The sequence below is a fragment of the Paraliobacillus sp. X-1268 genome (genome assembly GCF_003426095.1).
GTDB classification, from domain to species: domain Bacteria; phylum Bacillota; class Bacilli; order Bacillales; family Amphibacillaceae; genus Paraliobacillus_A; species Paraliobacillus_A zengyii.
In genome coordinates this window covers 1-57246 of record NZ_QJSK01000018.1, presented here as the reverse complement: position 1 = coordinate 57246, position 57246 = coordinate 1, and the positions used below count along the sequence as shown (strand labels likewise).

Genomic DNA, 57246 nt, shown 5'->3' with positions numbered 1-57246 from the left:
GTTATAATGTCCAAATTGCGACAGAAGGACAATATGCACTCGCTTATGATGTATTTCCTAATCCAACCGATGTACGCACATTCATTCCTTTTCTAGATAAAATCGAGGAAAGCTTCTTTGAGCTTCCCAAATATATCGTCGCTGATGCAGGTTATGGAAGTGAACAAAATTACGATGATGTCCTAATTAATCGGGAGCGCATTCCACTAATTACATACAATATGTACCGAAAAGAGAAGACAAAGAAATATAAGCAAGATCCTTTTAACACAAAGAACTGGGAGTATGATGAAGCGACTGATTCCTTCCTCTGTCCAAATGACAAAAAAGTAATGTTCCAGTATCTGTCCAACCGGACAGGTAAAGACAACTTCACTCGAGAGTTTAGAGTCTATGAATGTGAAGATTGTTCGGATTGTCCATTACGCTCACAATGTACAAAAGCAAAGGAAGGAAATAATCGAAAGATATATTACAACGAAAAATGGGAACAACAAAAAGCATACACAAAACAACAACTTTCAGAAAAAGAAACCGGTAAAATCTATGGTAAACGAAAAATAGATGTGGAACCAGTCTTCGGATTTTTGAAGGCTAATTTGCGTTTTACTCGCATGTCGGTAAGAGGCAAAAAGAAAGTAGAAAATGAATTAGGATTCGCGTTCATGGCGGTGAACTTGAGAAAGTACACCGCTAAACATGCGAATGGTACAACAACGCCTGAATATAATCTAACAAAAAAAGGTTCCGACCATCTTTCTATGATGATTGGAACCTTTTTCGTTATTTTTGGCTAGTTATGTCCCAGCCTCTTTTCGTCTAACATTTAATTATTCACGCCCATGTAATTCAAAGTACGTATTAGATTATTTGATTTGATCTGCATACATTCCTAGTTTTTTTAGCAATTGAATTGCTTGAGCCTTTTCTTCCTCTGTTAATCCACTTGTGATCGATTCAATTTGTTTCCAATGAGCAGGAAAAATTTCATTTAATAAGTCTTCCCCTTTCTTAGTAATTGCCGCATACGTAATTCGGCGATCACTTGCTGATGGGACGCGTTGAATGAATTCTTTTTTCTCTAATTTATCTACTACATAAGTGATGCTTCCACTTGCAAGTAAAATTTTATCACCTATTTTTTGTAGAGGTTGCTCTCCTTGATGATATAAAAGTTCTAGTACACCAAAATCCGTTGTGTTCAAACCATTTTTTCTTATATCATTTGCTACTTGATCTGAAACCGAACGATAAGCCTTTGATAATACAACAAATAACTTTAAGGAGGGATCTTCTTTTTTCTTGTTATATAATTCTTTCTTTTCATCCATCTGTGGGTCCCCCTCTTTCATAATTACATTAATTAAACTTTTTACTTATGAACTTAATTCTTTCTTCATTCTGAACTTGAAAAGAGTTTTCGACCTTAAAATAATTAATACCATTACCATTAAACTAATTGTAGGATTTGAAACGCTTTGTACTGTACAGAAAAATAATAGCACAATCCAAAGTAAAATAGTAATAGATATTCGATCAAAGCCTTTAGAAACTTGATTAATTTTCTCTTGTAACAAAAAATAAATCAATTCACGAGCTGCCAGCGCGTAAAATCCTAACTGAATTGGTATCCAAAAGCCTGTGTCCGCAAACAAAACCAATAAGGTTCCTGCAACTATTAGTAACAATAAACCTGGACAGTAGACCCATTTTAAAAACACACTTTCCCATTTATCCATTTGCCAAGGTAAACTATACAACAACTTATCTTGAAAAATGGATGTAAAGAAATTAACCGCTACTTGAGCATATAAAAAGCTACTAACTGCTATTCCAACCCCAAATACCCAATCATTATGAAAGCTTAACGCAATAAGCGTAATCAACGTTGATCCTAATCCTTTTATTACTTGTTCCTTGTGCTCTGTGAAATACAAAAAGCATATGCGATGATACACCTTATTTGAATTATAAATTGGAAATGGGTCTTTTAAACGTTTATTTCGAACTAAATGATGAAACATACCACGGCGTTTAGGTGGCTCTATCTTAATCATTGACATTTTCGAAATAAAAAACATATTCCATATAATCAAATCATTTGTTTGAATAATATCTTGCCAATTAACATGTTTAAAAGCTCGCTTCCATAACAAACGATTAACAAGCACAAGTATTAGACCTATACAACTGATTATATGGATTTGTGTAGAAATGAAAAATGCTAGTAAAACTACCGTACTTCCAATGAATCCACTTACCGGAATAGCCAACCATTTTATATACCAAGGTAATTGATATACAACCCATTGCGGTATGGTCATCAACCATTGGATAATTATAATGATACCCACCAGAACAGACAAAAACTGCACTGAAAAGGGAGTTAGAAATGCTAACAATCCACCAGTTCCTATCATTGCCAAACTAAAATTAATATTTTTATTAAGAGCACAGAATAACCAGAGTCGTTCTTTACGATAAGGTAGCATACTTAACATGAATTCGGAACTAGAAAACAAGATACCAGATCTAGTAGAACTCATAGAAATTGGCCTTAATATAGAAAGAATAACAACCATTGTATAGTTAGATGAAACAACTTCTTCTATGGTAATAAAATAGCTTTCAAATTGCTGAAGTGTGTCATAAATAATCATTACCACAAACAATGCAAAAATGATTCCGTAAACTAATATTGTTTTGTCAAAAGCAACTCCAAAAGCCAACTTATATAGCTTTCTCTTTTTATTCGAACGGTTTTTTTGAACATGTCGATAGGCCTGATAAGCAGATGGAGGTATTATCATTATTCAAATCTCCTCTTTAGAATTTCGAAATTCTGCATATAACCACTGCCAACTACCTTACCTTGTTGTAGCATAATATACTGATCAGCTAGATCCTTCATTCGCTCTAGTTGATGTGACGTCAACAAAATTGCAGTCCCATTTTGAACTTTCTCTTTCATGACCTGTTGCAAAAAGTCTGAAGCATATATATCCAATCCCATAAATGGTTCATCAATCAACAGAAGGGGGACATCCGGTAACATAGCACATATTGTTTGAACTTTCTGTCGCATCCCTTTTGACAACGACTCTGGGTATTCATTTTGTTTATCAGCAATTTCCAACTCATTTAGATAATGCGCTATTTTTTGATAAAGCTTACCTTTATCCATTTGATAACTTTCACCATACAATTGAAAATGCTGCATCACGGTTAGCTCAGATAACAAGAAAGGTTCTTCCGGTATGTAAGCTAATTGCTGTTTAAACCGAACAAAGTCCTCTTTTTGAAACGTATCTTTTAATTTAATAACGCCTTCTTTTTTCTCTTGTAAACCTAAAATTGTTTTCATTATTGTTGATTTACCAGCGCCATTATGACCTACTAATGCCGTAATCGATCCTGGTTCTAATTGAAATGAAATACTTTCAAGAATTTTTTGTTGTTGAATAGACACAGAAACACCTTGAACTGTTAATGTCGACAATATCAGCGCCTCCTTCTCTATTCTTAACGTTTTATGTTGTAAAAACGTTCCCAACTACTTTAACGCTTTTTCAAAATAATAGAGTTCAGCTGCTTCCTTTTCTTCTCTTCTTGCTTGTACAAAACGGAAACCATTTCGTTTAAAAAGTTTTTGTGCGTATTGATTTTCCGCATAAGTATCGGTTGTTAAATGGTTTGCATTATGCTTCTTTGCTACTTTCTCAGCAAATTGAAAAAAATTATCCGCTAAGCCTTTCCCTCTTGCATTCGGATCAACAGCTAATCGCTTTACTGTTAATGCATGATCATGTTGACTCCAAGCAATTTCATCATATTCCTCATGCCCTCTTTTACTTATTGTGCAAACACCTAAAATTAACTCAGATTCCTTGTAGATGTATAACTCTTCTCGTCTTAAATCTTTTTGATAATCTGTAACAAGTGGATAGGTGTCGTTCCATTGAAAGCTTCCTTGTTCATTCATCATTTTAACAACACTTTTCACTACTAGCATAATTCCCTCCAGATCCTTTTCTGTAGCCAGTTGAATCATCTATATCCCCCCATTTTTTATCTATTCAAATATTGTACTATATTTTTGTTTGTTTTTTATATTTAATCTTTATCTATGTTATTTTCATTCTTTTAGAAGGCACAAAAAAAAGAACGAACCAATTTATTAGGTTCGTTCTTCTTAATTAAGCTAATTCTTTTTCTAGAAAGTCTGTTACCTGTTCAGGCGACTTCGTATGAGCACTATGTTGATGTGCAAGTTTTTTGCCATTTTGGAAAATTAGTAAGCTTGGAATTCCCATTACTTCATACTCTTCTGCAAGTCCTGCAATTTCATCACTATTCACTTCATACCAGTCATATTGCTTGTACTCTTCCAGGATATCTCCAATAAACATGTTCATTCGTTTACAGTCTGGACACCAATCTGCAAAGAATTTAATAATAACAGGTTTATCTGATTGAATTACTTGATAAAATTCTTCTTTTGTTTCTATAGCTTTCATGTTATTAGCCCCCTTCTTATCTCATTAATTTATCATGTATAAGATGGTAATCACAACGAATTAGGCTTGGACATCATTATATTCGACTCGACCTAATAAAAATGCAACAAACAATCCTAATGCAAAAGTCATAATACTTATAATTGTTCCCTGGAAAGTTGTTGGCCATCCTGGAAAAATGACAAATATTGAACCAATCACCAGACCAATAATGACAGCAAAGGTAGCTGTTGTATAATTTTCCAAAAAGTAATGAATCACTTTACTCATCACAAGAATACCCATGATAATACCTAATCCAACAACTGCTACGATATCCAGTTTAATCTCGCTTACTGCGTTAATTATCGTACTATATGCGCCAATAACTAGTAATAAAAAAGAACCACTAATACCAGGCAAGATCATGGCTGCACTTGCAATAAAACCTGCCATAAATAAAAAAACATATGTTGACAAGGTAATATCTGTTATTGGTGCTACTTCATCTGAACGAAAGAACAACATAGATGCAACAACCCCTACACCGATTATCAATAAGAAAAAATGATGTGCTTTAAATGTATATCTTGCTTCTGATTTACGTAATAGATAGGGAATAACACCAATTATAAGCCCTAAAAATGCAAATTGGGTTGGACCTGGATGGTGTTCAAATAAAAATTCTATCGTACCTGCCAATAAAAATATAGCTGTTACTATTCCTATCCCAAGTGGAATCAAAAAACCAAGATGTTTTCTCCAGTCCTTGCTAAAAAAACCGTTTATTGCTTCAATTAATTGATCGTATATACCAAGCACGACTGCAATGGTCCCGCCACTAACACCAGGAACGACATCACTTGCGCCCATCAACATACCACGATAAATATTTCTCCACTCCATGTTTAGTTTCTCCTTTTTTTAAAAAAGATCATGATACTTTTTGTATTATAGCAAAAGATGGGGAGGATGGATATATATCTTTTATTAATAAAAATAGAACCCCTTTTCTATTAGAAGGAGTTAATTGGATTCAATAAACTCAAGTTCTGGCATCCATTGTGACATATGCGCTTTAATTTCTTGATACTGTGTAGCAACATCTACTAATTGTGAATTTGTTACTTTATACATTGGCAAGACTTGATAATTTTTCGGACCATGGTCATTATAATCAACTAACGTTGGCAAGAATTTTGGCGCACTTATTTCTATCTTTTCTTCCCCTTTTTCTACAGTTTTTTCAACTGTAAGTTCTACCATACCGCCTATTCTTCGGTAAAATTCATCTTGACCTGACAAAAAATTTCCCAGGGAATATGCGACGAATGTTTTGTTTCCACTCTTTCCTTCAACCCACTCCATTGGTTGTAAAACATGGGGATGGTGACCAATAATGATATCGACCCCTAAATCAGCAACATATTGCACTAATTCTTTTTGTTCATCATTTGGCATTCGCTCGTACTCTGTACCAAAATGTAAATTCATAACAATGACATCTGATACTTCTTCCGCATCTTTCACATCAGAAGACATCGCTTCTTGATCAATTAAATTAACTAGATAATCTTTCCCTTCAGGTACTGGCAAGCCATTTGTACCATATGTATAACTTAAAAAGGAAATAGCTATATCCTCTTCTTCCAAAATTCGAATCTCTTGGCTATCTGCTTCGTTTTTATAAGCACCCGTATAATTCATATCAATTTCATCCCAATAATTTAAAGCATTTTGAATTGCTTCTTCTCCACGATCAAGTGTATGATTGTTGGCTAAAGAAACTATATCAACTCCAGCTTCTTTTAAACCATCTCCTACCTGATATGGACTATTAAATTGAGGATAAGTAGATAAACCAATACCTTCTCCACCAATCATCGTTTCTTGATTTGCCATTGTAATGGTTGGCTCAGATAGATATGGAACTACTTTTTGAAGCATTGGCATAAAATTATAACCCAATTCTGTTTGGGCATCGTTATAAACTCGCTCATGGATCAACATATCACCAATCGCAGCCAACTGAATCGATGTTGTTTTTGGCACTAAATTTAGTTGTTCTTTCTCAGTACTTGTTTCGAGTTGATGCTTATTATGATTCTTTACAGAAAATTCATCTTCATTATTCAAACAACCTACAAGTAATAATAATAGTATAGCGAATAACATAATTAACATTTTATTTAATTTCACAACATCTCATCCCTTTTTCAATACTAACTTATACTTTATCGACATAATTCTTCGTTTCTTTACTCTACTACTTCCCTGTTTTTTATCTTTTTACTCGTTTTGTTTTCTAAGGAAATTACAAGTATAATGAAATCATGAGGTGATCGTATGTTAAACGATAGATTAATGCAGGCAATTACATACGCAACAGTAAAGCATGATGGACAAAAAAGAAAAGTTGACCGAACACCATATATTGCACATCCATATCGTGTTGCGATGTCATTAAAAGCAGCTGGGTATGAAAATGATGTAGTAATTGCTGGTCTATTACATGACGTTGTTGAGGACACAGATAGCACTTTAATTGAGATCAAGGATCTTTTTGGCGAACAGATAGAAAAGCTGGTTGCATATGCTACAGAGCCTGAAAAAACAATCCCTTGGGAACAACGCAAGCAACATACTATAGATGGGATTAAACATGCACCATTAGCTGCCAAGTTAGTTGTATGTGCTGACAAGATTGATAACTTACATTCCATTCTAGAAAGTGAGCGTTTGTTAGGAACTGTGATGTGGGATTCATTTCAACGAGGAAGAGAAGACCAAAAGTGGTATTATCAGGCCGTGTATGAAAGTCTTATTAATGGCATAGTTGAGAAAGATACACCAACATTATTCAAACAATTTAAGCGGCTACTAGATCAATTTTAAAAACATATTGGAGGACATTATGGAAGACATCTTACAACTTAAAGGAAAAAACATTGTAATTATGGGCGTTGCAAATGAACGGAGCTTGGCATGGGGGGTAGCAAAAACGCTACATCATGCAGGCGCTAAATTAATTTATACGTATCGAAAAGAACGTTCTCTTAAAAAATTAACGAGTCTATTAGAAAAGTATAATATGGATGCAGAATTAGTTGTGGCATGTGATGTGAGCAATGATGACAGTATTGAAGAAGCCTTTAACCAGATTGGCGAGAAAGCTGGACAGATTGACGGAATTGTTCACGCTATTGCCTTCGCTCACGGCGAGGACTTGCACGGGGACTTTATCAATACTTCTAGAAGTGGATATGCCTTTGCGCAAGACACAAGCGCCTACTCCCTCATCGCAGTTGCAAGAGAAGCAAGACGCTTCCTAACTGATGGTTCCTCAATTGTTACAATGAGTGCTTTAGGAGCAGAAAGAGTACTTGATGGTTATAAGGTTATGGGCGTTGCTAAAGCTGCTTTAGAGTCTACCTGTAAACACCTTGCTTTAGATTTAGGTGAGTCTAATATCCGAATTAATACAGTTTCAGCTGGTCCAATTCGTACGCTTGCCGCGAAAGGAATACCTACATTTCAAAAGATGCTTAGGGATTCTAAAGAGAAGGCACCACTTAAGCGCAACGTTACGCAAGAAGAAGTTGGAAATATGACAATGATGTTACTAAGCCCTATTTCTAGTGGTGTAACCGGGGAAGTGCTTCATGTCGATGCAGGTTATAATATTATTGGATAAAATATATTTTCTATGTTTAATCATGTTATTAACCGGGTAAAATATAATTGTAGACATCAAACAACCAATCTATTTTGAAAGGATGTATACAATATGGCACGTAAGCAACAATATCAACCGACTAAAAAGGTCGGAGTAGAATTATCTTCAGCACAAGAGGTTCATTACAATAGTGACTTTAAGCAAGCTGATATTGCTGGCGGATTCCGCAAAGAAAAATTAAATCAGATTCACAGTAATACTTAAAAGAAAGTAAGTCAAAGGCTAGGTAGAAATCCCCCTCTACCTAGCCTTTTTTTATCTATTTATAAGGAATAAAGCGATCTAAGTGTGAAGACAGCTACTTATATTTGTTCAAGTATCAACGTTCACCTTATACATTCCCCTATCCGAGCGCGACATCTAAAATCATCATCACTGCAAATCCGATCATCAAACTCATCGTCGCAAGCTGAATATGACCTCTTTCCTGCGAACCTGGGATTACTTCCTTCGCAACTACAAAAATCATTGCACCAGCAGCAAAACTAAGCGCATAAGGTAGTAGTGGTTGTATAAAAATAACTGCGACAGCACCAATTACAGCTGCAATCGGTTCAACCATCCCTGAAAATTGACCATAGAAAAAACTTTTTCTTGCTGACATACCTTCTCGACGTAATGGAATCGAAACCGCTGTTCCTTCTGGGATATTTTGAATACCTATCCCTATCGCAAGCGCTATTGCACCTGATAATGAAGTAGTTGAAAAATTTGATGCAAGTGCACCAAATGCTACACCTACCGCTAAACCTTCCGGAATATTATGCAATGTTATTGAAAAAACTAACATTGCAGTTCTGTGTTTTGCCTTTCTATCTTTTATTTCTTTAAAGTATAAATCCTCATTTATCATTGGTAAAACTTTATCAACCATCATTAAGAAAATACCGCCTAATAAGAAGCCAATAACAGCTGGAATATATGGTGGTACTCCTTGTTCTTCAGCCATTTCAATTGCTGGTGCTAAAAGTGACCAAAAACTAGCTGCAATCATTACGCCGCCCGCAAATGCCAACATACTATCAAATACTTTTGGATTTGCTTTCTTTGTTGAGAATACAAAAGCTGCGCCAAATGCTGTACATCCCCACGTGAAAAGCGTAGCAAGCAGTGCTAATACAATGGGATTCAGTTCTAATAACCATGCTGTCACACTCATTCTCTCCTTTTTTATGTTGTAATATTTTCTAATCTTGCGCTAGGGCAAAAAAATATCCCTACGCCAATAGTCTATGCGCTAAGTGCATTACCTGTCAATGTTTTTATCAAGATTGGCGCTAATCTTATCACATTACCATCACAATAAATGATATTCTTCCTTTATACTTGTCGGAGCCCTTTTAACAATTTGCTGTAGTATCAGACTTGCAATCATAATATCATCAAACAAACCAATTATAAGAAAAAAATCAGGTAATAGATCAAAAGGAAAAACAACATACACTAAGATAAGTCCTATCGCTATCATTTTTGATCTTAGCTTTACTTGTCTTGATAAGAAATATTCCTTTAAAAACGGAATCGATTGTCGAAATTGAAATATAAATTTAAATCGTCTCCAGAAACGCATAGGTTCACATCTCCTTTACTCTATTATTTATTCCCTAATAGTCGTTCCAAAAAACACAGTGCGTAAAACAAAAAATACCGATGAAGAATAAATCTTCATCGGTACAATTAATTGATACTATTCACTTTTTCGTTTTGATGATTTTTCACGTTCGTTTTTATTTAGAATCTTCTTACGTAAACGAATCGATTCTGGTGTAACTTCGCAATACTCATCATCATTTAAATATTCTATCGCTTCTTCCAACGTTAATGTTCTTGTTTTTCTAATAGTAGACGTTTGGTCCTTATTAGCGGAACGAACGTTAGTAAGATGTTTTTCTTTAGTAATGTTAACTGTTAAGTCATTTTCACGGTTGTGTTCTCCAACAATCATACCACCGTATACTTCAGTACCCGGTTCTACAAATATCGTACCACGATCCTCAAGACCCATAATACCATATGTGGAAGATTTTCCGTTTTCTAATGAAACTAGAACACCACGTGTTCGTCCACCAACTTGGCCTGGAACAACTGGCTCATACGTATCAAACGTGTGATTAATAATACCAAACCCTCTAGTTTGCGTCATAAATTCAGTAGAATAACCAATTAGACCGCGAGAAGGAACTTTGAATTCCATTCTAACTTGTCCGTTACCATGGTTAACCATGTCGATCATTTCACCTTTACGAGAACCTAAAGATTCCATAATTGCTCCTGTATGATCTTCTGGTACATCAACTTGTACACGCTCTACTGGTTCACAACGTACGCCATCAATTTCTTTAATGATAACTTGTGGTTTTGATAACTGAAGTTCAAAACCTTCACGACGCATATTCTCAATTAGAATAGACAAGTGAAGTTCTCCACGACCAGAAACAATCCAAGCATCCGGTGAGTTTGTTGGATCAACACGTAAACTTACATCTGTTTCTAATTGCTTCATCAATCGTTCTTCAATTCTTCTAGACGTAATATACTTTCCTTCTTTACCAGCAAACGGACTGTTGTTTACAACAAACGTCATCTGTAAAGTTGGCTCATCAATACGCAATATTGGTAATGCCTCTTGATGATCGGTTGGACAAACTGTTTCACCTACGTTAATGTCTTCCAAACCGGATAGTGCAATGATATCGCCAGCTTTAGCTTCTTCAATCTCAATTCTCTTCAGCCCGATAAAGCCAAATAGTTTGCTGATACGGAAGTTTTTGACTGTACCATCTTTTTTCATCAAGGAAACTTGTTGGCCTACTTTGATTGAACCTCGGAAAATACGTCCAATTCCAACACGACCCAAATAATCATTATAATCAAGTAATGTTATTTGGAATTGTAATGGCTCTTCTGAGTTATCAGGCGGTGCAGGAATGTTTTCAAGAATAGTAGTAAATACAGCTTCCATCGATTCTTCCTGTTCTTCTGGTTCATTACCAGAAGTACCATTTAATGCAGAAGCATAAACAACTGGGAAATCTAATTGCTCATCATCAGCACCTAATTCAATAAATAGATCTAATACTTCATCAATTACTTCAGTTGGTCTTGCACTAGGACGGTCTATTTTATTCAATACAACAACTGGTGTTAGTTTTTGTTCTAAAGCCTTTTTCAACACAAAACGTGTTTGTGGCATACAGCCTTCATACGCATCAACTACAAGTAATACACCATCTACCATACGCATAATACGCTCTACTTCTCCACCGAAATCGGCGTGTCCAGGTGTATCAAGGATATTTATGTGTGTATCTTTGTAGTTAATCGCAGTATTTTTTGCCAAGATTGTTATACCACGTTCTTTTTCTATATCATTTGAATCCATTGCACGCTCATCAACGTGCTCATTTGCACGGAATGTGCCTGAGTAACGCAACAACTGGTCAACTAATGTTGTTTTACCATGGTCAACATGGGCAATAATTGCAATGTTCCGAATATCTTCTCTTAATTGCATCCCTTACATCTCCTCTTTAAAAAACGTTCATTTTCGACTACAACCAATTAATTGTAGCATAAAACCTCTACAAAAGTACAATTATTTTATAATTTGAATCTAATTGTGAAAAGTGCGCCACCTAAATGTGATTTAGAGACAGCTATTGTTCCATTAGATCGTTCAACGATTGCGCGAGAAATAGCTAGACCTAGGCCTGTTTCACCGCCTTCTCCTTTAATAAACCGTTGAAATAATTTAGGCATTAAATCCTCTGAGATACCTTCTCCATCATCTTCTACTGTAAGCTCCACATGTTCAGTTGTCTTGTTCACGTTAATGACTACCTGTTTGTTTGCATGCCTAATACCATTGGTCACAATATTCATCATTGCACGTAGTAACTTCTCATGATCAGCATAAAGAGTAACATTTGCATCCACTTCATGTTTTAACTTCACATTCTTTTCGCTTGCCATTGGCAGAGCACGCTCTACTGTTAATGTAATCAATTCATCAATTTTTATGAATTCATCTTTGTATATATTTTCTTCACTATCTAATTTAGCTAATAGAATCATCTCATTAATAATCTTTTTCAATCGAGCTACCTCATCTACCATTACACCTAACCCTCTATCTGATTCCTCATCTACGAAGATACCATCTCTAATTCCTTCTGCATACCCCTGAATTGTCATTAATGGTGTTTTTAATTCATGACTAGCGTTTTGAAAGAACTGTCGTTGAGAATTAATATAACGTTGTAGTTCAACTGCCATATCATTGACACTTTGTTCTACTTCCTTTATTTCACCTGTTGCTATAACTCGTTCTACATCATCAAATTGTCTGTTCTCAATTTTTTTCAGTTGATGTTTTAATTTCGTTAAAGGTGTAACTAAGCGCTTTGTTAAAAAGTGACTAAATAATACAATTATCATAATTCCAATTAAAAATACAATAATCAGACGGCTAAAGAAGTTATTTTGCACTTCTTGTAAATCATTTAACGGTGTAATTAATACAAGCTTTCTGTCTAGTAAATCAGGAAAAATTGACAAAATAGAAACAACATAGCGGTCATCTCCATCTATCCATAATGATTGTTCTTTATCATTTAGGTCATATGTCTCAAGCCAATCATCAATCAAATCTTGTGGTAATGTTCGGAGTAGCGTCTGTTCTTGATCACGATCATAGATGAATAATTGCAATTTTTCTTCTCCAAGCCACTGTGATAGGCTTTCCGGATTAGCATCACTCAATAAAAATTCAATGAGGATTTCTCCCTTTTCTTCTAGTTGATCTTGTTCATTTTGAATTAACACATCTAATATAAGAGAATAGATCATAATTGCTACGACAGACATAATAATGACTAATAATGTTGTAAAAGCAATAGTTATCTGTGTTTGTAACCTCATTCTAATTCCCCATGTTCATGACTGAGTCGATAACCAAATCCCCAAACTGTTTCCACTGGTAATCCATCTATTTTTTTTCGTAGCCTCTTAATTAGATCATCTACAGCACGATCGCTACCAAAGTAATCTTCACCCCAGATAAGTGATAACAACTCTTCTCTTGCAAACGCACGATTTTTATTTCGAATTAGAATATGTAACATATCAAATTCTTTAGCCGTAACTTCTGCTTCTTTTCCTTTCCAATACACGCGACGATCTTCTACATTCAATCTTAAACTTCCTACTTCATAGAAATCACTTGATAGTGTCTCGTTTTCAACATACGAAAAATCAACACGTTTAAATAGCCTTTTTACCCGAGCGACTAGTTCTCTTGGACTGAATGGCTTTGTGAGATAGTCATCACTTCCTAATTCCAATCCAAGTATTTTATCTACTTCCTCATCCTTGGCAGATATAATAATGATAGGAACTTCACTTTTCTGTCTTATCTTTTTACATAACTCATAGCCATCCATTCCTGGTAACATAATATCTAATATCCACATATCAGGCTCATTACCTCTCGTGAGCTCCCACGCTTGTTCTGCATTATCAACCATAGATATTTCATAACCATCCTTCTTTAAATAAGCAGACACAATATCACGGATGTTTGGATCATCTTCTACAATAAAAATATGGTGCTTCATATTCTTATGCCTCCTTTTTCTTTCTATTATTTTCGCACAATCTTTATCAACATGCATAGTACTTTTAATTACACACTTTTTCTACAATTATACCGAAAACTTGCCAAACCTGCTCGGTAGAATTAAAAATGTAATCAACAACACATAAAAAAATAAACGGAAGGCGTGATAGTAATGACAAACCAAGATGATCGCAATACTAATGATACAGATTATATGCACGAAACAGATACTGATAAATACTATGTAGAACCAATTGAAAATAGTGCAGAGGAAGAACAAGCAGCAACAAGCGAAGAAAATGAGAATGATTTGCTAGTTAGTTCTACGAGCAACCCTAATCCTGAACCAACAAAACAAAATAGATTCGCAATGTTTTTAAGTAGCTTAGCTGGTGGTGTTACAGTAGCAATACTCGGATTTATCCTATTGTTTACTGGCATTATTCCAATCGACTCCGATCAAACAATGGATACCGCATCAACAACGGATTCAGTTGAAACGACTACAGTAATTCAAACTTCAACTGATGGTGACACTGTATCCGCAGACGGTTTAAGTAACGTATCAGAAGCAGTTGTTGGCGTATCGAATATTCAAACAACTGAAGCTGAACTGTGGGCAGAGTCATCAGAATCAGATACAACTGGAACTGGTTCAGGTGTTATTTATAAGAACGAAGATGGATTAGCATATATTGTTACAAATCATCATGTCGTAGATGGCGCTACAGAATTAGAAGTAACATTAGCAAATGGTGATGTATTGACCGCAACTTTATTAGGTTCTGATGAATTAACAGACTTAGCTGTTTTAACGATAGATGGTAGCGAGATAGATACAATTGCAACCTTGGGTTCTTCTTCAAATCTAATTGTAGGCGAAACTGCAATTGCAATTGGTAATCCTTTAGGAACAGACTTTGCAGGATCCGTTACAAAAGGTATTATTAGTGGTTTAGAAAGATCCGTAGAAGTAGATCTTAACTCAGATGGTGTCGCTGACTGGACAACCGAAGTAATTCAAACAGATGCCGCTATTAACCCTGGTAACAGTGGTGGAGCTCTAGTAAATAGTGCAGGAGAAGTTGTTGGAATTAATTCAATGAAAATAGCATTGGAAGAAGTAGAAGGTATTGGTTTTGCAATTCCAATTGATGATGCTAAACCAATTATTGAACAATTAGAAACAGAAGGTAGCGTTTCTCGTCCATTCATTGGTATTAATGCCATTGCGTTATCAACTGTTCCAGAAAGACAAATACAACAAACTCTACAACTTGGAACTGACGTTACAGAAGGTGTTGTAATAGCTGAAGTGCAAACTGATTCAGCTGCAGATATAGCAGGCCTTGAACGTTACGATGTCATTACCGAGATTAATGGCACAGCGATCACATCAATGATGGATTTAAAAGAGTATCTTTATTCCGAAACAGCTATTGGTGATGAAATTCCAATTACGTTTTACCGAAATGGAGAAAAACAAGAAACAAATCTTACATTAACTGAGCAACAAGAAAATCTTACAGAGTAATTTGAAAGAAACTGGATGAACACATTCTAAAAGGACCTTCCCCCTTTCCTTTAGAATTTCAAATAGATGAATACATGTTTTGAAAAAGGCAGTACCAATCGGTACTGCCTTTTTACTTATCCAAAAAAGAAATCAAATATATTACTACCAGTTGAGCTTTGTTTATTATAAAACTCTGAATAACCACAGTTTTTGCAATAAACAACGATAAATTGATTACTTTGTACATCAAACATTTTAGAAAGACCTGTTCCTGTCATCGCAACTTCCTTTTTATCCGCATCTGTACTGCCACATTTTATACAACCTTTATGATCGCTCATTCCTATACCTCCTCTTGTTCTCTTTACTTAAATATGTATACGAATAATAAGAGGATGAGGTTTCAGGTAATCGTAAAAACCGCAAGTGCATCTCTCGCAGCTTACGGCTTTTACGATTTCATTTAATCATACATGATTGAGTCTACATCATTTTCTTCTAAATAGTCTTCATATGCCTCATGCTTTTCATTAACCCCGATATAGTTACCATTGATATCACTTAATAAAAAACCTTCTATTTCCTCCACACTACTGACTAATTCATCAGAGTCAAAAAACATATCTTGATATGTTTTATCTGTATTATAAAAATCAGAAGGTGTTTCGGATGAACCATACTTACTTACCTGTTGCCATGAATCTTCGGCATCAAATATGGTTGACTCATCTTCACCCGTTCGTGTTAAATCCGGATCTAAGACTTCTTCCTCAACAGGACGATTAGACGCTACAAAATGTTCTGCATGATCAAGACAGCGTAAGGTTGTGGGTATTGCTTCAAGTCTATCGAAACTGATATCTTTTTGACATACCTCACATATACCGTACGTACCTTGATCTATTGCACTCAATGCTTTTTCAATATCCTTTAATCCACGTTCAATATGCTCATTTAGCGCAATATCCTTTTCCCGTTCAAATAGTTCGGTTGCAGTATCTCCTGGATGGTTATCATAATTCGATAATTCTCCCACAGATTCATGAACCTGTGCTAAATCAAGACCAAAATGGTCTTCCAAATGTTCGAGAATTTCTTTTTTTTGCGTTAACAACTGCTCTTTACATGCCACGACTTGTTTATCTGTTACCATTATAACGCCTCCTATAAAAGATTTTTTTGAGGCAAACTTAGTATAACCGTAACTCAAAACCTGTACCGGATTAATTTATGGAAATGTTATCGCTAGTTAATAGCTAATACCATATCAACGTGCGGAATACCGTCTTCTAAGTATTCTTCCGTAACTTCTCGGAAACCAAATGATCGATAAAACTCACGTAAATACACTTGACCATGTAATTTAATTTTTGTATCCTTCCATTCATCAGTGATAAATGCTATTGCTTGCTTAAGAACTTCATTTGCATAGCCTTTCCCTCGAAAGTCTTTCTTTACAAGAACACGTCCAATTGATGGTTCCTTATATAATGTATCTTTAGGAATTAATCTTGCATAAGCAATAACCTCACCATCATTTTTCAAGAATAAGTGCATTGAACTCTGATCAATTCCATCTATTTCTCGATAAGGACAGTTTTGTTCAACAACAAAAACATCAACTCTTGCTTGCAAAATTTTATACACCTCTGTGGCACTTAAGTTTTCAAACGTTTTTAAATTCCATTCCATTTAAATTTTCCTTTCAATAAACGATTTTAATTTATTATGATAAAATAATCATAACAAATTAAAAGGGGATGCGTAATAGCTATGAGAAAAATCGGCTTTGTTGGTACTGGTGTGATGGGGAAAAGTATGGCTATTAATTTGATTGAGGCTGGGTATGACGTCTATATTTATACACGGACGAAAGATAAAGCTTCCTCCTTACTTAAACGAGGCGCTATTTGGAAAGAAAGTGTTGCTACATTAGCTACTGAAGTTGATGTTATAATCACCATCGTTGGGTATCCAAGTGATGTGGAAGAGATATATTTCGGTGAGAATGGAATCATTAAAAATGCAAAGACTGGAAGTTACTTAATTGACATGACCACCTCTAGTCCCAAACTTGCCGAAAAGATTGCTGTTCTAGCTTCTCAACGTGGTATTACCGCCTTAGATGCTCCTGTTTCTGGAGGCGATATTGGTGCAAAAAATGGTTCGCTAGCAATTATGGTTGGTGGCGATAGTAACGGATTCAATACTGTTCTACCTATTTTAGAAGTGATGGGAGAAAACATTATTCATCAAGGCCCAGCAGGTGCTGGACAGCATACAAAAATGTGCAATCAGATTACAATTGCGTCCAACATGGTCGGTGTATGCGAAGCAATTACCTATGCAAAAAAAGCTGGATTAGATCCTAGCCGTGTTTTAAAAAGCATAACAACTGGCGCTGCAGGAAGCTGGACATTATCAAACCTGGCACCGCGAATAATTGAGGGTGATTATGCGCCTGGTTTTTATGTAAAACATTTTATTAAAGATATGAAAATTTGCTTAGAAACAGCTAAAGACATGGAAATGATAACACCGGGATTAGAATTATCACTTTCTTTATATGAACAACTTGCTGAAGAAGGCGAGGAAGATAGTGGTACACAAGCATTAATTAAATTATTTCAATAAATAATGAATGAAACGGTTCCTTTTGGAGCCGTTTTTTCTATTCACAATGCTACAACTTCAATTTCTCACAATATGCCGCTACAACAATAGCGAGATCATCATTTCCGAATGATTGCATGACTTCAAGTAATAGTCCATGGTCTATTTCGTCAGCCTCTTCTTTTGAAACAGTTGATTCCATTACTTCTCCTAACACTTGATTTTCAATTTGATTTGGATAAGCTTCTTTGTATAGTATGCTTGGCACTAAATCATGATTTATGCACCACTGGGCAAACAATAGAATCATTCCTTTTTCTTGTGCTTGGTAGTTCTCAATAATAAATTGTTCATAATCTTTTGCATCCATTAAATAAGCCCCCTTTAAAGAAAAAGGGTGCATCTCCAACACGAGATACACCCTTTCCTAATCCTTGCAAAAACTTAGTCCTATTACAGACCTACAACGTTTGCCGCTTGTGGTCCACGGTTACCTTCAACAACTTCAAATTCAACAGATTGACCTTCTTCAAGTGTTTTGAATCCTTCGCTTTCAATTGCTGAGAAATGTACAAATACATCGTCGCCGTCTTCCTGTTCGATGAACCCGAAACCTTTATCTGCATTGAACCATTTAACTGTTCCTGTCATATAAATCTACCTCCTTACAATAAAAGTAAAAAGTAATTGCATATAGTACATTTACCTTACAATACTTATTGTATCAATATCGCAAAGAAATATACCATTCCCAATTGCTCTTACAATACAAATGTACTACGGTTACATAAAAAAATCAACTAATTGAATTGGATTTTAATTTCAACTTACCTAACGAAAAAGTTGAAAAAAATATCTTTTTTTTGTATAATATGTGCTTGCAAGAGACAATATATAATATTCACCTCTACACACGTATCTTGCAAATACGAATGAATAGGTGGTAAACACAATGGAAAAAAAGGAACAGTATCATGTATTACTGTACTATAATTATGTACACATTGAAGACCCTGAAACATATGCAAAAGAGCATTTAGATTTCTGTAATTCACTCGGACTAAAAGGCCGTATTTTAGTAGCCGAAGAAGGCATGAATGGTACCGTTTCTGGACCAATTGATGCAACAAATCAATATATCGAAGAAATGCATAAGGATCCTCGTTTCGCTGATATGAAATTTAAAATTGATAAAGCTGAAGGTCATGCGTTTAAGAAAATGCATGTACGTGCACGGCCAGAACTAGTAACACTTCGTTTGGAAGATGATATTAATCCCCGGAAAATCACTGGAAATTATTTATCACCAAAGGAATTTTATGAGGCGATGCGCGATGAGAACACTGTAGTTATTGACGCGCGCAATGATTATGAATATGATCTTGGGCATTTCCGAGGTGCGATTCGTCCCGATATTCACAATTTCCGTGAACTACCTAATTGGGTGGAGGAAAACAAAGAACAACTTGAAGGCAAACGAGTACTAACTTATTGTACTGGTGGTATTCGTTGTGAGAAGTTCTCAGGTTGGTTAGTTGAACAAGGTTTTGAGGATGTTAATCAACTCCATGGTGGAATTGCCACTTATGGAAAAGACCCTGAGGTTCAAGGCGAACTATGGGATGGCCAAATGTATGTATTTGATGAGCGCATCAGTGTACCAATAAATCGCAAAGAACATGTCATCGTAGGGAAAGATTATTTTGATGAACAACCTTGCGAGCGTTATGTGAATTGCGCCAATCCTGTCTGTAATAAACAAATTCTTTGCTCGGAAGATAATGAGCATAAATATATGCGTGGCTGTACACACGAGTGCCGTGTCTCTCCACGAAACATGTACGTAGCAGAACATGATTTAACACAAGAAGAAATTGAAGCAAGACTACAACGAATTGAAGAAGAAAATGGCGTGACACAAACAATTTAACTTCATTAGAACCGATTCAACAATTTATTTTATTGTTGAATCGGTTTTTTTAGATCAAATTTACTATCTCATATTAATTCTTTCTTATTCATAAACTGTAAGACGTTTATTTTGACTTTAACTGGAACGATTGCTATCTTTTAAAGTAATTGATAAGTAAAGGGAGGCGAGGAAGATTGATGACGGTATACAGTTACAAAGTACAGACAATTACAGGAAAAGACAAATCCATGGCTGATTTTCAAGGGAAAGTCTTACTTATTGTAAACACAGCAAGTAAATGTGGGTTTACACCCCAGTATGAAGGATTACAAAAGCTTTATGATAAGTACAATAAAGCTGGTCTAGAAATATTAGGCTTCCCAAGCAATCAATTTATGAATCAGGAACCAGGATCAGACGACGACATTCAGGAATTTTGCGAAATGAATTATGGTGTTAATTTTCCTATGTTTAGCAAGATCGATGTGAACGGTAAATCAGCCCATCCCCTATTTCGATATTTAACAAAAGAAGCACCAGGTATGGTGACGGATCAAGTAAAATGGAACTTCACGAAATTCCTTGTTAATAAAGAAGGAAAAGTTATTAAGCGCTTTGCACCAAAAACAGAACCAGAAGACATAGAAGAAGCTATTAAAGAATTATTATAGTCCATATGTTAAAAGTGTTGCTTTAAAGTTAAAGCAATGCTTTTTTGCATTAAAAGATTGCACAAATAATAAAAATAAAAGAAGCAACCTGCATCGTTATCAACAGATCACTTCTTCTTATTTTCTAGATTATCTTAACACTTGCATTAAATTAGCCATTTCAATTGCTGATACTGCTGCGTCTGCACCTTTATTTCCTGCTTTTGTACCTGCACGTTCAATTGCTTGTTCAATTGTCTCTGTTGTTAACACGCCAAAGATGACAGGTAAGTTCGATTCCATTGATACACTTGCTACGCCTTTAGTAACTTCAGAACATACATAGTCAAAATGTGGTGTTGATCCACGAATGACAGTTCCTAGTGCAATTACTGCATCATACTTACCTGAAGCAGCCATTTGTTTTGTGACTAATGGAATTTCGAAAGCACCTGGTACCCAAGCGATTGTTACATTATCTTCAGATACGCCGTGACGTCTTAATGTATCCTCTGCTCCACCTAATAATTTGCTCGTAATAAATTCATTAAATCTCGCTACTACAATTCCAATCTTTAAATCCGTACCTACTAAATTTCCTTCAAATGTTTTACCCATACTAATTACCTCCTAGCCCTTTAAAAGGTGGCCTAATTTTGATTTTTTTGTTTCTAAATATTTCTCATTATCTTTATTAGCTTCTATTTGAATAGATCTACGCTCCACCACTTCTAACCCGTATTCAGTCATACTTGATATTTTACGTGGGTTATTCGTTAAGATCGCCAATTTACCTACACCAAGATCTTTTAACATTTGAGCGCTAACAGCATAATCACGAAGATCATCTGGAAAACCAAGTTGATGATTTGCCTCAACTGTATCGTAGCCCTCTTCTTGCAATTTATAGGCTTTTAGTTTGTTTAATAGACCAATACCTCTACCTTCTTGTCTCATATAAATAAGTATACCTTTACCAGCCGCTTCAATTTCTTCTAATGCTTGTTCCAGTTGTGGTCCACAATCACAACGCTTAGAACCAAATACATCACCTGTTAAACATTCGGAGTGAACCCTGACAAGCGGGATGTCTTCTGTCCCAATTTCACCTTTCAATAGTGCTAAGTGTTCTTTCCTAGTCCATTTTTCTGTATAGGCGATTAATTTAAAATCACCATAACTTGTTGGAAGGTCAATTTCCACTTCTTTTTCCACTAATTTATCATATCTTTTACGGTAGGCAATTAAATCTTGAATCGATATAATCGCCATGTTTTCCTTTTCGGCAATAGCTTTCAATTCTGGTAACCGTGCCATTGTGCCGTCTTCTTGCATAATTTCACAAATAACACCCGCTGGTGCTGAACCAGCCAACCTCGCTAAATCAACAGCAGCTTCCGTGTGTCCAGGTCGTTCCAAAACTCCCGCATCCTTAGCTAATAAAGGGAAAACATGTCCCGGTCGTTTAAAGTCTAGCGCAACTGATCGCTCATCAATTAATTTCTGGATAGTCAGTGAACGTTCATAAGCACTAATTCCTGTTTTTGTATCGGCATGATCGACACTAATCGTAAAAGCCGTGCCATGTGCATCTGTATTGCGTAATACCATATCATCCAAACCTAATTTTGTTGTAATAGAAGACGCGAGCGGTGTACAAATTAACCCTCGTCCCTCTTTTGCCATATAGTTAATTACTTCTGGTGTCGCATGTTCAGCAAGTGAAACAAAGTCACCCTCATTTTCACGATCTTCATCATCTACAACAATGATAATTTTACCCATTTTCAATGCTTCTAGTGCTTCTGGTATCGTATTAAGCATTATCTTTCACTCCTATCCAATAAAACCATAGTTTTGTAATTTTTCTTTTGTTAATGCTTCTTTTGTTGATTCAGATTTATTTTCGGCAAAACGCGTACTTAATAGTCGCTCCATATATTTTGCCAACATGTCATACTCTAAATTGACACGGTCTCCCAGTGTCTTCTCTCCTAAAATAGTAGCCTTCTGCGTTTCAGGAATTAAAGAAATAACAAAACTATCGTCTGTTACATCAAAAACAGTAAGTGATGTTCCATCTACTGTAACCGATCCTTTTGGCATCAAGTAGGGTAAACTCTTACTATCAACTGAAATTGCCATATAGCGCGCATTAGCCTCTGTCCAGATTCGATCAATTTCTCCAACCGTATCAACATGACCTGAAACAAAATGGCCGCCAAATCTTCCATTTGCATGCATTGCTCTTTCTAAATTAACTTGCATACCAATTTCCGATTTTGATAAGGAAGAATAACGATATGTTTCTGGCATTACATCAACCGAAAAGCCTTTTGTATCAAAACTAGTAACAGTTAAACATACACCGTTAACTGAGATACTATCACCGATTTTGACATCAGCCAAAACAGTCTCTGCATTAATCGTAAGTTTTAAACTATTTGCTTGTTGCTTTACCGCCTTCATTCTACCTTTTTCTTCAATAATCCCAGTAAACATTTAGTCTCCCTCCTGTAAAGGTCGTGCAATTATTTTAATATCAGGACCTACTTGTTCTATCGATTTAATATCTAGATCAATTGCTTCCTTCATATTATTTGGAGAAATACCGCCGACAACAGAAATTGCATCACTTCCTGCTAATAGTTTTGGCGCAATGTACCAATGGCATTCTTGAAATAAACCTTCTCTAACAAAAGAACCATGTAACGTACTGCCACCTTCAACATATAACGATTGAATACCATGTTCTCCTAAGATATCAAGTACAGCAGTTATTTCTAGTTTTTCAGTTTGTAATTGTATTAACTTAACATGTGCATGTTTACGTTGAAAGTCATTTGTATCAGCGTTTTTACCACAAATAATCCAAGTGGTAGCTTCATTGTCTAAAATTTTAGCATCTGGATTAATCATTAAATTTGTGTCTAAAATAATACGAATAGGATTTTTACCACCTTGGGGCAATCTAGTGGTTAATCGTGGATCATCTTGCTTAATCGTATTACTCCCAACCATAATCGCGTCATGTATTGCACGTTGCTTATGGACATCTTCTCTCGCTTCTTCAGATGTAATCCATTTGCTATCGCCAGTTGCTGTCGCAGTTTTGCCGTCTAACGTCATCGCGGCTTTTAACGTGACAAATGGTCGTTTATTTTTCATATAATAAAAGAAATATTGGTTTATCTTTAACGCTCTTTCTTCCTTCAAACCAACTTCTACTTCTATTCCAGCCTTTTTTAAAATTTCAATTCCCTTTCCTGCAACTTCTGGATTAGGATCAACACAAGCAATATAAACTTTTTTCACTTTTCGTTGCACAAGTAGTTCTGCACATGGGGGTGTCTTACCATAGTGAGCACAAGGCTCTAAGGTAACATAGACATCCGAACCTTCTGCCTCTTCTCCTGCCTGTTGCATGGCAAGAACTTCTGCATGTCCTTCGCCAGCTTTGAGATGACTTCCCATTCCAATAATTCTGCCATCTTTAACAACGACTGAACCAACAGATGGATTTGGGCTTGTTTGTCCTATTGTGCTCGTAGCAAGTGATAATGCTAAATCCATGTATGTCTCTTTTGTCACAAGTATCCACTCCTTATAGCGGAAATACAAAAGCCCCAGATCATTTAAGATGATCCGGGGCTTTTTTTGATAGACTAATACTCCTAAATAGAGTGATTAGCTCTGATAAGCGTTAGCAAACAAACGCATGCCTGTTCCATACGTTTATTGTTGTTTTTCTTTTCCCATCCAGACTTTCACTGTCGGCTTTGGAATCACACCAAATCCACCTTCGCACAAAATGTGCTCCGGGTCACGGACTAAAGGTATTACGCATACCTATCACCGTCGGTCGGGATTTACACCCTGCCCCAAAGAAAAACCTATTCAATTGTTCATATTTTAACATGATATTATGTAAATTGCACGTAAAAAAATTCAAGAAGAGTCAATTGATCCTATTCCGATCTGCTACAAGAACAAAACCATGTGATCGGCATCATAATAGGTATCCTTATACTTTAATGATCTTTCTTCTGTACCACATATTTCAAACCCCATTGATTTATATACCTTTTTGGCTGCACTATTCTTTGCAGAAACAGTTAAATAAAGTTGTTCTATTTCGTTTATAGTTTTCGCCTTTTCAATTGCCTTTAGTAGTAACGCATTACCTAATCCCTTACCTCTGTTTTCTGGTTTAACGTAAACAGCAACAATATTTGCTCTGTGCTTTAACTTTAATTTAGTTTCCTTAACTAAAGAAATAGTACCAATAAGCTCAGACTGTTCAAAAGCTCCAAAAGTAAAGGAGTCTAACGATAATTTAAACCTATTTATATACTTTTCTATGGAATCGTTTTTTTCCTCTTCATAACTTGAACCAAATGCTTCCGGATTTTCTTGTAGTGCAATCAGCCTGTTCGTAAGGTATTCAGAGGCATCATCTGCTACTAATTGTCTTATTTCCATTTGATTTCCCTCTTTTCATCCTTTACCTTTATCGACACTCATGTTTAATCGGAGTAATGTTATTTTCTTACTAGTAGCCCTGATAATCAGAAATAAGATGTAACCAATAATAGTTCCAGAAGAATTAAATAATAGATCATCAACTGTTCCATACCTTGTAGGTGTAAAAGTTGCTTGTGTTAATTCAATTGTTAATGAAAAGATGAATCCTAAAATTAGTATTATAAAAAAATTCCGGGTATGCCTAAATAAGATAGGTGTGAGAAGACCAAATGGAACAAATAGCATGATATTACCTACTGAGTAAAGCAATTGGAACATTAGATAGCCATCTGCCATATTTAATAGGTTATAAAAGAGGTTTAGATCAAAGCTAATAGACCGTTCTTCTGCTAGTACATTTATAAAATAAAATGGTCGCATGGTTAGATAAGATACCGCTAATAAATAGACAAAAAATAGATGTATAATTATTTCTTTGATTAAGTTAAAATGTCTTTTGTTTTTTATGTAATGGTTACCTCTAAACCATATCCAAAATAAAATAGTAAATACATATATTATTAGAGGATCTAATATGATCATTCTTAAGTATCCTTCCTATAGCCAGTAATCATTTTTACGTTGTAACATATAGTTGGACGTCTTGTCCACCTAATATAATACTCTTCTCTAATACCATGTTTAATTTACTCGCTACCTTTTGAGAAGCAATGTTTCCTGGCTGAATAAGCGCAATAAATCGTTCTATTTTTAACTTCCGCTTTCCATAGTCTTTTAACGCTAATGCCGCTTCTGTTCCATACCCTTTTTGCCAGTAATCCCGAGCAATCCAATAACCTATTTCAAGCTCATTTACTCCATTAATTGTTTGCGGAACAATACCTGCATGTCCAATCGGTTTGTTACTTTTTTTATCAATTAAAAGATGTAGGCCTAAATTAGGATTACGCTCATATGTATCAAGAATCCAATTTAAGAATGTCTCCGCGCCACTATTATCTTTCGGTTTGCCATTCCCGATATACCTAACTATCTTAGGATCAGAAACTAATGCATATAAAAATGGAAGATCACCTTTATTATAAAAACGAAAACGTAACCTCTCTGATTCAATTCTCATATATAAACATCCTTTTTATATTTTATGCAATATAGGAAATGAAAAATGCCCTTATGAAAAAATAAGCATAGCCCACATCATTAAAATGGCTATGCTTATTTCCTACCTCACCGGCTACACACTCTCTACCTACCAAGCTCTTCTCCAATAATCCGGACTTCACGTTCTAATTCCACATTAAAGTTATTTTTTACTGTTTGTTGGACCATTTTAATTACCGCAATGTATTCTGAGGCTGTCGCATTATCTTTATTAACAATGAAACCAGCATGTTTAGTCGATACTTCCGCACCACCAATACCTTTTCCTTGCAAATCACTGTCTTGAATCAGCTGACCAGCAAAATATCCCGGTGGTCTTTTAAACACACTACCGCATGAAGGGTATTCAAGTGGCTGCTTCGACTCTCGTTTAAAAGTTAAGTCATCCATCACTTCTTTAATTTCTTTTTCTGAGGCAGGTTGTAAAGCGAAATGCGCCTCTAAAACGATATATTCTTTATCTGGAATGTTACTTGTACGGTAGCCTAAATCTAATTCAGAAGCCTGAAGTGTATTTACTTCACCGTACTTATTAACAACGACTGCCCTTTTCAGGCAATCTTTCACTTCGCCACCATATGCTCCAGCATTCATATATAACGCTCCACCAACTGTTCCAGGAATACCACACGCAAATTCTAGACCCGAAAGTTTTTCTTGTAATGCTTTCTTCGATACATCTATAATGCGTGCACCACTCTCTGCAATCAACGTGTTTTCTTCTCGTCTCACAGCAGTGAAACGCTTCGGACTCATGACAATACCACGAATCCCACCGTCTCTTACAATTAAATTAGAACCATTCCCTAATAGGGTAAACGGGATTTTTTCGCGGTTAGCGAATCTGACAATTTCTTGTACTTCAGCTACACTAGCTGGTGTTACAAAGAAGTCTGCTTTTCCGCCTAGTTTAGTATACGTATGATTTTTTATAAGTTCATCTATTAAAATATTAGTTTCTGCTGTTAGTTGAAGTAAATCTTGATAAATCGAATGGTTTTCCACGATTTTAATCATCCTTTAATTTGTCTATATGACATAGTAAAACTGCACATTAAATTATAGCAGGAGTTTGGATGATAAGCCAACAGGATTTCATTGGAACTGTTAAATAACCGTTGCTCCTAGCGTATTAATAAAATGTTCAAGTGCCCAATCATGTCCTGCTTTATTAAAACTCGCTACCGCTTCTTGATAAATCACAAGTTCAAAACCTTTGTTATAAGCATCTATTGCCGTATGCAACACACAAATATCCGTACATACGCCCACTATATGCAATTCCTCAATTTGACGTTCCCGTAATTTAATCTCTAAGTCTGTCCCAACAAAGGCACTGTAACGTGTTTTATCCATATAATATACATTTGATTGATCTTTCATTTGATTATATAAAGACTGTAGTTCACCATAAAGCTCACGACCTGAACTTCCTTTTATATTATGCGGTGGAAACAATTCAGTTTCAGGGTGAAAGGTATCCTCTTCGTCATGGCCATCAATAGCAAAGACCACATATTCACCAGCACCAATAAACTGTTCGGTCAATCCTACAATTTTATTTTCTATTAATTGTCCTGGCTCACCGCAAGTTAAGTTACCCTCATCTGCCACAAAATCATTTGTATAATCAACATTAATTAATGCTCGTTTAGTCAATATGTTCACACTCCTATATTTTTAATAAATCGGTATTTAGAAAATTCAGTAAGCTAATTATAGCGTAAATATAAGTAATATTGAACACACTATACAAAAAAACCTTTAAGATAACAGCCTGTTATCTTAAAGGTTTTGTCTACTGTCTTTTTTATAAAGAGGGCATGCCATGTACAGATTTAACTTCTAAATATTCCTCAATTCCAAAGTCACCCCACTCACGGCCTATACCAGATTGCTTATAGCCACCAAATGGTGCTAAAAAGTCAGTGTCTGCATCATTTACTGTAATGCGACCAGCCTTAATATTTGAAGCAACATCGCGCAATGTTTCTGGAGCTTTACCTACTACATAACCGGCTAGACCATAGATCGTGTCATTGGCAATTTGTATTGCATGGTCGAGGTCATCATACGTAATAATACTCATTACCGGCCCAAATATTTCTTCTTGAGCAATAACAGAATCATTTGATACGTCTGTAAATACAGTTGGTTTTGCATAATAGCCTTTCTCAAGTCCATCTGGTTTTCCAGTTCCACCGACAAGTAGCGTTGCTTCTTTCATTCCTTTTTCAATGTAAGATTGTACCGTATCCCATTGATCTTTAGAAACTAATGGTCCTGTTGCAATACCATCTTTTCTAGGATCACCAACTGGAAACGTCGGTAGAATTTTTTGAACACTTTTTTCAAATTCATCCTTCATAGACTTTGAGACAATTATTCTTGTTGCTGCTGAACAAACCTGACCTGAATTCGTCATAATATGTGAGATTGCAGATTTAGCAGCTTCATCCACATCTGCATCTTCTAATACGATAAGCGGTGATTTACCACCCAATTCAAGTGCTACTTTCTTGATTGATTCAGCAGCATTTTTCATTATTTTTTCACCTACCGCACCAGAACCCGTAAAGGATACAAAAGAAATATCCGGATGCGTACTGATTCCATCACCAATAACCGAACCGGAACCATTAACAAGGTTAAATGCTCCTTTAGGTAGACCAGCCTCATCAATTATATCCGCAAGAATCATTGCAGCAAATGGTGTTTTTGATGCCGGCTTTAAAACGACTGGGCTTCCGGCTGCGATTGCACTAGCGATTTTAGTTGATGTCTGATTGGTCGGAAAGTTCCAAGGTGTTATTAAACCACTCACACCAATTGTTTCTTTTAGAACGGTATGACCCCCTCGGTCCTCCGTAAATTCAAAGGATTTCAATGCTTTAATTGCGTTACTAAAGTGATTAAGTCCCATGGTATAGTGAACCTCTTCAGAAACAGTTAGTGGTGACCCTAATTCATCTGTCATGACTTCAATTAATTCATTTTTTCGCTTTTTATAGCCTTCGACAATATTCTCTAACCACTGTATACGCTCTTCTCTCGTTGATTTAGAGTAAGATGGTAATACCGTTTTTGCTGCATTGACAGCTTTATCTAAATCTTCCGTTGTTCCTGAACTAATAGTTCCGATTGTTTCTTCTGTAGCTGGATTTATGACATCAATCGTTTCAGAACCGCTCGATTCAATCCATTTTCCATTAATAAAATGTTGTGTTTGATTCTTCATGATATCTCTCCTCTATATTATTTAGCTTGTTTATTTGAAATTGCTCACACTACTTTTATACCCGTTGTTTACAAAATAAAACAATTGAAACATTATTCAAATACTAAAAAACATACAAAAAAAGTCCTGAATCACTAGTAATCTAGTGATTCAGGACTTCTATTATCGTTATCCCATTAATGCAACCATCAATGCTTTTTGCGCATGTAAACGATTTTCCGCTTCTTGGAAAACTACTGAATGATCCCCATCAATAATCTCAGCAGTTACTTCTTCACCACGATGGGCGGGTAAACAATGCATAAAAGTATAATCAGCTTTTGCATGTTGTAATAATTCGGTATTCACTTGATAGGAAGCAAACAGTTTTTCACGGGCTTTTTGTTCACTTTCCTGTCCCATACTTGCCCATACATCTGTATAAATAATATCAGCACCTTTAATTGCTTCAATTGGATCAGATGTAATGGTAATGTCAGTTCCATTCGCAATCGCTTTTGCTTTATCAACAACTGATTGATTGGGTAAGTATCCAACTGGAGCAGCTGTGCTAAAGTGCATACCCATTGTTGCGGCACCCAACATTAATGAATGTGCCATGTTATTCCCATCACCAATATAAGCTATTTTTAAACCAGCCAATTGACCTTTAACCTCTTCAATTGTTTGTAAATCGGCCAACACTTGGCAAGGATGATAGAGGTCTGTTAATCCATTAATAACTGGAATACTCGCATTAGCAGCCAATTCTTCTACATCAGATTGTGCAAAAGTCCGAATCATAATACCGTCTAAATAACCTGATAAAACTTTTGCTGTGTCAGAAATTGGTTCACCTCTACCAATCTGGATATCCTTAGAGCTTAAGAATAATCCCGTTCCACCAAGTTGATAAATTCCTGCTTCAAAGGATACGCGTGTACGAGTCGAAGATTTTTCAAAGATTAAGCCGAGTACTTTACCCTGTAAAGGCTGATATACTTCACCCTGCTTTTTCTTCTGTTTGATTTCTTTGGCTAGTTGAAGTAAATACGTAATTTCTTCTTTACTATAATCAGCTAGCGTTAGAAAATCTCTTCCAGCCAGTTGTGTTTGTAAGTCTTTTACAGCTACGGTCATCGTAACACACGCTCCTTTTTATTAAGTTTATTACCATCCAATTGATAATGATTAATGGCAAAAGGTGCCTCTTGCTCACCTGTGGTTGCCTTTAAGTATGCAACAAAAGTTTCAGAGGCTGTCAGACATATCACACCTGCCTGTAGTGTGCTTTCACGTAATTGTTTATGTGCTTCACCCAATTTCGTGCTACACACTAAAACAAATGTTTCCGCATCATTTGCTTCAGTAGCTACCTCTACAGATAAAACTTGTTCCACATTTATATTATTTGCTTTTAAAAGATCTGCTGTTTTTTGATCAGCAACAATCTTTCCTTCTATATCGTTGAGCGCTTCAATAAGGCTATTACTAATCTCATCTAATGAGAGATAAATGCTTTTTTCACTCGTAATTGGTTGAAAAAATTCATTTTTCCAACCAAACGCTTTAGCCATTGCAGCCTCAACGGTTGAACCAATACCAATTGCTTCTCCTGTAGACTTCATTTCTGGCCCTACTATTGGATCAAGACCAGGTAATTTATTTGTTGAGAAAACTGGCATTTTCACTGCATAGAATGGAACATCTTCATGTAAACCAAGTTTCCATTCTTGCTCATCTAACTTTTCTCCCATTTGCACACGTGTGGCTAAATCTATCATTGGCACACCGGTTACCTTACTAGCAATAGGAACGGTTCTTGATGCACGCGGATTTACTTCTAAAACATAAATGGTCTTTCGATCTGCACTAATAACGAATTGAATATTCATAATCCCTTTTACATTTAATGCTGCTGATATTTTCTGTGTATATGTTTCAATCGTTTCTTTCTCTGTTTTCGATAAGCTTGGTGCCGGAAATATTGCGACACTATCTCCTGAATGCACACCTGCTCGTTCTACGTGCTCAAAAATACCAGGAATCAAAATATCTTCTCCATCACATATTGCATCTACTTCTACTTCACTACCAGTAATAAAACGATCTATTAATAATGGAAAAATGCGATTATGGCTTGTGCTTTCTTTTATTTGATCAATATGGGCAACTAAAGCCGCTTCATCCTCGATAATAACCATACCCTGCCCGCCAATAACATACGACGGACGAATTAAGATAGGATAACCTATTTTTGCTGCCATTGCTTTCGCATCACCTTTACTCATTACCGTATCACCTGGTATATGGGGTATATCTAATTTCTTCAATAGTTGATAAAATTGATCGCGATCTTCTGTTGCTTCTATTACACTCAATTCGGTACCGATAATCTTAACACCTTGTTTAGCTAATCCATCTGCTAGATTAATAGCTGTCTGTCCGCCAAACTGAATGAGCACACCTTCTGCCTTTTCTTTTTTTACAACTTGTAGGACATCTTCCTCTGTCAACGGTTCAAAGTATAAATGATCAGCCGTATTAAAATCGGTACTAACTGTTTCTGGATTATTATTAACTACAACAGCATCAATATTTTGGTCTTTTAACGACATCGCCGCATGAACCGAACAATAATCAAATTCAACTCCCTGACCAATTCTAATAGGTCCTGAACCCAATACGACCATTCTTCTTTTCCCTGTTAACGCTTCTACTTCATCTATTTCATTCCATGAACTATAAAAGTAAGGGGTGTCAGCTGAAAATTCTGCAGCACATGTATCTACCATTTTATAAGAAGGAAATATCTTACTTTCTTCTAATTTCTGTTGGATAACAGTCGTATCTACATGCCATAAGCTAGCTAACCGCTTATTCGATATACCGAATTGTTTCGCTTTCTTCAAGTCTTGCACAGACACTTTATCCCATGCTTTTTGTTCAAGTGCTTTTTCTATTTCGATCATTAATGCAATCTCATGTAAAAAATACTTTGTAATTTCTGTAATCTCATGTATTTGTTGAATCGTATAGCCTCGACGATAAGCTTCTGCAATTACAAATAATCGTTCATCTGTTGCAAGATCTAAAGCCTGCTTCAACTCTTGATCCGTTAATTTTTCTACCCCAGGTAAGTACAGGGAATCCAAACCAATTTCTAATGACCGTATCGCCTTGTTCATTGCTGTCGGGAAGTTACGAGCTAATGCCATTACCTCACCTGTTGCTTTCATTTGTGTTCCTAACAAGCGATTTGCTTGATGAAATTTATCAAATGGCCAGCGTGGTATTTTGACAGCGATATAATCAATTGCCGGTTCAAAACTTGCATACGTATCTCCCGTAATTGGGTTTAGCACTTCATCTAAGTGATAACCAAGTGCTAACTTTGCTGCAATACGTGCAATCGGGTAACCTGTAGCTTTCGATGCCAAGGCACTAGAACGGCTTACACGTGGATTTACCTCAATAATAATGTGTTCATTACTGTTGGGATTAAGTGCAAACTGAATATTACAACCTCCAATAACCCCGAGCTCGCGAATTACTTTAACCGAAGAAGTACGCAACATTTGATATTGATAATCATTTAATGTCTGGGACGGTGCTACAACAATACTGTCTCCCGTATGCACACCAACTGGATCAAGATTCTCCATGTTACAAACGATAATACACGTATCGTTATCGTCACGCATCACTTCGTACTCAATCTCTTTCCAACCTTTAACACTTTGTTCTATTAACACTTGGCCGATTGGACTAGCATGCATACCACTTTTCACTATTTTTCTAAGCTCTGTTTCATCTTTAACAATTCCCCCACCAGCTCCACCTAGTGTATATGCTGGGCGAACAATCAATGGATAACCTACAGACATAGCAAAACGAATGGCTTCATCCACAGATGTAGTGGAGACACTTTCTGCAGTAGGTTCACCAATCTCTTTCATCATTGCTTTAAAAATTTCTCGGTCTTCCCCTTTTTTTATTGTTTCTAATGGGGTACCTAATAATTCGACATTATTTACTGCTAGAACATTTGCTTCTGTCAATTCCATCGCTAGATTTAAGCCTGTTTGCCCACCCAACGTAGGCAACAGACCATCTGGTTTTTCTTTTTCAATAATCTTCGTTAAAGAAAGAAGTGTCAGTGGCTCTAAATAAACCTTATCTGCAATATTTTCATCGGTCATTATCGTAGCTGGATTATTGTTGACCAGTATCACTTCAATACCTTCTTCTTTTAATGCTAAGCATGCTTGTGTACCGGCATAATCAAACTCAGCAGCTTGCCCGATCACGATTGGACCAGAGCCAATCACGATTACTTTTTTTATAGAATCTAACTTAGGCATGCTGTTTCTCCCCTTTTACGCTTAACTGTTCAATAAAGTTAACAAAAATATGATGTGTATCAATTGGCCCAGGATGTGCTTCTGGATGAAATTGAACTGTCATTACATCTTTTGTCTTATGCTTTAATCCTTCGACTGATTTATCATTTACATTTATATAAGAAACGTTCCATTCATTCTGATTTATAGAAGCTTCGTCCACAACGTAACCATGATTTTGTGACGTTATTACTACTTTTCCAGTTAACAAGTTTTTGACTGGATGGTTACTACCACGATGACCATAAGGTAAACGTTTTGTTGAGCCACCAAATGCCAATGCAATTAACTGATGTCCTAAACAAATCCCTAATGTAGGATACATTTCTGCAACCTGCTTAATTGTCGATAATTGTGGTGTCAGACTTTTAGGATCCCCTGGACCATTTGTTAAAATAATACCATCAGGTTTTAGAGAGATAATCGTTTCGAGCGTTGTATTATAAGGAACGACTGTTACATCGCAACCCAACTCTAATAATGATTGTGTGATCGAGTGTTTATAACCAAAATCCATTACTACCATATGTTGTCTTAAAAAGGAGGAAGGTACATGTAACGCGGTCAATTGTTGGATTTTATCAACGGATACTTTTTGAACGATAGTTGGGTCAACTTGACAATATGTCGGGACATCTTTAATATCTGATGTGATTTTACCGTACACTTCTCCATGTTCACGAATAATACGCGTTAATGCACGTGTATCAATTCCATATAAGGCTGGAATTTCATACGTGTTAATCATCTCCACAATTGAATAGCTAGACTGATAATGCTCTGGTGTATCACAGGCATTTGAAATAATTAACCCCGCTAATGCTGGGTGGATACTTTCTTTACTTATATCGTTACAACCATAATTACCGATCAACGGATATGTTAACGTAACAATCTGTCCAGCATAAGAAGGATCAGTCATTACTTCCTGATAACCTGTCATTGCGGTATTAAAAACCATTTCACCTTCTTTTGAAATAGGTTTTCCAAGCCATTTTCCTTCCAATACATCCCCTGTATTTAAAACAAGATAACCTATTTCTTCTGTCATGATTTCTCCCTCCAGATCCGTACAAGTAATAAATATACTGAATAACTTATAAATATACATTTTATTTTTAAGGAAAAACTAGCCGCAGCTAGTTTTCTATTGTATTCGTCTATTAATCTGTGACAGCTAATGAATCAATTAACTGTGCTTTTGTATTAATCCATTCTATATTTTGGTCAAAGAGTGCATTAGCTTGTTTCAATTGATCTTCGACGCGATTACGAGCTGTACCACCAGCCACATTTCGTGCATTAACAACCGCTTTTGGTTCTAATACATCATAAATATCATGTTCGATTACATCTGAAAATTGCTTAAACTCTTCTATTGATAAATCTAGTAAATATTTTTGTTTTTCTATACTATATAGTACTGTTTGACCAACCACTGCATGTGCCTCACGAAAAGGAAGATCTTTTCCAACTAGATAATCAGCTAAGTCAGTTGCGTTGGAATAATCCTTGGCAACAGCTTGATACATATTTTCTTTTTTTACATCCATTGTTTCAATCATTGGTGCAAAAAGCGCTAAAGCACCTTTGAGCGTTTCTACTGTATCAAACATACCTTCTTTATCCTCTTGCATATCTTTATTGTATGCAAGTGGCAAACCTTTTAAGGTTGTTAACATACCCATTAAATGACCAATAACTCGACCCGATTTCCCACGAACCAATTCAGGTACATCCGGGTTTTTCTTTTGCGGCATCATACTGCTACCCGTACAAAATGCGTCATCCAGTTCAATAAAATTAAACTCAGCACTTGACCATTGGACAAGTTCTTCTGATAAGCGTGATAAATGAATCGAAACCAGTGATGCATCCGCTAAAAACTCAACAACAAAATCACGATCACTTACCGAATCCAAACTATTTTCTGTAATGCCGTCAAAATGTAACTTCTCTGCCACATAGGCACGATCAATCGCAAATGATGTTCCTGCTAAAGCACCTGCTCCTAGCGGTGAACGGTTCACTCGTTTCCAACTATCTGCTAATCTTTCTACATCACGCTGCAACATAAAGACATAAGCCATCATGTGGTGAGCAAATAAAACAGGTTGTGCTCTTTGCAGATGCGTATAACCAGGTAATATGGTGTCTAAATTATTTGTAGCTTGTTGATATAGCGCTTGTTGTAAGTCAACCAACAACTGGCTAACTGTTACTATTGCATCTCGTAAATATAAACGCATATCCAATGCAACTTGATCATTTCTACTTCGACCGGTATGGAGTTTACCACCAACCGCACCTACCTCATCAATCAATAGTTTTTCCACGTTCATATGAATATCTTCATTTTCTTCAGTTAGTTCAGCTTCACCATTAGCTATTTTAGTAGCCACGACCTTTAGTCCTTTGGCAATAGTTTCAGCGTCTTTTAACGATATAATATCGCATTTCCCTAACATTTCAACATGGGCGAGACTTCCTTGAATATCGAAAGTTGCTAGTTTTTGATCGTAACGAATCGATGCTGTATATTCATCTACTAATTGATTCGTTGGTTTTGTGAATCGTCCCCCCCATAGTTTCATTGCTTTACCGCTTCCTTTACGTCAATCGTTGTTTTCGTAATGGATGCTTTCTTATTTTGTTGTGCCTTCGTTACAGTCTCGTGAACCTGCGTAGGTAGACCCCATAGTTTGATAAACCCAAGTGCTGCATCATGATCAAATGCATCGCCTTTAGAATATGTTGCAAGGTCCATATCATATAAAGAATGTTCAGATTTACGTCCAACAACCTGTGCTTGCCCTTTGTATAATTTCACTTTCACTGTACCAGACACATATGTTTGTGTTTCTTTAATAAATGCTTGTAATGCTTCTGTCAATGGCGAATACCATAAGCCATCATATATTGTTTGTGCTAATTTTTGTTCGATTGTTGGTTTGAACTGCGCTACTTCTCTTGGTAATGTCAAAGCTTCAAGCTCTTGGTGTGCTGCAATTAAAGTTAAAGCAGCTGGTGCCTCATAAATTTCACGTGATTTAATTCCTACTAACCTGTTTTCCACATGGTCGATACGTCCAACGCCATGTTTACCAGCAATTTTATTTAATTCTAATATTAATTCATCTAAAGGAAATTCTTTTCCATCAATTGCAACTGGTTTTCCAGCTTTAAATGAAATTTGAATAGTCTCAGGTGTGTTAGGTGCATCAATAGGATCAACTGTTAAATCAAATGCATCCTTTGGCGCCTCTGCCCAAGGGTCTTCTAAAATTCCACATTCATTACTACGTCCCCATAAGTTTTGATCTACACTATATGGACTTTGTAGGCCAACAGGTACTGGAATATTATTTTCCGCTGCATACGCGATTTCTTCATCTCTTGTCATCTTCCATTCACGTACAGGTGCAACAATCTTCAATTTAGGATTTAATGCAGTAAATGCTACGTCAAATCGAACTTGGTCATTCCCTTTACCCGTACAACCATGTGCTACTGCAACCGCACCTTCTTGTTCTGCAATATCAACCAGTACTTTTGCAATTAACGGACGTGATAATGCAGAAATAAGTGGATATTTATCTTCATATAATAAGTTTGCTTGTAAAGCAGGTAAAACGTATTCCTCTGCAAATAACGCTTTTGCATCGACTGAATACGACTTTATTGCACCTACATCTAATGCTTTCTTTTTAACAAATTCAAGATCTTTACCTTCTCCTACATCCAAACCTACTGCAATAACATCATATTTATATTGATCCTGTAACCATTTAATTGCCACAGATGTATCTAATCCACCAGAATATGCTAAAACAATTTTTTCTTTTGCCATTTATAACCTCTCCAATCCCTTATTTAAATCAATTCGTTCAAAATGTATTTGGTATGAATTATTATGCACTATTAAGTATAATAATTCAAGTGTTATACAAAGATTTTTTTATTTTTTTTAGACGAGATAAACCTATACTATAATTAAATTAGGCTAAATGTGCATACATTCCATTAATTAGATTAGAATTAGAGAATATACAGTTTATCATTATAATTATACATATATGTAACCTTTTTAAGAAAGCATGCGACTAATTCAGTAAGAAGTTCAAATCGAGGAGGTTTTGTATGCAGTTCAATAAATTATTTATAATCATGAGTCTTACCTTATTATCTACTTTACTTTTTGCATGTAGTAGTCAAGAAAGTAATGAATTAGTTAGTGAAAGTGGCGATACAGATACTGCTGAATCTAGTATCGAGAGGCAAGAATTGACTACAGAAGATAGTAGTAATGTAGAGGATATCGAATCTGAGGTTCAAGAAGAAGCTCAAGTTAATGAAGATATTCCAGAAGAAACAGGATCTAACAGGAAAATTATTTATAACGCGAACTTGGATATAGAAGTAAATAATTACCAGAACGCCGTTAATCAAATTGAACAAGAAATCACTGCTAAGAATGGTTATATCGTCAGCTCTGATTCCTATCAAGTCGAAGATGATTTACAAGAAGGAACTATTACCGCTCGCATTCCGCAAGAACAATTCGAGTCCTTCATAGCTGTCGTGGAACAAGGAGATATGAAGGTAACACAAAAGAGTATTTCTGGTGAAGACGTAACCGAGCAATATGTAGACCTTGAATCTCGATTAAAATCGAAAGAAGTTGTCGAAGAAAGATTATTAGAATTTATGGAGCAAGCTGAAAAAACAGAGGATTTACTTAATATTTCAAATGATCTTGCAAGTGTACAAGAAGAAATAGAGCAAATCACAGGACAATTAAATTACCTTGAAAACAAATCCGATTTAGCTACGGTCACTCTTTTTATACGTGAAAATCGTTTAGACCTAGTTCGCGATGAAGATCTGAACACATGGGAGAGAACGAAAGAACAACTTATGAAAAGTATTAATTTTTTATTATCTGCTGGCTCAGGTTTGGTTGTATTTTTAATAGGTAATTTACCTATCCTTCTTCTTATTACGATTATTGGTGGGGTTGGGTATTATCTTTGGAAGCGTCAGAAGCGAAACAAAAAGGAATAAGCAAGTTAACATAATTGTCCCACTCTGATAAACTACTAATGAGTGGGACGTTTTTTTCGGTCAACTTTCGCAGAGTAAAACTTTCTTACCCGCTAGGTCAGCAAATGGGCTCCCTTTCCGTGGGCACAGTCTCAGCTAACTCGGATAAGCAAAATTCGCTTTCCGAGTGGATCTTCAACTTGTGCTGTTCCCACAGGAGTGTCACCCATTTGCTTCCTCCGCTGGTTAGCGCATCTTTTTTTATGCAGGTAATAATTTTACTGTTTCTAACTCGAATTTTAATTACAATCATTAAAGCATCTTACACTCTTCTTATATTGCAGTGTTAGTATTAAACATCAATTTTTTAGAGAGCAAGCTTTTTTAAAGACCGTAAAGCAACATAACAGTTATATTCCAAACTTAGCACAGTCAACGATTAGTACTTATTTTTTTGGTGAGAAAGTTATATTATTTATTTGAAAACTAATTCAGGTAAAAGGAGTGAATTAAAATGATTACTACTATAAAATCACCGTTTATTCCACTATTACTAAAACAAAAAATTATGGAAGATGATAAAGAAGTCGGTTTCTTGAAAGCTACTAAATTAGTTCATCAATTTAAAAGTCATCAATCTTATCAGATAAATTATAAAGGACATATAATAAAGGTTATTGAAAACAAAAAAAAGAACGGCGCAAGAAACTGGCGTCTATTACTATGTATTAAAGGTAGAGAATGTGAAAAGGCGATTTAACAATGCTATCCGGTATAAAAGAAACTTTCTCTAAAGGTTATACAGCGTTCAAACTCAGATATGAAGAAGAAGTATTTTACATAAAGAAACCATATATGCATAAAGGAAATTACTGTGAGATTAAAGATAGCAAAGAAAACATTGTTGCAACACATATGAAACAAAATTTATTTAGCTTAAAAAGAAATATTCAGCTGGAAGACCATTATTCAGAATTACAAAACGGCATTTATATTTTAACTTTGTCTGTCATTATTTTTGTAGCTTAAATGCTTCAAAGCGTTCACATATTGCAACATTCAAACCAAACATGGTAACATAAAAAAAATCATACTAACTAATTATAAGCGAGGATAATCCAATGGAGTTAACACAAAATATATTTATAGGTATCGGTATTGTTTTAGTAACATCTTGGCTTCTTTTAATCTTCATGAAAAAGCAATTTAAACAGTTTTCTTGGTGGCATATTGGGATTCTATTATTTATTAATTATGTAACGACTGTTATCTTCATCCAAGTAAAAATAGTAGCGTTTATTATCGGCTTACTTCTTACTTTCTCAATAATTGTTTGGAAGAGAATTAATCGCTACCAGCCAGAGTATTGGTTTGAACAAGATGGCAAATAGCATTCACCATTCTCACATGGAGTATGTTGTACAATTCCAGTGTGTTAAACCCGTTCTTCTTTTCCCCTCCCAGCCTTGATCCTTCAATTCTTTGGCTATCAATCTATTAAAAAAACCATGACCTATCAACACAACAGAATCATGTTTTGTAGCATATTCGATTAACTTCTGTGTTGCCTTTTCCGCTCGCACATTAGCATCCTTTAATGATTCGCATTCTTTTGAATATCCACTAAACCAGAGCACTCTTAAAAGAATAGCCCATATTGTGGGATTTAATTTAATTTTTGATAATAGAGGTGGACAGGCTGGTAATTCGGTTTCCCGAAATAAGGAATAAGAGATATTCTCGTTTGTTTTGGTTAACAATGCAGCTGAATCTATTGATCTCTTTAAATCACTAGTTATCACTATATTGGCCATATTCACTTTTTCCAACGTGATTGAGGGATAAGATTCTTTTTCAAAAACGCCATTAGAATCATATTTCCTCATCCAGTCCTTAAATTCAAAACACGTTAATTTATGTCTCTCGGTATGTTGTGATTTACCATGTCTAATTATTGAGATTTCCATGCCAGCCTCCTTCCATAACCGATACGCTTTGTCTTTTTAGGTATCACTACATTAATCTTTTAAAAAAGATCAAATCAACACGTGATTTGATCTACTTCTTTATTTAAATTATTCCCAAACAGCATTTCTTAATTTGTTATTTCGCTCGTGTCTTTGTATCCCAAGGGTAATTAGTCTGTCTATTAAATCCGGATACGTAATACCACTAATATCCCATAATCTTGGATACATACTTATTTTTGTAAAACCCGGTAATGTGTTTACTTCATTAACAACTAAATTACCGTCTTCTTGCATAAAGAAATCAACACGCGCCATCCCTTCACACTCAAGCGTTTTAAAAACTTCAATAGCCGCTTCTTGCACGCGCTTCGTTTGTACTGCAGTCAAATCAGCTGGTGCTGCTAATTCTGCTCCTGTTTCATCAATATATTTTGACTCATAAGAGTAAAAATCAGTATTCGGTAAGATTTCACCAGGGAAAGATGCGATTGGCTCTTCATTTCCAAGTACAGCACATTCAATTTCACGACCAATAATTGCTTCTTCAACCAAAACTTTATTGTCATATAAAAAGGCTTCTTTCATTCCATTATAAAACTCTTCTTCATTACGCACTTTACTAACACCAACAGAAGAACCTTGATTTGCAGGTTTTATAAATAGGGGCAATCCTAATTCCGCCTGTACTTTTCCGAAATTAATGTCTTGTTGTTGATGACTTCTGAAAGTTAAGCCTTTCGCAACGGAAATTCCTGAACCTTTTAGTAAGCGTTTAGCAATATCCTTATCCATGCTAACAGCTGAACCTAACAAGTCTGTTCCTACAAACGGAAGATTTGCTATCCGAAGCATCCCCTGCAAACTTCCGTCTTCACCAAGTGTTCCATGTACGATAGGGAAAACGACATCAACCTGGTCTAAACCACTTGAATTTGATACGTTAACAAGCTGGTTCTGCGCTTCTCCTGGAATAACTGCTACTTGTTGATTACTTTTATTTAATTGAATTAATTTTGGATTCTCTTCATTAATTAAATAAGAAGATGGGTTGTTTATATGCCATTTCCCTTGCTTATCTATACCAAGTAATACGATATCATACTTCGTTTTATCAATTGCATCTACAATGTTTTTCGCTGATTGTAGTGACACCTCGTGTTCAGCTGACTTCCCACCAAATACTATTCCAACCTTTACTTTTGCCATAACCATGCTCCTTCATTATCGAAAACTAACTTCTTAATAAACCATATACCTAAGATACCATATTGAAGCTTGTTTTGAGAAAAATTTTTTTCTTAAATGCGCTCTTTTTTATTGGAAATCCTAAACGTATAACGCCATTCTGGTTTAAAATAATCAAGTCCTACTAACAGCCAATCCCTATATCTTTCGCTTTAGAATCTGTTCAGACAGAAACATTGAGCCTACATATAGTAAGGCTGTAATGACAAAAAATAATAAAGGTGATAACGGTAAGATGCTGTAAAAATACTTCATTGTCACTTGCCCTATTTGTTCTTCACGGGCAAATTCAAACTGTTGACTTGCTAATTGATCCATTTTGTAAATACCAAATGTACAGCCAATTCCAAAGATAACCTGCATTGCATTTATCATAAACTTTGATGAAAACAGATATAAAACTGGCATAATAATTGTAAACATTAGTAGAACTAAACTGAAAATTGTATAGATATCTACCCATTTATAATCATAAGTAGAAATAAATATATTTGTCTGTGAAGATTTATATTGTCCACTATTAACAAGAAAATAAAGTGACAAGAAAATCACTACTTCTAAAACTACGTATATATACCGGCTTCTAACTAAAAATGAATGATTAATAGGTAGGCTTTTCATGAATATATTAACCTTATTATGATTTTCATCAATGAATAGTTGGGTTATTAAAAACATGACTACCAAAAAGAGCAAGAATGTGAACGGTACAATAATTAATAAAAAGCCAAACACAAAGAAATATTTCACACTAAGCCAAAAATCCTTCTTCCACAATGACATGAGTCTACTCAAAACTAACATGTTAACGCAACCTTCTTTCCACTAATCGACTAGATAATTGAATCGATAAATAATAGCTAACAACAGCAGCCACTGCGATGATCGGAACTGGTTGAAATGGAATTATATCTTGAATAAATGGCGTTAACAGGATGGTTTGATTATCAAAGTGGATGCTCTCTCGTCCTTGAAATACCACACTAAATACGGTTGAAGAGAAAATGAATAACGAGAAGAATTGAATCGTTAAAGCAAGATAAAGCGACTTAAACAAATAAAATAATGGTACGAGTACCGCAGTCATTACTAAGAAAACAGATAGTATAATAATGAGATCTTCTAATTGATAATGATAAGGACTACTCATATTCAGGGTGAAATCAAATATAAGTGCTATTACCCATTGAAAGACCAATAAAAAAATTGCTAACAATAATATGAACAGGTAACGACCTTTAACAATAGCTAACGAAGTAATTGGTAAACTTCTGTTAAAAACCTCTATCTTTGTTTTACTATCAGAATAAAACAAACTAATTATTATTGAACCGATTAAAAGAAAATAAGTGAACTCCATTATGAAACCCATACCTAATACCGGCAAAACTAACATTCCAACTAAAACTGATCTATCAATATAATAATCTTTCATTACTAATGAAAACATAATCTCACCTCTCCAAATTATTACCTTTTCCCTCTTGTCATCAGATACATAATATCTTCTAAGGAAGCTTTTTCGATTATCGTCTCACTTGTTTCAAACTCTCTAGGATCACCTTGCAATAAACCGATAAAACCTTGTGGTGTTTCTTCTAGTCCAAAAAAATCTTTACGAATATCATCATCTAACATTTTAATCTCGCCTTTAATAAGATGAAATTCCTCTTCAATTTCTATCATGCTTTTTTCAAATATGATTACACCATCATCAATAAAAATAATATGGTCAGCAATTCGATCTAGATCCGTTGTAATATGGGTTGAGAAAAAAATAGTTCTTTTTTCATCAGTCATTAATTCTTGTAAGATATCCATCAATTCTCTCCGAAAAATGGGGTCTAGTCCTGCGGTTGGTTCATCCATAATTAATAAATCTGGATCATGTGCCAATGCAAATAAGAGCGATGTTTTCATTTTCATTCCTTTTGAAAAATGCTTCAATTTTTTCTTCAATGGTAATTCAAAATCCGAGAGATATCCTGAGAATAAACGCTCACTCCATGTGTCATATAACGGTGCAATAAAAGAGCGCATGTGATTAATCGTAAAATTTTCATACATATACAATTCATCGTAAACAAATCCTATTCTTTGCTTTGTGTTTGGATCGGTATTTGGGGCCCCAAATAAACTAATTTCTCCTTGGTTAGCTTTGATAATATCCATAATCAGCTGAATCGTTGTTGTTTTCCCACTACCGTTTCGACCAATAAATCCAGTTACATAACCCTTTGGTATTTTAAAGGTAAGATCTCTAACTGAAAACTCATCGATTCTTTTTGTTACACCGTTTAATTCAATTGGTTCCATTTAGCTTCCACTCCCTTTTTAACAAAATCATTCAAAGAATAACGTGACACGTTCGATTATTGCTTCTTTTGTTAAACCTAATTGTTTTGCTTCTTCTACCACTTTTTCTAAATCATTTTCTATTTCTCTGATCTTCCATTCCTTTAATACATGTGATTGTTGACCAGATACAAATGTTCCTTTACCAACTGACGAGATAAGAAATCCTTCTTTTTCTAAATCTTCATAAGCACGTTTAGTCGTAATAACACTAACCTGTAACTGCTTTGCCAAAATACGCATCGACGGCAATGCATCACCCTCTTTAAGTAACTCTTGATAGATTTGATTTCGAATCTGCTCCTTTATTTGTTGAAATAAAGGTTCCTTACTTGTATTAGAAAGAACAATATTCATCCGTATCGCCTCAAATTGTTATTATTGTATATACTATATACTTACAATATATACAATTGATCAAAAACTGTCAACTAAATTTTCACAAAAAAAGAACACCTAATTAAAGGTGTCCTTCTTGTTATTATTCGGCTGTCATCCATTCAGGTTTCCCAAATCCTTGAAACTCTTCGTCGATAATAGCTTCAAATTCATCGGATTCAATTACTTCTTTAATATCTTGAACATATTGCGCATCTAAATCTTCTGTATTTACAACAACACGATTTCGGTAATCATCAGGCATATCCTCTAACGCTAAAGCGTCTAATAAATCCATATCAGCAGCTAATGCATAGTTACCAGGAACAGCTGACAAATCTTCACTTTCTACTAGACGTGGTAATTGAGCTGCCTCTACTTCAACAAAATCTAAATTCTTTGGATTTTCAATAATATCATTTACAGAAGCACTTAATGGATCAACTTCCTCACTGATTGTAATGACACCTTCATCTTGTAGCATTACTAACGTTCTTGCCAAGTTTGTGGGATCATTAGCAATAGCAATCGAACTGCCATCTTCAATTGCATCAATACTATCAAATGTTTCTGAATATAACCCCATTGGTGCTGTTGGAACAATAATAACCTCAGATAAGTCTAAATCATTTTCTTCAGCAAAAGCTTCCATATAAATCTTATGTTGGAACAAGTTTGCATCTAACTCGCCATTAGCTAATACTTTGTTTGGTTGAACATAATCCGTAAATTCTTGGTTTGTTACTTCGTAGCCCTTTTCTTCTAAAAGTGGAGCAATTGCTGTTGTCACCATATCACTATATGGCCCTACTGTTGCACCAAAATCAATTGTTTTCTTTTCTCCATCCGCACTATTTGACTCCTCTTCTGAACCACATGCTGCTAAAATTAAAATAAACAATACTGATATAAGCGCTACTATCTTTTTCATTGTTTTCTCCCCCTGTAAAATTAGTTTATATTTTTTCTCAGCGTTTATTTACTGCTTTTGCAATAAAGTCGCCAAGGTACTGCATAACTTGTACTAAAACGATTAAGACAACAACTGTCGTGAACATTACCGTATTATCATAACGATAATAACCGTAACGAATAGCTAAATCACCGATACCACCGCCACCGATCGTACCTGCCATTGCGGAATAACCAACCAGACTAATAGCCGTAATCGTTAAACCACTAACTAAACCCGATTTAACTTCTGGTAATATAATATCTTTAATAATTAACCAAGGTGAAGCACCTACTGCAATAGCAGCTTCGATCACCCCTTTATCAATATCACGTGCTGCAGATTCGACAATTCTCGCATAAAACGGAATGGCGGCCACGGATAACGCGACAGAAGCTGCAAATGGACCTGTTGTTTTTCCAAGTAACCAATCGGTAAACGGAAATAGAAATACGAGTAAAATAATAAACGGTATTGATCGAATTAAGTTAATGACAATACCTAAAACTATTTTAATAACGCGGTTTTCTAAAAAGAGCCCTTGATCTGTTACAAATAATAAAATACCAATAGGTAATCCTAATATGATAGCGACTAACAATCCTATACCAACCATTGTTAGTGTTTCAAGAAAAGCTACATTTAATTCAGGTAATATTTCAATAATCCTATCGAGCATGTTGGATCACCTCCACCTGTTTTAAGCGTTGTTCCAAATAAGTAATTGCTTCTTTAACCTCTGCAGCATCCCCAAGCAGTTCCATAATGAATATTCCTAAAGGTGTTTCATTAATATATTCGACCTTTCCATGAAGAATATTACCACTAACTTTAAAGCGTTGTAACATATCGGAAACAACGGGATCGCTAGCTAAGTCTCCCCTAAATTGAAGCTGTAATATTGTACCTTGACACGTTGCAAGGAGCTTTTGAGGCAACTCAAAATTTAATACGGTATCAATAAATTGTTTTGTTAATGCTTCCTTAGGATTAGAGAAAATTTCATATGAGGAGCCGCGTTCTATCATTCTACCATCTTGCATAACCGCACATTTATGACATATCTCCTTGACAACCTCCATCTCATGTGTGATCAACACAATTGTAATACCAAATTCTTTATTAATCTTCTTCAACAATGCAAGAATCGATTTCGTGGTACTAGGGTCTAAAGCAGAAGTTGCCTCGTCACATAGCAATACCTTTGGATTATTCGCTAAAGCTCTCGCAATACTTACACGTTGTTTTTGACCACCACTTAATTGTGCAGGATATTGATTTGCTTTATCCGCTAAACCAACAAGATCCAATAATTCTAATACTCTTGTTTTACGTTTCGCTTTTTGTATTCCAGCTGCTTTTAAAGCAAACGCAACATTTTCAAAAACTGTCTTTGCTGAAGCGAGATAAAAACCTTGAAAAATCATACCAATCGATTGCCTAGCTCGCCGTAATTCATAAGACGATAATTGCAATAAATCAACATCATCAATAATTATTTTTCCTGCGGAAGGACGTTCCAAAATATTAATACAACGCAACAAGGTACTTTTTCCAGCACCACTATACCCAACAATGCCGTATATTTCGCCTTTTTCAACGTGCATCGAAACATCGTCTACACCAATAACACTATTCTTTTTCGACTTAAATACTTTACTAACATGCTCTATCGTAATCATCTTTCTCACCTCTCTTTATCTAACGTTTATGCAGCTTCTTACCAGGATCTAAAAAAACTCCCTTTCGTTTTCGCGAAAGAGAGTTGAATTGATTGTGTAAACGTCAACCCTTATCTTTCAGAACGAAAAACATTCTGCAGGAAGTAGCACCACTCCTATTGGAAGGTTGCTGTGACATCAACGGGCCTGATCCCTCTGTCACTCTGGATAAGATATAATGCATATTATTATTAAGTTAGCTTATATATTAATAGTCGATTGATGATTTGTCAACCGGTAATTACCCGGGTTATATATCGTGATTTTGAAACACTTCTAACTTACCAATTCTTTCCGCGGCTTCTTTTAAACGATCAGGTTCCGCTAACAAACCAATTCTAACGTAGCCTTCACCCATTTCACCAAAACCGTTACCTGGGGCAACTGCTACATGCGCTTTTTCTAATAAAAGATCAGCAAATTCCTCAGATGTAAAACCTCTTGGTACAGCTAACCAAACAAAAAAAGATCCTTTTGGCGCCTTTACATGCCAGCCTATTTCATTTAATTTTTCAATTATTACATTCCGACGTTCTTCATATATACTGACTAATTTTTCTACTTCTGATTGATCAGCCAACAATGCCTTTGTTGCTGCTTGTTGCACAGCCCCAAACAAACTCATAAACATGTGGTCTTGAATCAAATTTAAACTTTCGATAACAGAAGGGTTGCCAACTGCAAATCCAGCACGCCAACCAGCCATATTATATGTTTTAGAAAGTGTATACATTTCTATCCCAACATCCTTCGCGCCTTCTGACTGCAGGAAACTTTGCGGTTTTTCCCCATCAAAGCCTATTGCACCATAAGCAAAGTCGTGCAAGACACAAATGTCATGTTTCTTGGCAACCGCAATTGTTTCATCAAAAAATTCTTCTGATGCTGTTGCTGCCGTAGGATTATTTGGATAGTTCAAGAACATTAATTTAGCTTGATCTAATTGATCTTGATTTAATGCTTCATAATCAGGCAGAAAGTTATTTTCTTCTTGCAATGGCATAAATACAGGCTTGGCATTGGCCAAAGCTATGCCGGACATGTAGTCTGGATAACCAGGATCGGGCATTAAAGCAATATCTCCTGGATTTAATAGGCATTGACTTATTTCTACTAAACCTGCTTTTGTTCCAAAGAGAATCGCAACTTCTGTTGATGGATCAATATCAACATCAAACTCTCTTTTATAAAAGCTTGCGATAGCCTCTTTAAAAAATTCTTGCCCTCGAAATGGCGAATATTTATGATACTGCGAATTATCTACTGCGACTTTTAATTCTTCTACTATATGTTGAGGGGTAGGTAGATCTGGATTACCCTGTCCCAAATTTATCACATCATAACCTTGATTCACCATATGTTGCACTTTTTGCACTAAACCTGCAAAAAATTGTTTTGGTAATCGTTTCAGCGTTTCCGATTGTTCGAAGTGTTGCATACAAATTCACTCTCCCATAATTAAACCATCAAATATTAATTTCTAATCTTAGCTATTATTTGTCTTTTTGTAAAGCACTAACTTATAATTGAATTGACAGCATAATTGCTCGGTGGGATAATACAGCTGTTAAAATCCCTACTCATAACTAGGAGTGAATAATTCAAATGACATTATCAATTGCTTTATTTCAAATAGATATAATTTTTGGTGATCCAGAAGCAAATCAAAAAAATGTTAGAAACTTTTTCAAGGAAATAGACGAAAAAAAAGTTGACGTTATTGTGCTTCCAGAACTATGGACCACTGGTTACGATCTTACAAGATTGGATGAAATTGCTGATCCTAACGCAGAGGGGTCGATCGCATTTTTATCTGAATTAGCTCAAAAATACCAGGTGAATATAGTTGGAGGATCGGTTGCAAAACAGACCGACAAAGGCGTGACAAACAATATGCTTATTATCAATAGAGATGGTAAATTATTAAAGGAGTATGAAAAGGCACACCTTTTTCGTTTAATGAATGAAGAAAAGCATCTAATTGAAGGAAAAACAAACGGTTCATTCGAGCTGGAGAACGAATCAAGTGCTGGCGTTATTTGCTATGATATTCGTTTCCCTGAATGGATTCGCACACATATGCTTAATGGTGCTAAAATGCTTTTTGTTGTAGCAGAATGGCCTTTAGCACGGATCGATCACTGGAAGGCATTATTGATGAGTCGCGCAATTGAAAATCAATGCTTTGTAATAGCTTGTAATCGTGTTGGTTTAGATCCTAATAATCAATTCGGAGGGCATTCGATGATTATCGGACCGTGGGGAGAAATGATTATGGACGCAGGAGAAGTTGAAGGTATCTATTATGGAGAAATTAATTTAAAAGATGTAGATAAAGTTCGTGATACGATTCCTGTTTTTTCTGATCGCAGACCAGATATGTATCGATTATAACTATATAACAGAAAAATGAGAGGGAAGAATGTAGTTGCATTCTTCCCTCTCATTTATTACTATACTAGACAATCAGTTGTTTTGGTTTACGAACTAGACACATAATTCCTGCAATCAGATAGAAAGCTCCCGCAATAACACCTGTACCTAACGAAATAACCGCTACAAGAACTGCTGTTACAATAAACATAATCCCAGCTACTTTAGGTTTTTTATTCCCTCTTAATAAAACCATTGCAACGACACCAACTGCTATCGCTAGAATTGAACCGATCAATAGTATGATACCCGTTGTACCAAATGAATCAAGAAAGACTTGATAATCAGGCAATTCTAATTCAGGACTTTGTGACATCATATCGTCGTAAAATCCCCTTGCTACATCCTCATTACTTTGTAACCAAACAATAATCCCACCAATTACAGCAAGAAAACCATATGCTAACGCTCCAATAATTCCTAGTACTACTTCTGCTGTACGCTTCATCTAAAACATTCCCCTCTTTTTTCTTTATTTTAATGCCCTGCAACATCCCGTTTTGTAAAAGAAAACCAAGATGCAACTAAAAAAATAACATAATAAACTAATAAAATAGTAATAGAAAATGATAGACTCATTCCTTCTAGCATTTGAGTAGCACCCTCACGATATTGACTTAAGTCTGTATTTGCAAATAATATATATTTTGCAAAGCCATAGTCCGACGCAAAAGCAACAATCAAATTACCTGATAACATTAGAAATATCGCAAATCCAATTGCCATACTAGCATTGCGAAAGATTGTTGAGACCATGAGAGCAAATGTCGTCATCATTACTAAATTAACCATTTTATAACCAAAACCTTGCACAACTCCAGACATTAAATTCACTTCATTATAGCCACCATACTCATAAACGACCGTTGAAGGATTAACACCATTCATACCGAACAAAATTGCGCCCACTATCCACGAAAAGACAACTAAAAAAACAAGTAGTGTTAAAGCATAGAATAACACAGTAACATATTTAGCAGCCAGTATTTTCAAACGTGTAACAGGCCTTATTAACAGTAACTTAATCGTACCCCATTGAAATTCATTTGCTAATATACCTGCAGCAACGATAATAGTAAACAAACTAAGCAACATCGATAACTCAATGTTTTCATAAACAAATTGCATCGCACTATACTCAACAGGTGCAATATCATTCTCTAAATGATACATATTTTTATCAACATCTATGTAGACCGCTGATTCAGCATACTCTTCAGTCTCTGTTGTAGCAATTTCTTCTTGCATTTCCGCACGCCAATCATCACTATATTCTCTCGTTACATTATCATCCATGAAACGGGTAAGAAGTCCTCCTGCCAAAACAATGATAGCCAATAAACCAATCATAATCCATGTTGCCTTTTTTGCATATAGTTTCATATTTTCATTTCTTATTAGTTGTATAAAATTAACCAATTGTATTCTCTCCTATCAAAGCCATAAATTTATCCTCTAGATTTGTTTTATGCGCTTGAACGTAATAAATATTAATTCCTTCTGTCGCTAACTCTTTAACAATATCAGGTATAGATTTCCTATCAATAGATAAAATCAATGTCTCCTTATCTCTATTCACTTCTATTTCAAATCTACGTTCTATAAGTTCTTTAGCTTCTATTAAAGGTTCAGCCACAATATGAACTACTTGAACATCTTCATGATTACCTTCTTCATTAACGTTATTTATTGCAATTAACTCGCCATTTTTTATAATGCCAATCCGATCACACATCATTTCCATCTCAGCTAACATGTGGCTTGACACGATTACAGCTACGTTTTCTTCGGCTGCTAATTTGCGAATATAATGTCTAATTTCTTTAATACCTGACGGATCCAATCCGTTAGTTGGCTCATCTAATATTAAAATAGATGGTCGATGCAATAGAGCTTGCGCAATTCCTAAGCGTTGTCGCATTCCTAGAGAATAGCGACCAACCTTCTCTTTAATTGCATGTTCTAAACCGACAAGTTGGATAACTTCCATTATTCTATCTTCTGTCACACCAGGTACCATTCGTGCATAATGCACTAGATTCTTCCATCCACTCATAAATGGATACATCTCTGGATTTTCAACAATTGCACCCACTTCTTTAATTGCGTTTTTAAATTCAGATTTAATGCTCTTTCCCTGAATTAATACTTCACCGGAAGTTATTTTCATTAAACCGACCATCATTCTGATCGTTGTAGTCTTACCAGCACCATTTGGTCCCAAAAACCCAAAAACTTCACCTGGATAAATCGAAAAGTTCAAATTCTTAATAATTTGTTTCTTTCCTATCGTTTTTCTTAATTCAATTAATTGCATTGCTGGCTCTGTCATTTATATCCTCATCCCTTCTAAAAACAGTACTTAACAACTAATACGGTAAAAACATCCATTTCGTTTCACATTGCATTAAATATTTTTAAAAGTCGTTCTTAAGACCTATGAAATCCTTTGAAATCGTTTACTTCAAAATTTTCAAAAAATTTGCTAAAAACACTTGATATTTTCTTTGTAAGACATTATGATAATAAACATAACTTAATATGTTAAATAACCTTACACAATATTGAAAGGAGGATTTTAAATGAAAAAAATTGAAGCGATCATTCGTCCAGAAAAGTTTCAAGAACTACGCGACAAATTATCAGAGATTGGTATTGGGGGCTTAACCGTTACGGAAGCAGCAGGTACTGGTAAGCAAAAGGGACAAACAGGGGTTTTTCGCGGCACAACATTTCAGATACAATTACTCCCTAAAATTAAATTAGAATTGGTTGTTCCAGCAACACAGTTAGATGAAATAGTTGATCTAATTATTGCTACATGTAGTACTGGGAATATAGGTGATGGTAAAATATTTGTCTATCCAGTAGAAGACTCTATTCGTATTCGAACTGGCGAACGCGGTAAAGAAGCAGTTCTATAAAAAAGAGGAGGATTTTATATGCTTAAGAAAAGTGCACTTTTATTTTTTCTAGTTTTACTTATCGCATCACCTGCATACGCAGCGCCAACAACAGAGTCTTTACAACTATCTGTTGACCTTGTTTGGGTGATGTTAGCAGCAATCTTGGTATTCTTTATGCATGCTGGATTTGCAATGGTAGAGTCAGGATTTACAAGATCTAAAAACTCTCTAAATATCATCATGAAAAACTTCTTAACAATTAGTATCGCAGCTATTCTATTCTTCTTAGTAGGTTATGGAATTATGTTCGGTACTTCTCTTGGAACATTTATTGGTTCAGATGGCTTTTTACTTAGTGGCGTTGACGACATTGGATTCTTTGTTTTCCAAGCAATGTTTGTAGCAACTTGTGCGACAATTATATCTGGTGCAGTTGCAGAACGCATGAAACTTGGCAGCTACATTTGGATTGTTATTGCAATGACAGCATTTGTTTATCCTGTTGTAGGTCATTGGATTTGGCAAGGCGATGGTTGGTTAACAGCATTAGGATTTAGTGATTTCGCTGGATCTACTGTTGTTCACTTAACAGGTGCAGTTGGTGCATTAACAGTTGTTTTATTCCTTGGTGCTCGTAAAGGGAAATATGTTGGTAAGAAGATCAACGTTATTCCTGGTCACAATATTCCAATGGGTGCATTAGGTGTGTTTATTCTATGGTTAGGTTGGTTTGGTTTCAATGGTGGTAGTACATTAGCAGCTGACCCTAGTTTAGTTCCAATGGTTATTGGTACTACTTTACTATCAACATCTGCTGCGTTAGTAGCATCTGCAGCATATTCTAAATTACGTTTCAATCGTGTTGATGCATCACTTTCACTTAATGGTGTATTAGCAGGTCTAGTTGGTATTACTGCTGGTTGTGCTGAAATTTCATTAGGTGGTTCTATCATCGTTGGTTTAATCTCTGGCGTAATTTTAGTTGAAGCTATTACATTCCTTGATACAAAACTTAGAATTGATGATCCAGTTGGTGCCATTTCTGTACACGGAATTTGTGGTATCTGGGGTACATTAGCTATCGGATTCTTCTCTACAAATACTGGTTTATTCTATGGCAATGGTATCTCGCAATTAGGTATTCAAGCTGTTGGGGTTGTCGCAGTAATTGCTTGGACAATGGTAGTAGTTGGTCTATTCACTTTCATCCTTACTCGTTTCTCTTCTATTCGTGTATCAGAAGAAGAAGAAATCTCTGGTCTGGATTTCGCAGAGCACGGATCTAGTGCATATGCATTCAAAGACACATTATTAACTTCTGAACCTTCTCCATTACATGGTGAATTTGGTTTAGCAGATCGTTTGAATAGCTTACCTGAAAGTCAAAAAACATCTTAAATTTAAAAGGACGATTGCATAACTTATGCAATCGTCTTTTTTTAAATTCATCTTCTAACCTTCTGGTAATCCATACTTTCTTAAAGCGGCATGATACGTTGAGCCGATTCCTCGATCAAATGATAACGCATATGTAATACCCGCATGAACATAATCCTTTGCTAATCTGATTGCTTCTTCTACCACTTTCCCTTTAGCTAACTCCGCTGCAATAGCAGATGAATAACTACATCCCGCTCCACTTGTATGAATAGTATTTATTCTAGGCTGACTATACGAAGTAAAACTTCTTCCATCAAATAAAACATCGACGGCTTCACCATCCAATGCGCCACCCTTAATCAAAACATATCTTGATCCTAACTGATGTAATCTTTCTGCAGCGTCTTTCATTTTCGCTACAGTTTTAATTGGTTCTACTTCTAACAACTTTGCCGCTTCATGTAAATTAGGGGTAATAATTTTGGCAATTGGAATTAGTTTTTCTCTTACTGCAACTATCGCATCCTCATGTAATAACTGTGATCCCATTTTACCAATCATAACTGGATCAACCACAATATTATCAGTAGGCGCTTCTTCAAGTAATAATGCAACACGTTCAATAATTTCCTTCGAGAAAAGCATACCTGATTTTATAGCGTCCACCCCAACATGTTCTATAGCAGCATGATATTGCGCTTCTATCTCTTCGATTGAATGAATAAATATTCCATTATTCGTCTTAGAATTATTAGCAACAATTGCAGTGATCGCAGCCATTCCATACACATCTCGTTCTTGAAACGTTTTTAGATCAGCCTGAATACCAGCACTTCCTTGTGCTGCGGAACCAGCAATTGATAAAACACGTTTTATTGTCACAATAGATCACTCCAAACCTTTCACTATGTTAATACTCACCAAATAACGGAAACAAAGAACCAACCAATCATTACGAGCTGTATTACTACTTTCGAAATAGCTCCACCCAAAAATCCTAGCAACGAACCAATTGCTGCTCTTAAGGCCTCTTCCGTCGACCTTTTCTGAAGCATTTCAACTACAATGACTGCAAAAAACGGAACGATAATAATGCCAAAAGGCGGTACAATAAAGGAACCTACAATAACACCAATTCCCGCTACACGTTCTCCCCATTTACTACCCCCATATTTTTTGACAAAATAACTATTTGCGATTATGTCAGAAACAATCGAAATGATAGTCAATATTATCATTGCCAACCAAAAAAATCCGGATAGATCATTATTTATTAAAAAGTAATATAGTAAAAATCCAATCCATAACACAAGTGGAGATGGAATAATTGGATAAATAATACCGACAAAACTTAATATAAAACTAATAATGATCAGTAACCATATTATCAAATCCAAGTGGCACACCTCTTCCTTATATATTTACAGACAAAAACTCCCCTTCGAATCAGAAGAGGAGTTTTAATTCTTATGATTCAGCTAATTTATCAGCAAAAGCTTTTACATAAGGCGGTAAGTCGGGTGGACGACGACTTGAAATGATATGACCATCAACAACAACAGGTTCATCAAGCCAAATTGCACCACCATTTGTCATGTCATCTTTAATGCCTGGCGTACTTGTCACTTTAACATCCTGTAAGATATGTGCTGAAATAAGCACCCAACCCGCATGACATATTTGTCCAATTGGTTTCTTTGCTTGATCCATTGCTTTCACAAAATCAAGTACTTCTGGATAGCGACGTAATTTATCAGGTGCCCATCCTCCAGGTACAAGAATCGCATCATACGCATCAACATCTATATCCTTAAATGCTTTATCTGACTCGGCAGGAACACCATATTTACCTATATATATCTTATTTGCTTCCTTACCAACTAAATCAACTGTAGCGCCTTCTTCACGTAATCTTAATATCGGATACCATAATTCTAAGTCTTCAAAGTCACTTTCTACTAAGGCGATTACCTTCTTATTTTTTAAACGCATGATTTGCCTCCTTTTTATCTTAAGTCTATTCTATCAAACTTTTAAATTAAATTAGAATACTTCCTCTTATTATTGTTTCCCTAATGAGAAACCTTCAAACAATCTTCCTCCAAATGGCGCTAGAACTTCATCAATTATATTAACAATCTCTGCCTTTGTACCTGTTTGAAAGAAATCCTCAAATGCTTGTGTATACCTATTTGCAAAAGATGGATCATATTTTTTCAAAGCACGGTGGATCCATTTTGACTCACCAATCCATTGATGATTCGTACGCAAATAAAATTCAGGGATGAGTGGCGCTACACTCATCACAATACATATATCTTCTTCTCGTTTTTTACTGCCCAACAAGTCATCCACCATATCCGTTATCGTATACCGTCTTGTTTGAATCGTTTCCATTGACCATGAAGAAGGACCTTTATCAATTAATTCCTGTGCCTCTTCTTTTATTTTATCTATCATTCCTAAATCACGTAATACAAAACCATCGACAACCATACGTGGTAATGAGGATAATCCTTTAGCGGCATCCATTGCAATAAAACTTTTATAAGATGCAAGATTATGAACAAAAACTTCAATCGGCCAATCAAATTTGATTAGTGATTCTCTATAACTATAAGTTAAACTCTGGTCAAAAATAACAATATCTAAATCCGAGGTTTGTGTTGCTTCTCCGCGGACAACACTTCCTGCTAATAATGCCCCATCACAGTTTGGATACTCCATATCAACAAACTTTTTTGCTGCTTCTTTCGCTGGCAATCTTTTCATCAGAACCATCCTTTGTATACTTAGTCCAATCTAAGTATCTTATGCAAATGGCCCACTATTTTTTCCAATGAAAGCAATTGAATTCACAAATTTCTCCGACGCAACTGAATTTCATGACCCGCTACGCAAGCAAATGGGCTCCCTTTCTGCGGGCACAGCCCATAGCCGTCAAGCTAAGCACTACGGTTTAAAGAACTAGAAAAATACGATACCCTAACGGATAAGGAAAATTTATTTGGAGGGAGTTTCGATGCGTTTCAAGAAAGAAATGGAGCCATTTATTCA

63 protein-coding genes, 1 pseudogene and 2 riboswitches are annotated in these 57246 nt (G+C 35.6%); of the genes and pseudogenes, 15 read left to right on the top strand and 49 right to left on the bottom strand.

Features of this window, described 5'->3' with window-relative positions:
- Positions 1–823 (top strand): annotated as a pseudogene (locus tag D2K62_RS15335) (transposase); the annotation flags it as partial.
- A 43-nt stretch (positions 824–866) separates the two neighbouring features.
- On the opposite strand, the gene D2K62_RS15330 reads toward D2K62_RS15335, so the two are convergent.
- The 7 genes from D2K62_RS15330 to D2K62_RS15300 form a co-directional block, all read right to left on the bottom strand.
- Positions 867–1331 carry a MarR family winged helix-turn-helix transcriptional regulator gene (locus tag D2K62_RS15330; protein WP_112179715.1) on the bottom strand — a complete coding sequence of 155 codons (465 nt, stop codon included), beginning with the start codon at positions 1329–1331 and terminating at the stop codon, positions 867–869.
- 45 nt (positions 1332–1376) lie between these two features.
- Complete coding sequence (locus D2K62_RS15325) at positions 1377–2810, bottom strand: hypothetical protein (protein WP_117161683.1); 1434 nt, start codon at positions 2808–2810, stop codon at positions 1377–1379.
- Positions 2810–3499, bottom strand: a complete 690-nt coding sequence (locus D2K62_RS15320) for an ABC transporter ATP-binding protein (protein ID WP_117161682.1) — start codon at positions 3497–3499, stop codon at positions 2810–2812. Before D2K62_RS15320 ends, D2K62_RS15325 begins: the two co-directional genes overlap by 1 nt.
- A gap of 54 nt (positions 3500–3553) precedes the next feature.
- Positions 3554–4051, bottom strand: coding sequence for a GNAT family N-acetyltransferase (locus D2K62_RS15315; protein ID WP_112179712.1), 498 nt, complete (start codon positions 4049–4051; stop codon positions 3554–3556).
- Between the two features lie 145 nt (positions 4052–4196).
- Positions 4197–4517, bottom strand: a complete 321-nt coding sequence (locus tag D2K62_RS15310; protein WP_112179711.1) for a thioredoxin family protein — start codon at positions 4515–4517, stop codon at positions 4197–4199.
- Between the two features lie 60 nt (positions 4518–4577).
- Positions 4578–5402, bottom strand: a complete 825-nt coding sequence (locus tag D2K62_RS15305) for a DUF368 domain-containing protein (protein ID WP_117149222.1) — start codon at positions 5400–5402, stop codon at positions 4578–4580.
- A 120-nt stretch (positions 5403–5522) separates the two neighbouring features.
- The gene (locus tag D2K62_RS15300; RefSeq protein WP_117161685.1) at positions 5523–6680 is read right to left on the bottom strand and encodes a CapA family protein; all 1158 of its coding nucleotides are present in this window, start codon (positions 6678–6680) and stop codon (positions 5523–5525) included.
- Between the two features lie 162 nt (positions 6681–6842).
- On the opposite strand from D2K62_RS15300, the gene D2K62_RS15295 reads away from it, so the two are divergent.
- From D2K62_RS15295 to D2K62_RS15285, 3 genes are all read left to right on the top strand, one after another.
- The gene (locus D2K62_RS15295) at positions 6843–7391 is read left to right on the top strand and encodes an HD domain-containing protein (protein ID WP_112179709.1); all 549 of its coding nucleotides are present in this window, start codon (positions 6843–6845) and stop codon (positions 7389–7391) included.
- A gap of 19 nt (positions 7392–7410) precedes the next feature.
- Positions 7411–8190: an enoyl-ACP reductase FabI gene (locus D2K62_RS15290; protein ID WP_112179708.1), complete on the top strand. Its 780-nt coding sequence runs from the start codon at positions 7411–7413 to the stop codon at positions 8188–8190.
- A 93-nt stretch (positions 8191–8283) separates the two neighbouring features.
- Positions 8284–8436 (top strand): YfhE family protein, encoded by a 153-nt coding sequence (locus tag D2K62_RS15285; RefSeq protein ID WP_112179706.1) that lies wholly within the window; start codon positions 8284–8286, stop codon positions 8434–8436.
- Positions 8437–8575: 139 nt separating this feature from the next.
- Here D2K62_RS15285 and D2K62_RS15280 read toward each other — a convergent pair whose 3' ends face one another.
- The 5 genes from D2K62_RS15280 to D2K62_RS15260 all read right to left on the bottom strand — a co-directional run bounded on the left by D2K62_RS15280 (position 8576) and on the right by D2K62_RS15260 (position 13847).
- On the bottom strand, positions 8576–9391 hold the full coding sequence (locus D2K62_RS15280) for a ZIP family metal transporter (RefSeq protein ID WP_112179704.1): 816 nt from the start codon (positions 9389–9391) through the stop codon (positions 8576–8578).
- A 138-nt stretch (positions 9392–9529) separates the two neighbouring features.
- Positions 9530–9802: a YkvA family protein gene (locus D2K62_RS15275; RefSeq protein WP_112179702.1), complete on the bottom strand. Its 273-nt coding sequence runs from the start codon at positions 9800–9802 to the stop codon at positions 9530–9532.
- A 117-nt stretch (positions 9803–9919) separates the two neighbouring features.
- Positions 9920–11746: a translational GTPase TypA gene (gene typA / locus D2K62_RS15270; protein ID WP_112179700.1), complete on the bottom strand. Its 1827-nt coding sequence runs from the start codon at positions 11744–11746 to the stop codon at positions 9920–9922.
- 86 nt (positions 11747–11832) lie between these two features.
- Positions 11833–13152 carry a sensor histidine kinase gene (locus D2K62_RS15265; RefSeq protein ID WP_117149224.1) on the bottom strand — a complete coding sequence of 440 codons (1320 nt, stop codon included), beginning with the start codon at positions 13150–13152 and terminating at the stop codon, positions 11833–11835.
- Complete coding sequence (locus tag D2K62_RS15260) at positions 13149–13847, bottom strand: response regulator transcription factor (protein WP_117149225.1); 699 nt, start codon at positions 13845–13847, stop codon at positions 13149–13151. The genes D2K62_RS15265 and D2K62_RS15260 overlap by 4 nt, the downstream gene beginning before the upstream one ends.
- Positions 13848–14021: 174 nt before the next feature.
- Between D2K62_RS15260 and D2K62_RS15255 the strand changes: the two genes are divergently transcribed.
- Positions 14022–15383, top strand: coding sequence for a S1C family serine protease (locus D2K62_RS15255; protein WP_232824227.1), 1362 nt, complete (start codon positions 14022–14024; stop codon positions 15381–15383).
- 116 nt (positions 15384–15499) lie between these two features.
- Here D2K62_RS15255 and D2K62_RS15250 read toward each other — a convergent pair whose 3' ends face one another.
- From D2K62_RS15250 to D2K62_RS15240, 3 genes are all read right to left on the bottom strand, one after another.
- Positions 15500–15706 carry a zinc ribbon domain-containing protein gene (locus D2K62_RS15250; protein WP_112179695.1) on the bottom strand — a complete coding sequence of 69 codons (207 nt, stop codon included), beginning with the start codon at positions 15704–15706 and terminating at the stop codon, positions 15500–15502.
- Positions 15707–15828: 122 nt separating this feature from the next.
- A complete protein-coding gene (locus D2K62_RS15245; protein ID WP_112179694.1) occupies positions 15829–16518 on the bottom strand; it encodes a TraR/DksA C4-type zinc finger protein in 690 nt (229 codons plus the stop codon).
- Between the two features lie 92 nt (positions 16519–16610).
- Positions 16611–17057 carry a GNAT family N-acetyltransferase gene (locus tag D2K62_RS15240; RefSeq protein WP_112179692.1) on the bottom strand — a complete coding sequence of 149 codons (447 nt, stop codon included), beginning with the start codon at positions 17055–17057 and terminating at the stop codon, positions 16611–16613.
- A gap of 81 nt (positions 17058–17138) precedes the next feature.
- Between D2K62_RS15240 and D2K62_RS15235 the strand changes: the two genes are divergently transcribed.
- Positions 17139–17999: an NAD(P)-dependent oxidoreductase gene (locus D2K62_RS15235; RefSeq protein WP_112179690.1), complete on the top strand. Its 861-nt coding sequence runs from the start codon at positions 17139–17141 to the stop codon at positions 17997–17999.
- A gap of 49 nt (positions 18000–18048) precedes the next feature.
- Here the strand turns inward: D2K62_RS15235 and D2K62_RS15230 are convergent, their stop codons facing one another.
- Together D2K62_RS15230 and D2K62_RS15225 are read right to left on the bottom strand one after the other, a co-directional pair.
- The gene (locus D2K62_RS15230) at positions 18049–18348 is read right to left on the bottom strand and encodes a hypothetical protein (RefSeq protein WP_112179688.1); all 300 of its coding nucleotides are present in this window, start codon (positions 18346–18348) and stop codon (positions 18049–18051) included.
- 83 nt (positions 18349–18431) lie between these two features.
- Positions 18432–18629, bottom strand: a complete 198-nt coding sequence (locus D2K62_RS15225) for a cold shock domain-containing protein (protein ID WP_112179686.1) — start codon at positions 18627–18629, stop codon at positions 18432–18434.
- A gap of 301 nt (positions 18630–18930) precedes the next feature.
- On the opposite strand from D2K62_RS15225, the gene trhO reads away from it, so the two are divergent.
- Both trhO and D2K62_RS15215 read left to right on the top strand, forming a co-directional pair.
- Positions 18931–19908, top strand: a complete 978-nt coding sequence (gene trhO / locus D2K62_RS15220) for an oxygen-dependent tRNA uridine(34) hydroxylase TrhO (RefSeq protein ID WP_112179684.1) — start codon at positions 18931–18933, stop codon at positions 19906–19908.
- A gap of 179 nt (positions 19909–20087) precedes the next feature.
- Positions 20088–20561, top strand: coding sequence for a glutathione peroxidase (locus tag D2K62_RS15215; protein WP_112179682.1), 474 nt, complete (start codon positions 20088–20090; stop codon positions 20559–20561).
- Between the two features lie 129 nt (positions 20562–20690).
- Here the strand turns inward: D2K62_RS15215 and ribH are convergent, their stop codons facing one another.
- The 15 genes from ribH to D2K62_RS15140 all read right to left on the bottom strand — a co-directional run bounded on the left by ribH (position 20691) and on the right by D2K62_RS15140 (position 37656).
- Positions 20691–21158, bottom strand: a complete 468-nt coding sequence (ribH, locus tag D2K62_RS15210; protein WP_112179681.1) for a 6,7-dimethyl-8-ribityllumazine synthase — start codon at positions 21156–21158, stop codon at positions 20691–20693.
- A 12-nt stretch (positions 21159–21170) separates the two neighbouring features.
- Positions 21171–22364, bottom strand: a complete 1194-nt coding sequence (locus D2K62_RS15205) for a bifunctional 3,4-dihydroxy-2-butanone-4-phosphate synthase/GTP cyclohydrolase II (protein WP_117161681.1) — start codon at positions 22362–22364, stop codon at positions 21171–21173.
- 12 nt (positions 22365–22376) lie between these two features.
- On the bottom strand, positions 22377–23042 hold the full coding sequence (gene ribE, locus D2K62_RS15200; RefSeq protein ID WP_112179678.1) for a riboflavin synthase: 666 nt from the start codon (positions 23040–23042) through the stop codon (positions 22377–22379).
- The gene (ribD, locus tag D2K62_RS15195) at positions 23043–24131 is read right to left on the bottom strand and encodes a bifunctional diaminohydroxyphosphoribosylaminopyrimidine deaminase/5-amino-6-(5-phosphoribosylamino)uracil reductase RibD (RefSeq protein WP_232828027.1); all 1089 of its coding nucleotides are present in this window, start codon (positions 24129–24131) and stop codon (positions 23043–23045) included.
- Between the two features lie 152 nt (positions 24132–24283).
- Positions 24284–24433: riboswitch (FMN riboswitch) on the bottom strand.
- Positions 24434–24521: 88 nt separating this feature from the next.
- Positions 24522–25022: a GNAT family N-acetyltransferase gene (locus D2K62_RS15190; RefSeq protein ID WP_117161680.1), complete on the bottom strand. Its 501-nt coding sequence runs from the start codon at positions 25020–25022 to the stop codon at positions 24522–24524.
- A gap of 15 nt (positions 25023–25037) precedes the next feature.
- Positions 25038–25607, bottom strand: coding sequence for a VanZ family protein (locus D2K62_RS15185; protein WP_112179674.1), 570 nt, complete (start codon positions 25605–25607; stop codon positions 25038–25040).
- Between the two features lie 34 nt (positions 25608–25641).
- Positions 25642–26145, bottom strand: coding sequence for a GNAT family N-acetyltransferase (locus D2K62_RS15180; RefSeq protein ID WP_112179673.1), 504 nt, complete (start codon positions 26143–26145; stop codon positions 25642–25644).
- Between the two features lie 125 nt (positions 26146–26270).
- Positions 26271–27194: a UDP-N-acetylmuramate dehydrogenase gene (gene murB / locus D2K62_RS15175; RefSeq protein ID WP_112182623.1), complete on the bottom strand. Its 924-nt coding sequence runs from the start codon at positions 27192–27194 to the stop codon at positions 26271–26273.
- Positions 27195–27293: 99 nt separating this feature from the next.
- On the bottom strand, positions 27294–27848 hold the full coding sequence (locus tag D2K62_RS15170) for a cysteine hydrolase family protein (RefSeq protein ID WP_112182622.1): 555 nt from the start codon (positions 27846–27848) through the stop codon (positions 27294–27296).
- 148 nt (positions 27849–27996) lie between these two features.
- Complete coding sequence (locus D2K62_RS15165) at positions 27997–29424, bottom strand: aldehyde dehydrogenase family protein (protein ID WP_112179671.1); 1428 nt, start codon at positions 29422–29424, stop codon at positions 27997–27999.
- A gap of 168 nt (positions 29425–29592) precedes the next feature.
- The gene (gene argF / locus D2K62_RS15160) at positions 29593–30543 is read right to left on the bottom strand and encodes an ornithine carbamoyltransferase (RefSeq protein ID WP_117161679.1); all 951 of its coding nucleotides are present in this window, start codon (positions 30541–30543) and stop codon (positions 29593–29595) included.
- Positions 30540–33767 (bottom strand): carbamoyl-phosphate synthase (glutamine-hydrolyzing) large subunit, encoded by a 3228-nt coding sequence (gene carB, locus D2K62_RS15155; RefSeq protein WP_112179667.1) that lies wholly within the window; start codon positions 33765–33767, stop codon positions 30540–30542. Before carB ends, argF begins: the two co-directional genes overlap by 4 nt.
- The gene (locus D2K62_RS15150) at positions 33760–34857 is read right to left on the bottom strand and encodes a carbamoyl phosphate synthase small subunit (RefSeq protein ID WP_112179665.1); all 1098 of its coding nucleotides are present in this window, start codon (positions 34855–34857) and stop codon (positions 33760–33762) included. The genes carB and D2K62_RS15150 overlap by 8 nt, the downstream gene beginning before the upstream one ends.
- Before the next feature lie 112 nt (positions 34858–34969).
- Positions 34970–36400, bottom strand: a complete 1431-nt coding sequence (argH, locus tag D2K62_RS15145) for an argininosuccinate lyase (protein ID WP_112179664.1) — start codon at positions 36398–36400, stop codon at positions 34970–34972.
- Entirely contained in the window at positions 36397–37656 is a 1260-nt protein-coding gene (locus tag D2K62_RS15140; RefSeq protein ID WP_112179662.1) for an argininosuccinate synthase, read from the bottom strand. The genes argH and D2K62_RS15140 overlap by 4 nt, the downstream gene beginning before the upstream one ends.
- A gap of 290 nt (positions 37657–37946) precedes the next feature.
- On the opposite strand from D2K62_RS15140, the gene D2K62_RS15135 reads away from it, so the two are divergent.
- The 4 genes from D2K62_RS15135 to D2K62_RS15120 all read left to right on the top strand — a co-directional run bounded on the left by D2K62_RS15135 (position 37947) and on the right by D2K62_RS15120 (position 40240).
- A complete protein-coding gene (locus D2K62_RS15135) occupies positions 37947–38870 on the top strand; it encodes a DUF4349 domain-containing protein (protein WP_232824231.1) in 924 nt (307 codons plus the stop codon).
- 493 nt (positions 38871–39363) lie between these two features.
- Entirely contained in the window at positions 39364–39609 is a 246-nt protein-coding gene (locus D2K62_RS15130; RefSeq protein ID WP_112179660.1) for a hypothetical protein, read from the top strand.
- A 2-nt stretch (positions 39610–39611) separates the two neighbouring features.
- Positions 39612–39878: a hypothetical protein gene (locus tag D2K62_RS15125; RefSeq protein WP_112179657.1), complete on the top strand. Its 267-nt coding sequence runs from the start codon at positions 39612–39614 to the stop codon at positions 39876–39878.
- A 92-nt stretch (positions 39879–39970) separates the two neighbouring features.
- On the top strand, positions 39971–40240 hold the full coding sequence (locus D2K62_RS15120) for a hypothetical protein (protein WP_112179656.1): 270 nt from the start codon (positions 39971–39973) through the stop codon (positions 40238–40240).
- A 12-nt stretch (positions 40241–40252) separates the two neighbouring features.
- Here D2K62_RS15120 and D2K62_RS15115 read toward each other — a convergent pair whose 3' ends face one another.
- The 10 genes from D2K62_RS15115 to D2K62_RS15070 form a co-directional block, all read right to left on the bottom strand.
- Positions 40253–40816, bottom strand: coding sequence for a phosphoglycerate mutase family protein (locus tag D2K62_RS15115; RefSeq protein WP_112179654.1), 564 nt, complete (start codon positions 40814–40816; stop codon positions 40253–40255).
- 108 nt (positions 40817–40924) lie between these two features.
- Positions 40925–42025, bottom strand: coding sequence for a D-alanine--D-alanine ligase (gene ddlA, locus D2K62_RS15110; RefSeq protein ID WP_112179652.1), 1101 nt, complete (start codon positions 42023–42025; stop codon positions 40925–40927).
- 177 nt (positions 42026–42202) lie between these two features.
- A complete protein-coding gene (locus D2K62_RS15105; protein ID WP_117161678.1) occupies positions 42203–42868 on the bottom strand; it encodes an ABC-2 transporter permease in 666 nt (221 codons plus the stop codon).
- A gap of 1 nt (position 42869) precedes the next feature.
- Positions 42870–43514, bottom strand: coding sequence for an ABC-2 transporter permease (locus D2K62_RS15100; RefSeq protein ID WP_117161677.1), 645 nt, complete (start codon positions 43512–43514; stop codon positions 42870–42872).
- 20 nt (positions 43515–43534) lie between these two features.
- The gene (locus D2K62_RS15095) at positions 43535–44380 is read right to left on the bottom strand and encodes an ABC transporter ATP-binding protein (protein ID WP_117161676.1); all 846 of its coding nucleotides are present in this window, start codon (positions 44378–44380) and stop codon (positions 43535–43537) included.
- A 27-nt stretch (positions 44381–44407) separates the two neighbouring features.
- The gene (locus D2K62_RS15090; RefSeq protein WP_117161675.1) at positions 44408–44776 is read right to left on the bottom strand and encodes a GntR family transcriptional regulator; all 369 of its coding nucleotides are present in this window, start codon (positions 44774–44776) and stop codon (positions 44408–44410) included.
- Between the two features lie 124 nt (positions 44777–44900).
- A complete protein-coding gene (locus tag D2K62_RS15085; RefSeq protein ID WP_112179639.1) occupies positions 44901–45728 on the bottom strand; it encodes a MetQ/NlpA family ABC transporter substrate-binding protein in 828 nt (275 codons plus the stop codon).
- A gap of 37 nt (positions 45729–45765) precedes the next feature.
- Positions 45766–46428 carry a methionine ABC transporter permease gene (locus D2K62_RS15080; RefSeq protein ID WP_112179637.1) on the bottom strand — a complete coding sequence of 221 codons (663 nt, stop codon included), beginning with the start codon at positions 46426–46428 and terminating at the stop codon, positions 45766–45768.
- The gene (locus tag D2K62_RS15075; RefSeq protein ID WP_112179635.1) at positions 46418–47431 is read right to left on the bottom strand and encodes a methionine ABC transporter ATP-binding protein; all 1014 of its coding nucleotides are present in this window, start codon (positions 47429–47431) and stop codon (positions 46418–46420) included. Before D2K62_RS15075 ends, D2K62_RS15080 begins: the two co-directional genes overlap by 11 nt.
- Positions 47432–47538: 107 nt before the next feature.
- Positions 47539–47645: riboswitch (SAM riboswitch) on the bottom strand.
- A 75-nt stretch (positions 47646–47720) separates the two neighbouring features.
- Positions 47721–48908: a pyridoxal phosphate-dependent aminotransferase gene (locus D2K62_RS15070; protein WP_117149230.1), complete on the bottom strand. Its 1188-nt coding sequence runs from the start codon at positions 48906–48908 to the stop codon at positions 47721–47723.
- Between the two features lie 167 nt (positions 48909–49075).
- Between D2K62_RS15070 and D2K62_RS15065 the strand changes: the two genes are divergently transcribed.
- Positions 49076–49864, top strand: coding sequence for a carbon-nitrogen family hydrolase (locus tag D2K62_RS15065; RefSeq protein ID WP_112179632.1), 789 nt, complete (start codon positions 49076–49078; stop codon positions 49862–49864).
- Between the two features lie 64 nt (positions 49865–49928).
- Here the strand turns inward: D2K62_RS15065 and D2K62_RS15060 are convergent, their stop codons facing one another.
- The 3 genes from D2K62_RS15060 to D2K62_RS15050 are packed head-to-tail and all read right to left on the bottom strand — an operon-like array spanning position 49929 to position 52235.
- Positions 49929–50351, bottom strand: a complete 423-nt coding sequence (locus tag D2K62_RS15060) for a DUF4064 domain-containing protein (protein ID WP_117161674.1) — start codon at positions 50349–50351, stop codon at positions 49929–49931.
- A gap of 29 nt (positions 50352–50380) precedes the next feature.
- Positions 50381–51322: an ABC transporter permease gene (locus D2K62_RS15055; protein WP_112179628.1), complete on the bottom strand. Its 942-nt coding sequence runs from the start codon at positions 51320–51322 to the stop codon at positions 50381–50383.
- Complete coding sequence (locus D2K62_RS15050) at positions 51315–52235, bottom strand: ABC transporter ATP-binding protein (RefSeq protein ID WP_112179627.1); 921 nt, start codon at positions 52233–52235, stop codon at positions 51315–51317. The genes D2K62_RS15055 and D2K62_RS15050 overlap by 8 nt, the downstream gene beginning before the upstream one ends.
- Before the next feature lie 250 nt (positions 52236–52485).
- On the opposite strand from D2K62_RS15050, the gene D2K62_RS15045 reads away from it, so the two are divergent.
- Positions 52486–52827 (top strand): P-II family nitrogen regulator, encoded by a 342-nt coding sequence (locus D2K62_RS15045; RefSeq protein WP_112179625.1) that lies wholly within the window; start codon positions 52486–52488, stop codon positions 52825–52827.
- 18 nt (positions 52828–52845) lie between these two features.
- Positions 52846–54207, top strand: a complete 1362-nt coding sequence (locus D2K62_RS15040) for an ammonium transporter (RefSeq protein WP_112179623.1) — start codon at positions 52846–52848, stop codon at positions 54205–54207.
- Between the two features lie 54 nt (positions 54208–54261).
- Here the strand turns inward: D2K62_RS15040 and thiD are convergent, their stop codons facing one another.
- From thiD to D2K62_RS15020, 4 genes are all read right to left on the bottom strand, one after another.
- Positions 54262–55071, bottom strand: a complete 810-nt coding sequence (gene thiD / locus D2K62_RS15035; RefSeq protein ID WP_112179621.1) for a bifunctional hydroxymethylpyrimidine kinase/phosphomethylpyrimidine kinase — start codon at positions 55069–55071, stop codon at positions 54262–54264.
- A gap of 35 nt (positions 55072–55106) precedes the next feature.
- On the bottom strand, positions 55107–55586 hold the full coding sequence (locus D2K62_RS15030; protein ID WP_117161673.1) for a DUF456 domain-containing protein: 480 nt from the start codon (positions 55584–55586) through the stop codon (positions 55107–55109).
- Positions 55587–55656: 70 nt separating this feature from the next.
- Positions 55657–56181: a type 1 glutamine amidotransferase domain-containing protein gene (locus D2K62_RS15025; RefSeq protein ID WP_112179617.1), complete on the bottom strand. Its 525-nt coding sequence runs from the start codon at positions 56179–56181 to the stop codon at positions 55657–55659.
- Between the two features lie 69 nt (positions 56182–56250).
- Positions 56251–56961, bottom strand: coding sequence for a nucleotidyltransferase domain-containing protein (locus tag D2K62_RS15020; protein ID WP_332871750.1), 711 nt, complete (start codon positions 56959–56961; stop codon positions 56251–56253).
- Positions 56962–57246: the final 285 nt, after the last annotated feature.

What these genes read in the sequence shown, in the direction of transcription:
- D2K62_RS15330 (WP_112179715.1), bottom strand. Translation starts at nt 1,331, where the DNA reads ATGGATGAAAAGAAAGAATTATATAACAAGAAAAAAGAAGATCCCTCC.
- D2K62_RS15325 (WP_117161683.1), bottom strand. Translation starts at nt 2,810, where the DNA reads ATGATAATACCTCCATCTGCTTATCAGGCCTATCGACATGTTCAAAAA.
- D2K62_RS15315 (WP_112179712.1), bottom strand. Translation starts at nt 4,051, where the DNA reads ATGATTCAACTGGCTACAGAAAAGGATCTGGAGGGAATTATGCTAGTA.
- D2K62_RS15310 (WP_112179711.1), bottom strand. Translation starts at nt 4,517, where the DNA reads ATGAAAGCTATAGAAACAAAAGAAGAATTTTATCAAGTAATTCAATCA.
- D2K62_RS15305 (WP_117149222.1), bottom strand. Translation starts at nt 5,402, where the DNA reads ATGGAGTGGAGAAATATTTATCGTGGTATGTTGATGGGCGCAAGTGAT.
- D2K62_RS15300 (WP_117161685.1), bottom strand. Translation starts at nt 6,680, where the DNA reads ATGTTAATTATGTTATTCGCTATACTATTATTATTACTTGTAGGTTGT.
- D2K62_RS15295 (WP_112179709.1), top strand. Translation starts at nt 6,843, where the DNA reads ATGTTAAACGATAGATTAATGCAGGCAATTACATACGCAACAGTAAAG.
- D2K62_RS15290 (WP_112179708.1), top strand. Translation starts at nt 7,411, where the DNA reads ATGGAAGACATCTTACAACTTAAAGGAAAAAACATTGTAATTATGGGC.
- D2K62_RS15285 (WP_112179706.1), top strand. Translation starts at nt 8,284, where the DNA reads ATGGCACGTAAGCAACAATATCAACCGACTAAAAAGGTCGGAGTAGAA.
- D2K62_RS15280 (WP_112179704.1), bottom strand. Translation starts at nt 9,391, where the DNA reads ATGAGTGTGACAGCATGGTTATTAGAACTGAATCCCATTGTATTAGCA.
- D2K62_RS15275 (WP_112179702.1), bottom strand. Translation starts at nt 9,802, where the DNA reads ATGCGTTTCTGGAGACGATTTAAATTTATATTTCAATTTCGACAATCG.
- typA (WP_112179700.1), bottom strand. Translation starts at nt 11,746, where the DNA reads ATGCAATTAAGAGAAGATATTCGGAACATTGCAATTATTGCCCATGTT.
- D2K62_RS15265 (WP_117149224.1), bottom strand. Translation starts at nt 13,152, where the DNA reads ATGAGGTTACAAACACAGATAACTATTGCTTTTACAACATTATTAGTC.
- D2K62_RS15260 (WP_117149225.1), bottom strand. Translation starts at nt 13,847, where the DNA reads ATGAAGCACCATATTTTTATTGTAGAAGATGATCCAAACATCCGTGAT.
- D2K62_RS15255 (WP_232824227.1), top strand. Translation starts at nt 14,022, where the DNA reads ATGACAAACCAAGATGATCGCAATACTAATGATACAGATTATATGCAC.
- D2K62_RS15250 (WP_112179695.1), bottom strand. Translation starts at nt 15,706, where the DNA reads ATGAGCGATCATAAAGGTTGTATAAAATGTGGCAGTACAGATGCGGAT.
- D2K62_RS15245 (WP_112179694.1), bottom strand. Translation starts at nt 16,518, where the DNA reads ATGGTAACAGATAAACAAGTCGTGGCATGTAAAGAGCAGTTGTTAACG.
- D2K62_RS15240 (WP_112179692.1), bottom strand. Translation starts at nt 17,057, where the DNA reads ATGGAATGGAATTTAAAAACGTTTGAAAACTTAAGTGCCACAGAGGTG.
- D2K62_RS15235 (WP_112179690.1), top strand. Translation starts at nt 17,139, where the DNA reads ATGAGAAAAATCGGCTTTGTTGGTACTGGTGTGATGGGGAAAAGTATG.
- D2K62_RS15230 (WP_112179688.1), bottom strand. Translation starts at nt 18,348, where the DNA reads ATGGATGCAAAAGATTATGAACAATTTATTATTGAGAACTACCAAGCA.
- D2K62_RS15225 (WP_112179686.1), bottom strand. Translation starts at nt 18,629, where the DNA reads ATGACAGGAACAGTTAAATGGTTCAATGCAGATAAAGGTTTCGGGTTC.
- trhO (WP_112179684.1), top strand. Translation starts at nt 18,931, where the DNA reads ATGGAAAAAAAGGAACAGTATCATGTATTACTGTACTATAATTATGTA.
- D2K62_RS15215 (WP_112179682.1), top strand. Translation starts at nt 20,088, where the DNA reads ATGACGGTATACAGTTACAAAGTACAGACAATTACAGGAAAAGACAAA.
- ribH (WP_112179681.1), bottom strand. Translation starts at nt 21,158, where the DNA reads ATGGGTAAAACATTTGAAGGAAATTTAGTAGGTACGGATTTAAAGATT.
- D2K62_RS15205 (WP_117161681.1), bottom strand. Translation starts at nt 22,364, where the DNA reads ATGCTTAATACGATACCAGAAGCACTAGAAGCATTGAAAATGGGTAAA.
- ribE (WP_112179678.1), bottom strand. Translation starts at nt 23,042, where the DNA reads ATGTTTACTGGGATTATTGAAGAAAAAGGTAGAATGAAGGCGGTAAAG.
- D2K62_RS15190 (WP_117161680.1), bottom strand. Translation starts at nt 25,022, where the DNA reads ATGGAAATAAGACAATTAGTAGCAGATGATGCCTCTGAATACCTTACG.
- D2K62_RS15185 (WP_112179674.1), bottom strand. Translation starts at nt 25,607, where the DNA reads ATGATCATATTAGATCCTCTAATAATATATGTATTTACTATTTTATTT.
- D2K62_RS15180 (WP_112179673.1), bottom strand. Translation starts at nt 26,145, where the DNA reads ATGAGAATTGAATCAGAGAGGTTACGTTTTCGTTTTTATAATAAAGGT.
- D2K62_RS15165 (WP_112179671.1), bottom strand. Translation starts at nt 29,424, where the DNA reads ATGAAGAATCAAACACAACATTTTATTAATGGAAAATGGATTGAATCG.
- argF (WP_117161679.1), bottom strand. Translation starts at nt 30,543, where the DNA reads ATGACCGTAGCTGTAAAAGACTTACAAACACAACTGGCTGGAAGAGAT.
- carB (WP_112179667.1), bottom strand. Translation starts at nt 33,767, where the DNA reads ATGCCTAAGTTAGATTCTATAAAAAAAGTAATCGTGATTGGCTCTGGT.
- D2K62_RS15150 (WP_112179665.1), bottom strand. Translation starts at nt 34,857, where the DNA reads ATGACAGAAGAAATAGGTTATCTTGTTTTAAATACAGGGGATGTATTG.
- argH (WP_112179664.1), bottom strand. Translation starts at nt 36,400, where the DNA reads ATGAAACTATGGGGGGGACGATTCACAAAACCAACGAATCAATTAGTA.
- D2K62_RS15140 (WP_112179662.1), bottom strand. Translation starts at nt 37,656, where the DNA reads ATGGCAAAAGAAAAAATTGTTTTAGCATATTCTGGTGGATTAGATACA.
- D2K62_RS15135 (WP_232824231.1), top strand. Translation starts at nt 37,947, where the DNA reads ATGCAGTTCAATAAATTATTTATAATCATGAGTCTTACCTTATTATCT.
- D2K62_RS15130 (WP_112179660.1), top strand. Translation starts at nt 39,364, where the DNA reads ATGATTACTACTATAAAATCACCGTTTATTCCACTATTACTAAAACAA.
- D2K62_RS15125 (WP_112179657.1), top strand. Translation starts at nt 39,612, where the DNA reads ATGCTATCCGGTATAAAAGAAACTTTCTCTAAAGGTTATACAGCGTTC.
- D2K62_RS15120 (WP_112179656.1), top strand. Translation starts at nt 39,971, where the DNA reads ATGGAGTTAACACAAAATATATTTATAGGTATCGGTATTGTTTTAGTA.
- D2K62_RS15115 (WP_112179654.1), bottom strand. Translation starts at nt 40,816, where the DNA reads ATGGAAATCTCAATAATTAGACATGGTAAATCACAACATACCGAGAGA.
- ddlA (WP_112179652.1), bottom strand. Translation starts at nt 42,025, where the DNA reads ATGGCAAAAGTAAAGGTTGGAATAGTATTTGGTGGGAAGTCAGCTGAA.
- D2K62_RS15105 (WP_117161678.1), bottom strand. Translation starts at nt 42,868, where the DNA reads ATGTTAGTTTTGAGTAGACTCATGTCATTGTGGAAGAAGGATTTTTGG.
- D2K62_RS15100 (WP_117161677.1), bottom strand. Translation starts at nt 43,514, where the DNA reads ATGTTTTCATTAGTAATGAAAGATTATTATATTGATAGATCAGTTTTA.
- D2K62_RS15095 (WP_117161676.1), bottom strand. Translation starts at nt 44,380, where the DNA reads ATGGAACCAATTGAATTAAACGGTGTAACAAAAAGAATCGATGAGTTT.
- D2K62_RS15090 (WP_117161675.1), bottom strand. Translation starts at nt 44,776, where the DNA reads ATGAATATTGTTCTTTCTAATACAAGTAAGGAACCTTTATTTCAACAA.
- D2K62_RS15085 (WP_112179639.1), bottom strand. Translation starts at nt 45,728, where the DNA reads ATGAAAAAGATAGTAGCGCTTATATCAGTATTGTTTATTTTAATTTTA.
- D2K62_RS15080 (WP_112179637.1), bottom strand. Translation starts at nt 46,428, where the DNA reads ATGCTCGATAGGATTATTGAAATATTACCTGAATTAAATGTAGCTTTT.
- D2K62_RS15075 (WP_112179635.1), bottom strand. Translation starts at nt 47,431, where the DNA reads ATGATTACGATAGAGCATGTTAGTAAAGTATTTAAGTCGAAAAAGAAT.
- D2K62_RS15070 (WP_117149230.1), bottom strand. Translation starts at nt 48,908, where the DNA reads ATGCAACACTTCGAACAATCGGAAACGCTGAAACGATTACCAAAACAA.
- D2K62_RS15065 (WP_112179632.1), top strand. Translation starts at nt 49,076, where the DNA reads ATGACATTATCAATTGCTTTATTTCAAATAGATATAATTTTTGGTGAT.
- D2K62_RS15060 (WP_117161674.1), bottom strand. Translation starts at nt 50,351, where the DNA reads ATGAAGCGTACAGCAGAAGTAGTACTAGGAATTATTGGAGCGTTAGCA.
- D2K62_RS15050 (WP_112179627.1), bottom strand. Translation starts at nt 52,235, where the DNA reads ATGACAGAGCCAGCAATGCAATTAATTGAATTAAGAAAAACGATAGGA.
- D2K62_RS15045 (WP_112179625.1), top strand. Translation starts at nt 52,486, where the DNA reads ATGAAAAAAATTGAAGCGATCATTCGTCCAGAAAAGTTTCAAGAACTA.
- D2K62_RS15040 (WP_112179623.1), top strand. Translation starts at nt 52,846, where the DNA reads ATGCTTAAGAAAAGTGCACTTTTATTTTTTCTAGTTTTACTTATCGCA.
- D2K62_RS15025 (WP_112179617.1), bottom strand. Translation starts at nt 56,181, where the DNA reads ATGCGTTTAAAAAATAAGAAGGTAATCGCCTTAGTAGAAAGTGACTTT.
- D2K62_RS15020 (WP_332871750.1), bottom strand. Translation starts at nt 56,961, where the DNA reads ATGAAAAGATTGCCAGCGAAAGAAGCAGCAAAAAAGTTTGTTGATATG.